General features: G+C 73.9%; 35 protein-coding genes. 12 read left to right on the forward strand and 23 right to left on the reverse strand.

Annotated elements, in window-relative coordinates:
- Nucleotides 1-304 precede the first annotated feature (304 nt).
- Nucleotides 305-1,309 (reverse strand): stage II sporulation protein M, encoded by a 1,005-nt coding sequence (locus tag ACFYMP_RS31235; RefSeq protein WP_388863903.1) that lies wholly within the window; start codon nt 1,307-1,309, stop codon nt 305-307.
- 170 nt (nt 1,310-1,479) lie between these two features.
- On the opposite strand from ACFYMP_RS31235, the gene ACFYMP_RS31240 reads away from it, so the two are divergent.
- Complete coding sequence (locus ACFYMP_RS31240) at nt 1,480-2,385, forward strand: RDD family protein (RefSeq protein WP_388863905.1); 906 nt, start codon at nt 1,480-1,482, stop codon at nt 2,383-2,385.
- Nucleotides 2,386-2,418: 33 nt separating this feature from the next.
- Here ACFYMP_RS31240 and ACFYMP_RS31245 read toward each other — a convergent pair whose 3' ends face one another.
- From ACFYMP_RS31245 to ACFYMP_RS31280, 8 genes are all read right to left on the reverse strand, one after another.
- Nucleotides 2,419-3,033, reverse strand: coding sequence for a hypothetical protein (locus ACFYMP_RS31245; protein ID WP_388863907.1), 615 nt, complete (start codon nt 3,031-3,033; stop codon nt 2,419-2,421).
- Between the two features lie 383 nt (nt 3,034-3,416).
- On the reverse strand, nt 3,417-4,874 hold the full coding sequence (gene ahcY / locus ACFYMP_RS31250; RefSeq protein ID WP_388863909.1) for an adenosylhomocysteinase: 1,458 nt from the start codon (nt 4,872-4,874) through the stop codon (nt 3,417-3,419).
- Between the two features lie 339 nt (nt 4,875-5,213).
- Nucleotides 5,214-6,194, reverse strand: coding sequence for a cation diffusion facilitator family transporter (locus ACFYMP_RS31255; protein WP_388863911.1), 981 nt, complete (start codon nt 6,192-6,194; stop codon nt 5,214-5,216).
- 267 nt (nt 6,195-6,461) lie between these two features.
- Nucleotides 6,462-7,628 (reverse strand): mannose-6-phosphate isomerase, class I, encoded by a 1,167-nt coding sequence (gene manA, locus ACFYMP_RS31260; protein WP_388863913.1) that lies wholly within the window; start codon nt 7,626-7,628, stop codon nt 6,462-6,464.
- Between the two features lie 237 nt (nt 7,629-7,865).
- Nucleotides 7,866-9,056 carry an SIS domain-containing protein gene (locus ACFYMP_RS31265; protein ID WP_388863915.1) on the reverse strand — a complete coding sequence of 397 codons (1,191 nt, stop codon included), beginning with the start codon at nt 9,054-9,056 and terminating at the stop codon, nt 7,866-7,868.
- Between the two features lie 162 nt (nt 9,057-9,218).
- Nucleotides 9,219-9,401: a Trm112 family protein gene (locus ACFYMP_RS31270; RefSeq protein WP_388863917.1), complete on the reverse strand. Its 183-nt coding sequence runs from the start codon at nt 9,399-9,401 to the stop codon at nt 9,219-9,221.
- Nucleotides 9,402-9,691: 290 nt separating this feature from the next.
- Nucleotides 9,692-11,059 carry a phosphomannomutase/phosphoglucomutase gene (locus ACFYMP_RS31275; protein ID WP_388863919.1) on the reverse strand — a complete coding sequence of 456 codons (1,368 nt, stop codon included), beginning with the start codon at nt 11,057-11,059 and terminating at the stop codon, nt 9,692-9,694.
- A gap of 163 nt (nt 11,060-11,222) precedes the next feature.
- Nucleotides 11,223-11,597, reverse strand: a complete 375-nt coding sequence (locus tag ACFYMP_RS31280) for a DUF3499 domain-containing protein (protein WP_388863966.1) — start codon at nt 11,595-11,597, stop codon at nt 11,223-11,225.
- Nucleotides 11,598-12,418: 821 nt separating this feature from the next.
- On the opposite strand from ACFYMP_RS31280, the gene ACFYMP_RS31285 reads away from it, so the two are divergent.
- Complete coding sequence (locus ACFYMP_RS31285; RefSeq protein ID WP_388863921.1) at nt 12,419-12,868, forward strand: metallopeptidase family protein; 450 nt, start codon at nt 12,419-12,421, stop codon at nt 12,866-12,868.
- 123 nt (nt 12,869-12,991) lie between these two features.
- Here the strand turns inward: ACFYMP_RS31285 and ACFYMP_RS31290 are convergent, their stop codons facing one another.
- From ACFYMP_RS31290 to ACFYMP_RS31300, 3 genes are all read right to left on the reverse strand, one after another.
- A complete protein-coding gene (locus ACFYMP_RS31290; RefSeq protein ID WP_388863923.1) occupies nt 12,992-14,509 on the reverse strand; it encodes a DUF5719 family protein in 1,518 nt (505 codons plus the stop codon).
- Entirely contained in the window at nt 14,506-18,318 is a 3,813-nt protein-coding gene (locus ACFYMP_RS31295; protein ID WP_388863968.1) for a glycosyltransferase, read from the reverse strand. The genes ACFYMP_RS31290 and ACFYMP_RS31295 overlap by 4 nt, the downstream gene beginning before the upstream one ends.
- Nucleotides 18,319-18,960: 642 nt before the next feature.
- On the reverse strand, nt 18,961-19,233 hold the full coding sequence (locus tag ACFYMP_RS31300; protein WP_363149878.1) for a WhiB family transcriptional regulator: 273 nt from the start codon (nt 19,231-19,233) through the stop codon (nt 18,961-18,963).
- Between the two features lie 770 nt (nt 19,234-20,003).
- Here ACFYMP_RS31300 and ACFYMP_RS31305 point away from each other — a divergent pair.
- Genes ACFYMP_RS31305 through ACFYMP_RS31315 form a run of 3 tightly spaced genes read left to right on the forward strand, consistent with a single transcriptional unit; the run spans nt 20,004 to nt 22,873 of the window.
- A complete protein-coding gene (locus ACFYMP_RS31305; protein WP_388863926.1) occupies nt 20,004-20,513 on the forward strand; it encodes a cysteine dioxygenase in 510 nt (169 codons plus the stop codon).
- A gap of 60 nt (nt 20,514-20,573) precedes the next feature.
- Nucleotides 20,574-21,533, forward strand: a complete 960-nt coding sequence (cofD, locus tag ACFYMP_RS31310) for a 2-phospho-L-lactate transferase (RefSeq protein ID WP_388863928.1) — start codon at nt 20,574-20,576, stop codon at nt 21,531-21,533.
- A complete protein-coding gene (locus ACFYMP_RS31315; protein ID WP_388863930.1) occupies nt 21,530-22,873 on the forward strand; it encodes a coenzyme F420-0:L-glutamate ligase in 1,344 nt (447 codons plus the stop codon). The genes cofD and ACFYMP_RS31315 overlap by 4 nt, the downstream gene beginning before the upstream one ends.
- 187 nt (nt 22,874-23,060) lie before the next feature.
- On the opposite strand, the gene ACFYMP_RS31320 is transcribed toward ACFYMP_RS31315, so the two are convergent.
- The 3 genes from ACFYMP_RS31320 to ACFYMP_RS31330 form a co-directional block, all read right to left on the reverse strand.
- Nucleotides 23,061-24,062, reverse strand: coding sequence for a DNA-3-methyladenine glycosylase family protein (locus ACFYMP_RS31320; RefSeq protein WP_388863932.1), 1,002 nt, complete (start codon nt 24,060-24,062; stop codon nt 23,061-23,063).
- Between the two features lie 267 nt (nt 24,063-24,329).
- Entirely contained in the window at nt 24,330-25,421 is a 1,092-nt protein-coding gene (locus ACFYMP_RS31325) for a sugar phosphate nucleotidyltransferase (protein WP_388863934.1), read from the reverse strand.
- A gap of 121 nt (nt 25,422-25,542) precedes the next feature.
- Nucleotides 25,543-26,898 (reverse strand): peptidoglycan recognition protein, encoded by a 1,356-nt coding sequence (locus ACFYMP_RS31330; RefSeq protein WP_388863936.1) that lies wholly within the window; start codon nt 26,896-26,898, stop codon nt 25,543-25,545.
- 137 nt (nt 26,899-27,035) lie between these two features.
- Between ACFYMP_RS31330 and ACFYMP_RS31335 the strand changes: the two genes are divergently transcribed.
- The 4 genes from ACFYMP_RS31335 (at nt 27,036) to ACFYMP_RS31350 (ending at nt 33,103) form a co-directional block, all read left to right on the forward strand.
- Nucleotides 27,036-27,791 carry a TIGR03089 family protein gene (locus ACFYMP_RS31335; RefSeq protein ID WP_388863938.1) on the forward strand — a complete coding sequence of 252 codons (756 nt, stop codon included), beginning with the start codon at nt 27,036-27,038 and terminating at the stop codon, nt 27,789-27,791.
- Between the two features lie 150 nt (nt 27,792-27,941).
- The gene (locus tag ACFYMP_RS31340; protein ID WP_388863940.1) at nt 27,942-29,273 is read left to right on the forward strand and encodes an LCP family protein; all 1,332 of its coding nucleotides are present in this window, start codon (nt 27,942-27,944) and stop codon (nt 29,271-29,273) included.
- 233 nt (nt 29,274-29,506) lie between these two features.
- Nucleotides 29,507-31,288 carry an LCP family protein gene (locus ACFYMP_RS31345; protein ID WP_388863942.1) on the forward strand — a complete coding sequence of 594 codons (1,782 nt, stop codon included), beginning with the start codon at nt 29,507-29,509 and terminating at the stop codon, nt 31,286-31,288.
- Nucleotides 31,289-31,405: 117 nt separating this feature from the next.
- Nucleotides 31,406-33,103, forward strand: coding sequence for an LCP family protein (locus ACFYMP_RS31350; protein ID WP_388863944.1), 1,698 nt, complete (start codon nt 31,406-31,408; stop codon nt 33,101-33,103).
- Nucleotides 33,104-33,196: 93 nt separating this feature from the next.
- On the opposite strand, the gene ACFYMP_RS31355 is transcribed toward ACFYMP_RS31350, so the two are convergent.
- Entirely contained in the window at nt 33,197-34,237 is a 1,041-nt protein-coding gene (locus ACFYMP_RS31355) for a glycosyltransferase family 2 protein (RefSeq protein WP_388863946.1), read from the reverse strand.
- A gap of 289 nt (nt 34,238-34,526) precedes the next feature.
- Here ACFYMP_RS31355 and ACFYMP_RS31360 point away from each other — a divergent pair, with 289 nt between their 5' ends.
- A complete protein-coding gene (locus ACFYMP_RS31360; RefSeq protein ID WP_388863948.1) occupies nt 34,527-35,912 on the forward strand; it encodes an LCP family protein in 1,386 nt (461 codons plus the stop codon).
- 170 nt (nt 35,913-36,082) lie between these two features.
- Here ACFYMP_RS31360 and ACFYMP_RS31365 read toward each other — a convergent pair whose 3' ends face one another.
- Nucleotides 36,083-36,631, reverse strand: coding sequence for an acyl-CoA thioesterase (locus ACFYMP_RS31365; RefSeq protein ID WP_388863950.1), 549 nt, complete (start codon nt 36,629-36,631; stop codon nt 36,083-36,085).
- A 116-nt stretch (nt 36,632-36,747) separates the two neighbouring features.
- On the opposite strand from ACFYMP_RS31365, the gene ACFYMP_RS31370 reads away from it, so the two are divergent.
- Nucleotides 36,748-38,034, forward strand: a complete 1,287-nt coding sequence (locus ACFYMP_RS31370; protein WP_388863952.1) for an LCP family protein — start codon at nt 36,748-36,750, stop codon at nt 38,032-38,034.
- On the opposite strand, the gene ACFYMP_RS31375 is transcribed toward ACFYMP_RS31370, so the two are convergent.
- The 4 genes from ACFYMP_RS31375 to ACFYMP_RS31390 all read right to left on the reverse strand — a co-directional run bounded on the left by ACFYMP_RS31375 (nt 38,031) and on the right by ACFYMP_RS31390 (nt 41,954).
- Nucleotides 38,031-39,281, reverse strand: a complete 1,251-nt coding sequence (locus tag ACFYMP_RS31375; RefSeq protein ID WP_388863954.1) for a protein phosphatase 2C domain-containing protein — start codon at nt 39,279-39,281, stop codon at nt 38,031-38,033. The genes ACFYMP_RS31370 and ACFYMP_RS31375 overlap by 4 nt on opposite strands.
- An 85-nt stretch (nt 39,282-39,366) precedes the next feature.
- A complete protein-coding gene (locus ACFYMP_RS31380) occupies nt 39,367-39,741 on the reverse strand; it encodes a hypothetical protein (RefSeq protein WP_388863956.1) in 375 nt (124 codons plus the stop codon).
- Between the two features lie 84 nt (nt 39,742-39,825).
- Nucleotides 39,826-40,599, reverse strand: a complete 774-nt coding sequence (locus ACFYMP_RS31385; protein ID WP_388863958.1) for a hypothetical protein — start codon at nt 40,597-40,599, stop codon at nt 39,826-39,828.
- On the reverse strand, nt 40,596-41,954 hold the full coding sequence (locus ACFYMP_RS31390; RefSeq protein WP_388863960.1) for a WXG100 family type VII secretion target: 1,359 nt from the start codon (nt 41,952-41,954) through the stop codon (nt 40,596-40,598). Before ACFYMP_RS31390 ends, ACFYMP_RS31385 begins: the two co-directional genes overlap by 4 nt.
- Nucleotides 41,955-42,040: 86 nt before the next feature.
- Here ACFYMP_RS31390 and ACFYMP_RS31395 point away from each other — a divergent pair, with 86 nt between their 5' ends.
- Complete coding sequence (locus ACFYMP_RS31395) at nt 42,041-42,607, forward strand: hypothetical protein (RefSeq protein WP_388863962.1); 567 nt, start codon at nt 42,041-42,043, stop codon at nt 42,605-42,607.
- Between the two features lie 18 nt (nt 42,608-42,625).
- Here the strand turns inward: ACFYMP_RS31395 and ACFYMP_RS31400 are convergent, their stop codons facing one another.
- Both ACFYMP_RS31400 and ACFYMP_RS31405 read right to left on the reverse strand, forming a co-directional pair.
- Nucleotides 42,626-42,925 carry a hypothetical protein gene (locus ACFYMP_RS31400; protein WP_388863964.1) on the reverse strand — a complete coding sequence of 100 codons (300 nt, stop codon included), beginning with the start codon at nt 42,923-42,925 and terminating at the stop codon, nt 42,626-42,628.
- 152 nt (nt 42,926-43,077) lie between these two features.
- Nucleotides 43,078-43,176: acyl-CoA dehydrogenase family protein (locus ACFYMP_RS31405; protein ID WP_155525297.1), on the reverse strand; the 99-nt coding region annotated here is incomplete at its 5' end.

A 43,176-nucleotide genomic window follows, 5' to 3' on the forward strand; every position in this document is an offset into this window, starting at 1 on the left:
TCCTCGCGGTCCTGATTTCCTCGGTGCCTTTCCGGTTCCCGGTCCGGCCTTTCGGCTTTCCCGTTTCCCTTTCCGGCGAGTCCGACTTTATCAGATCTTCGGTGGCCGTTTTACCGGGCTTCGTCGTTCTGCATTGTCGGGCGGCTTCGTGGAATTCAATTCCGGAAGCTCGCAGACTCTAACTGTCGCGGCCGAGCTTGTCCAGCTCAAGGCAACTGTTCGAATCTACCTCCCCGCACCCACCGCGTCAACGGTGTTTGCGAGGCGAAGAGGACAGTAGCAGGTCAGCCGAGCCCCACGCACATCAGGCCGCTACAGGCTGGGCGGCACTGCGGCCCCCGGACTCCAGGTCCCCGGTGTCGCCGGCCCGTACCGCGCGGGAGCCGAGGACGAAGACGTAGGTGAGGAAGGCCGTTTCGGCCACGACGCCGATCGTGATCCGGGCCCAGGTGGGCAGGGAGGAGGGGGTCACGAAGCCCTCGATGGCCCCGGAGACGAACAGGACCAGGGCGAGCCCCAGCGCCATGCCGAGGGCCGCGCGGCCCTCCTCCGCCAGCGCCGTACGCCGGGTGCGCGGACCGGGGTCGATCACCGTCCAGCCCAGGCGCAGCCCCGTACCGGCGGCGACGAACACGGCGGTCAGCTCCAGCAGGCCGTGCGGAAGGATCAGGCCGAGGAAGGTGTCGAGGCGGCCCGCGTCGGTCATGAGGCCGATGCCGACGGCGACGTTGAGCATGTTCTGGAAGAGGATGTAGAGAACCGGCAGGCACAGGAACGCGCCGAGGACCAGGCACAGGGCGACCGCCTGGGCGTTGTTCGTCCAGACCTGCGCCGCGAACGAGGTGGCGGGGTGGCTGGAGTAGTACGTCTCGTACTGCCCGCCGGGGCGGGTCATCTCGCGCAGCTCCTCGGGCGCCGCGATCGACTCCCGTACCGCCGGATGCGACCCGATCCACCAGCCGAGCAGGGCCGCGACCGCGACCGACAGCAGCGCCGTGGGCACCCACCAGCGCCGGGCCCGGTAGACGGCGGCGGGGAAACCCTCGGTCAGGAAACTTAGGACATCGCTCCAGGCCGCCCGCCTGGTGCCGGTCACCACGCTGCGGGCGCGCGCGACGAGCTGGGTGAGGCGGCCGACGAGCTGGGGGTCCGGTGCCGAGGAACGCAGTACGGAGAGGTGGGTGGCGGTGCGCTGGTAGAGGGTGACGAGTTCGTCCACCTCCGCGCCCGTGCGCCTGCGGCGGGCGAGCAGCTGGGCGAGGCGGTCCCACTCGGGGGCGTGCGCCGAGACGAAGACGTCGAGGTCCATGAGTCCGTTGCTCCCTCTCCCGGCCGCGGCTTCTGCGCCGTTACGCGGTGTCCGTACGCCGATGGTGCGCCGGCGCGGGGGCACCGCGTCAGGTGCGGGCGCCCCGTCAGGAGGATCAGCTTGGCAGACTGGCCCGCGGTGGGGACACGCGGCGGGGAAAGGCGGCTGGGATGAGTGGGCTGGTGACGGGCGAGGCGGTCGCGCTGGAGCTGCGGGCGGCGAAACTGCCGAGCCGCGCGGTGGCCGTGTGCATCGACCTGTTCGTGACGTGGGCGGTCTTCCTCGTCCTGGCTGTCACGCTGGTCATGTCCACCTCCTCGCTCGACGGCGCCGCGCAGGCCGCGCTCGCGGTGGCCCTGGTGGTGCTCGTCCTGATCGGTGGCCCGATAGCGGTGGAGACGCTCAGCCGGGGGCGATCCCTCGGCAAGCTGGTCTTCGGTCTGCGCGTGGTGCGGGACGACGGCGGTCCGATCAGGTTCCGGCACGCGCTGGTCCGCGGGGCGGTCGGGGCCATCGAGATCACGGGCACCTCGGGGCTCATCGCCTTCGTGGCCTCGCTGGTCTCGGAGCGGGGGCGGCGGGTCGGTGACGTGCTCGCGGGCACCCTCGTCGTACGGGAGCGGGTTCCGGGCGGGCGCGCGGGCGCCGTCCCGGCCGCGCATCCGCAGTGGGAGGGGGTGTTCGCCCGGCTCGACCTGTCGGCCGTCCCCGAGTCGCTGTGGCTCGCGGTGCGGCAGTACCTGACGCGCATGCACCAGCTGGACCCGGAGATCGGTGAGGCGATGGCCGTACGACTGGCCTCCGAGCTGCTGACCCTGACGGGGGCCTCCGTGCCGCCGGGGGCGCCCGCCGCCCAGTTCCTCATGGCTCTCGTGCGGGAGCGGCAGGTGCGGGACGCGCGGCGGGCTTTCGGGGAGGCTCCCCTCGCTCCCCCGGTGGACACCGGGCCCGCGCGGGTGGACGAGGGCGGTGCCGTGGCCGCCCCGGTCGCTCCCGCCGCGCCGTTCACGGAGCCTCAAGTGGACGACGTGCCCCGGGAGTCCACGCGGCGGACGGGGTTCGTGCCGCCTGTCTGAGCGGGCTCGCGCCGCCCGGCCGGTTTCCCCGGCTCAGGGGAAGACGGACGGCGGTGTCTCCAGGTCCTGGAGTTCCACGCCGGGGGCGGAGAGGACCACGTCGCCGGCCAGGTGGACGGAGTGCCTGTCCCCGGTGTCCAGCTCTGTGATCTGGTACTCGTCCACGATCAGCGGGCCGTTGTCAGTGGCGTGTGCTTCGCTTCTCAGCAGTGCCCAGGACTGGTCGGCCGTCCTGGGGGCGAGCACCGGTGCGGTGAAGGTGACCAGGCGTACGCGTGTGGCGGGGGAATCGGGGGTGAGGCGCAGGAGTCGTGTGAGGGCGACGAGAAAGGCGGGGGAGGTTCCGCTGAAGGCATGGGCGGCCGTGTTGCCTTCGGTGGCGTGCACTCCGGCGGGGTCCGACCTGACCCAGGTGACGCCTTCGAGGGCGGCGCCGCGGACCTGCCAGTGGGAGGCCCGCAGTTCCAGTCGCACGGGGCGGCCCAGTTCGTCGAGGGCGAGATCGACCGAGCCGGACGGGTTGCCGTCGGGGGACGTCAGCTGGGACACGTAGCGCCAGCCCGAGGGGCCCGGCGCGCACTGGAAGTGTTCTTCGGCGAGGAGGGAGCCGTCATGCGGATCGTGCAGCGAATAGCGGCCTCGGGGCATCGGGCTGTGTCCTGGGGAGCGTGAGGAACGTACGCGCGCGTACGGGATGTACCGGGCGTGGGAAGGGTGTCGTCGGGGCGCCGGGCGGCTGTACGCCGGTGCCGGGCGGGCGCTCGTGACCTGCCTGGCGGGTCCGGTGCGGGTCCGGGGTCCGGCCGGCTGTCCTCCACAGGGGAGAGGACAGCCGGCCGGGACCGGGCCGGGTACCAGCCGGAAGCTCTGGCGCCGGGCCGGGCCGGTGTGGGCCGGCCCGGCGCGGTCCGGGCCGTCGCCGTGGCATCCGGCCGCCGCCCGCGGCCGGCCCCGCCCGGCGGCACGCGTCGCTTGTCCGCCTGGGCGGGGACGGGTCCGGTGGGGCGTGCCTTCCGGACCCGTCCGGTGGCTCAGTAGCGGTAGTGGTCCGGCTTGTACGGGCCCTCGACCTCGACGCCGATGTACGCGGCCTGCTCGGGGCGGAGGGTCGTCAGCTTGACGCCGAGGGCGTCGAGGTGGAGCCGGGCGACCTTCTCGTCCAGGTGCTTGGGCAGGACGTACACGTCGGTCGGGTACTCCTCGGGCTTCGTGAACAGCTCGATCTGGGCGATCGTCTGGTCGGCGAAGCTGTTGGACATCACGAAGGACGGGTGGCCGGTCGCGTTGCCCAGGTTGAGGAGGCGGCCCTCCGACAGCACGATGATCTTCTTGCCGTCGGGGAAGGTCCAGGTGTGCACCTGGGGCTTGACCTCGTCCTTGACGATGCCCGGGATCTTCGCGAGGCCGGCCATGTCGATCTCGTTGTCGAAGTGCCCGATGTTCCCGACGATGGCCTGGTGCTTCATCTTGGCCATGTCGGCGGCCATGATGATGTCCTTGTTGCCGGTCGTGGTGACGAAGATGTCGGCCTGGCCGATCACCTCGTCCAGCGTCGTCACCTGATAGCCGTCCATCGCGGCCTGGAGGGCGCAGATGGGGTCGATCTCGGTGATGACGACGCGGGCGCCCTGGCCGCGCAGCGACTCGGCGCAGCCCTTGCCGACGTCGCCGTAGCCGCAGACCACGGCGGTCTTGCCGCCGATGAGGACGTCGGTGGCGCGGTTGATGCCGTCGACCAGGGAGTGGCGGCAGCCGTACTTGTTGTCGAACTTCGACTTGGTCACGGCGTCGTTCACGTTGATCGCCGGGAACAGGAGGGTGCCCTCGCGCTGCATCTCGTACAGGCGGTGGACGCCGGTCGTGGTCTCCTCGGTCACGCCGCGGATCTCGGAGGCCAGCTTCGTCCACTTCTGGGAGCCCTCGGAGATGGTGCGGTTGAGCAGTTCGAGGATGACGCGGTGCTCGTCGTTCTCGGCGGTGGACGGGTCGGGGGCCTTGCCGTCCTTCTCGTACTGGACGCCGTTGTGGACGAGGAGGGTGGCGTCACCGCCGTCGTCCAGGATCATGTTCGGGCCGCCGGTCGGGGCGTCCGGCCAGGTCAGCGCCTGCTCCGTGCACCACCAGTACTCCTCCAGGGACTCGCCCTTCCAGGCGAAGACCGGGACGCCCCGCGGGTCGTCCGGGGTGCCGTCCGGGCCGACGGCGATCGCGGCGGCGGCGTGGTCCTGGGTGGAGAAGATGTTGCAGGAGGCCCAGCGGACCCGGGCGCCGAGGGCCACCAGGGTCTCGATGAGGACGGCGGTCTGCACCGTCATGTGCAGGGAGCCGGTGACGCGGGCGCCGGCGAGCGGCTGGGCGTCGGCGTACTCCTTGCGCAGCGCCATCAGGCCGGGCATCTCGTGCTCGGCGAGGGAGATCTCCTTGCGGCCGAACTCGGCCAGCGACAGGTCGGCGACCTTGAAGTCCTGCGTGGTCTCTACGGACGTCATGCGAGCTGCTCCTCGGGGTGGGAGTCGAGGTGTACGGATGGCTCCGCGTGCGGTGGGGGCGCGGGTGCGCGCCGCCGACGGCCGGCGCCGGGTCCCTCGGGACGGGCGGGGCGGGCCGGGCGGTGGACACACGGGTCCCGCCGCTCGCAGCGCAGTCCGTCGGAGGCCCTCTCTCCCTCGGCCGGTCCGGCGTACCGGGCCGCCCGACCGCCATCAGCAGCGACGTCTGGCTCTGGTCGAGGCTACCAGTGCCGGTCCGGGGAGGGAGGGGCGGCGGTCACGGGCGGGCCCCGGTTCCCGTCACCGGGGCGGACGGGGCCGGGGCCTGCCGCGGTGGGGTCAGTGCTCGGGCTGGTCGGGACCCGGGCCGCCCGGGGTGGCCTGCGGGTTGGGGCCGGCCTCGGCCTCGGCCGTGGTGTAGATGTCGGGTTCGAGGTAGATCACGCGGGCGATCGGGACGGCCGTGCGGATGCGGGACTCGGCGGCGTCGATGGCCTCGGTGATCTGGGCGGCGGTGGAGCTGGGGCGCACGCCGATCTTGGCGGCGACGAGGAGTTCCTCGGGGCCGAGGTGGAGGGTGCGCATGTGGATGACGCGGGTGACCTGTTCGCCGTCCACGAGGGCCGTCTCGATCTTGCCGAGGGCCTCCGGGTTGGCGGACTCGCCCAGCAGCAGGGACTTGGTCTCGGCGGCCAGGACGAGGGCGATCAGGATGAGCAGGACGCCGATGCACAGGGTGCCGATGCCGTCCCACACGCCGTTCCCGGTGGCGAGGGCGAGGCCGACGCCGCCGAGCGCGAGGACGAGGCCGATGAGGGCACCGAAGTCCTCCAGGAGGACGACGGGCAGTTCGGGGGCCTTGGCGCGGCGGATGAACTCGGCCCAGGAGAGGTGGCCGCGGGTCTCGTTGGACTCCTTGACCGCGGTGCGGAAGGAGAAGCCCTCGGCGAGGATCGCGAAGACGAGGACGCCGACGGGCCAGTACCAGTGCTCCAGCTCGTGGGGGTGCTTGATCTTCTCGTAGCCCTCGTAGATGGCGAACATGCCACCGACGGAGAACAGGACGATGGAGACGAGGAAGGCGTAGATGAAGCGTTCGCGGCCGTAGCCGAAGGGGTGTTGCGGGGTGGCCTCGCGCTTGGCCTTCTTGCCGCCGACCAGGAGCAGGGCCTGGTTGCCGGAGTCGGCCAGGGAGTGGACGCCCTCCGCGAGCATCGAGGACGAGCCACTGAAGGCGAATGCCACGAACTTGGCCGCCGCGATGGCGAGGTTGGCGGAGAGTGCCGCCACGATCGCCCTGGTGCCGCCTGACGCACTCATCTGGTTCCGTCTTCCCTTCGTCGGTTCGCCACGTCGCCGCCGCCGTGACCGCTCGTGCCTGTGCTGCCTGTGCTGCCGGTGCCGGGCGGTGCCCGTACTGCCTGTACTGCCTCTGCCCGCGCTGCTTGTAGTGCCGCGTCCGCGCGGGCGGGAGGGGTCATTGTCGCAGCAGGGGCTGCCGGGGCGGGGCGGTGTTCTCCTTCGTACCGCTCTGTGCCCCGGCTCGGGGCGTCTGCACCCGTGGGTCCCGGCGGCTTCGGCGGGTGGTCAGGCGACGACGGTCGCGCGGAAGAGGGTGCCGGTCCCGGAGATCTCCGTCTTCTCGTGCGCGGGGACGAAGACGGACTGCCCGGGGCGCAGGGTGAGTTCGCCCGCCGTGACGGTGCCGGCGGTGCACAGGAGGATCTGCGGGGTGTCGGCCGTGAGCTGCGGGCGGGGGCTCGCGTCGGCGGCGAGGACATAGCGGGAGAGCCGGAACTCGTCGATGGGGGTCGCGTAGACCTCCTCGCCGTCCGTGCCGGCCTCGGGGCGCAGGACTCCGGGGTCGCCGGACTCGAAGCGGACGACGCGCAGGAGCTCGGGGACGTCGATGTGTTTCGGGGTGAGCCCGCAGCGCAGGACGTTGTCGGAGTTGGCCATGATCTCGACGCCGAGGCCGTGCAGGTAGGCGTGCGGGACGCCCGCGCCGAGGAACAGGGCCTGGCCGGGCTGGAGCGTGACGAAGTTGAGGAGCATCGCGGCGAGGACGCCGGGGTCGCCGGGGTAGTCGCGGGCGATCGCGGCGTACGGGGCGTGGTCGCCGCCGAGGCGTTCGCAGGCGGCGGCCGCGGCGTCGACGGTCGCGGCGATCTCGGCGGGCGCCGCGGTGAGGATCGCGGTCAGCACCTCGCGCAGGGCGGCTTCCTCGGGGCGGGCGCGCAGGAGGTCGACGTAGGGCTTGAGGGACCCCACGTCGAGGGCGTCGAGGAGAGCGGCGCTTTCGTGCGGGGGACGGAAGCCGCACAGGCCGTCGAACGGGGTGAGCGCGCAGATGAGTTCGGGCTTGTGGTTGGCGTCCTTGTAGTTGCGGTGCGGGGCGTCGAGGGGGACCCCGCGGCGCTCCTCGTCGGCGTACCCCTCCTCGGCCTGTTCCAGGTCGGGGTGGACCTGGAGGGAGAGCGGTGCGCCGGCCGCGAGGATCTTGAGGAGGAAGGGAAGGCGGGGGCCGAACTTCTCGACGGCGGCGGGGCCGAGTTCCCGCTCGGGTGCGGCGTCGATGACCGCGGACAGCGGCTCGGGCCCCCGGCCCCGGTCGAGGTGGGAGGGGGCGCCGGGGTGGGCGCCGAGCCACATCTCGGCCTGCGGTTCGCCGGTTGGCTCGACCCCGAGGAGTTCGGGGATCGCGGTGAGGGAGCCCCAGGCGTAGGGGCGGACGGTGTTGCTGAGGCGGTCCATGGGGGGTCTCTCTCGCTCGGGGTGACGGTGACGCCGGGTCGGCTGGATCGTGCGGGGGGGGTGTGCCGGGGTCGTGCCGCGGTCGCCGTACGGGCCCACGGCGGAAGCGGCGCGGAGGGTGCGGGGCGGCGCGGGCCGGGGCGCGGCGCGGTGGCCGGAAGGGGCCGTCCCGCGCGGCGCCCGCCGCTCACAGTCCGCCCGCTCGCGTCCCGGGGTGGGCGGGCCGCGCGGGGGGCCTCAGTCGGTTCGCGCGCGGGTCGCCAGGTAGGCCGTCGTGAACTCGGTGAGGGCGAGCAGTTCGCCGAGGCTCTCCAGTTCGCCGCCCTCGGGGGGCTGGAGGTCGGTGACGGGGGTGTGGTGGGCGCGGGCCAGTTCGCGGGCGGCGGGGGTCGCGGTGAGTCCGTCGGTGGGACGGGTGCGCAGGAGGACGACGCGGGGCTGGAGGACGGCGGCTGCCTCGACGCGGTCGCGGAAGAAGTCGTCCAGGTCGGCTTGTCCGCCCTCTTCGGAGCGGGCGCGGGAGAGGAGGGCGGCGTGGTCGTCCAGGGCCTCGGGGAGTTCCGCCGCGAGGGAGGGGCGGCCGGCGCGGCCGGCCAGGAGGGCGGCGAAGCGGCGGGCGGCGGGGGCCGCGGTCGTGCCCTCGGTCCACAGCAGGGGCAGGGACTCGTCGAGTTCCAGGGCGAGGGACTTGGCGGGGTTGGAGGCGATGGGTACGACGGGACCGCAGCGTTCCGCGGTGGCGTCGAGCCGGTCGGCCAGGGCGAGCAGGGTCTCCTCGGCCGCCGCGTAGAGACCGGTGCGGTCGAGCAGGCTGAGGAAGGGGACGAGCGTGGGCCACAGCGAGTCGCCGGCGACCGGTTCCCGGTCGTCCGCGCCGTCCGGGCGGGCCGGGGTGTCCGTCGGGTTCCCGTCGCCGTACGGCGGCCGGTTCCTGGAGGTGGTGGCCAGCGGGACGGCGAGCCCGCGGGAGCCGTCGACGACCTCGGTGAGCGGGCTGCGGCGGGGCGTGACGGCCACGACGGTGCAGCCCCTGCGGTACGCCTGCTCGGCGAGGACGCCGAGGCCGGGTTCCGAGCCGTGCGGGGTGGCGATCAGGAGGAGGTCCACGGGGCCGGCCCAGCCGGGCAGGGTCCAGCGCAGGGCCCCCGGGTCGGCGGCCACCCCGGTGGGGGCGAGCCGGACGACCGGGCAGACGGGCCCGGCGAGCGTCGCGAGGACGTCGGCGCAGGACGCGGCGGTCGCGCCCGCCGTGGCGACGAGGATCGCGCGGGGGCGCCCCTCGGGTTTGAGGTCGAGCAGTCCCGCCTCGGCCGTGTTGCGCAGGGCGGTGCGCAGGAGAGCACCGCTCTCGGCCGCGGCGCGCAGCAGTCCGGGCCGGTCCGCCCGGTTCAGGGCCTCGGGGTCGTCCAGCAGCGATTCGTCGAGCATGGTCGGTCTCCGGTCCGTGCCTCGTCCGTCAGTCGTCCGTCAGTCGTCCGTGAGGGGTTCGGCGACGCGTCGACGCGGGGTGCGTCCTCCCCCTGGGGAACGTCCCGCCCGGCCCGTGGGGTTCCTGGGGCCGGGGCGGGGCGGGCCGCGCCCGCCGGGAGGTCACTCCGGCTTCTTGGCCTCGTCGACGAGGAGGACGGGGATGCCGTCGCGCACGGGGTAGACGAGGCCGCAGTCGGTGCCGGTGCAGACCAGTTCCTCGGTGTCGTCCGTGGCGCGCTCCTGGAGCGGGGCGTGGCAGGCGGGGCAGGCGAGGATGTCGAGGAGGCCGGCTTCGAGCGGCATGGTGTGTCGTTCCCTTCGGGTGGCGTCGGCGGCCCACCGGGCGGGCGGGGCGCCGTGGTGCGGCCACTGCGGGCGTGACCGTACCGGTGGGGCGTACGGGGTGGCGTGGGCCGTGGGCTGCGGTCGCGTACGGGGAGCGCGTGCGCTCTCGCGTACGGGACTCCCGTCCCCGGGCGCTCACGGGTTCGCGGTACGCGGGCGCGTACGGAACCGCTGGGCGTGCGGCGGGTGCGGGCTGCCCACGGCGGGCGGCCGGTTCGCTCAGCGTACCGCCGCGCGGTGGGCGGGGATCAGCCCCGGCGGTCGCGGACGAGGGCGAGGACCTCGTCGCGGATCTTCGCCATGGTGGGTTCGTCGCGGGCCTCGACGTTGAGCCGCAGGAGCGGTTCGGTGTTGGAGGGGCGGAGGTTGAACCACCAGTCGGGGGCGGTGAGGGTGAGGCCGTCGAGGGTGTCGGCGGTGACGTCCTCGGCGGTGAACGCCTCGCGGACCCGTTCGGTGGCCGCCCGCTGGTCCTCAACGGTGGAGTTGATCTCCCCGGAGGCGGCGTAGCGGTCGTACTGGGCGACGAGCGCGGAGAGCGGGGCGGGCTGTTCGCCGAGGGCGGCGAGGACGTGCAGGGCGGCGAGCATGCCGGTGTCGGCGTTCCAGAAGTCGCGGAAGTAGTAGTGCGCGGAGTGCTCGCCGCCGAAGATCGCCCCGGTGCGGGCCATCTCGGCCTTGATGAAGGAGTGGCCGACGCGGGTGCGCACGGGGGTGCCGCCGCTTTCGCGGACGACCTCGGGCACCGACCAGGAGGTGATGAGGTTGTGGATGACGGTGCCGCTGCCGCCGTTGCGGGCGAGTTCGCGGGAGGCGACGAGGGCGGCGATCGCGGAGGGGGAGACCGGTTCGCCCCGCTCGTCCACGACGAAGCAGCGGTCGGCGTCGCCGTCGAAGGCGAGCCCGAGGTCGGCGCCCTCGGCGCGCACGCGGGCCTGGAGGTCCACGATGTTGGCCGGGTCCAGCGGGTTGGCCTCGTGGTTCGGGAAGTCGCCGTCGAGCTCGAAGTACATCGGGACGAGGTCGAGCGGGAGGCCCGCGAACACGGTGGGCACGGTGTGGCCGCCCATGCCGTTGCCCGCGTCCACCACGACCTTGAGCGGACGCGAGCCCCTCAGGTCCACGAGCGTGCGCAGGTGGTCCGCGTAGTCCTGGAGGGTGTCGCGGTGGGCGAGGGTGCCGGGGGTGGCGGCCGGGGCGGGGGCGCCGGTCTCCGTCCACTCCTCGACGAGCGCGCGGATCTCGGCGAGACCGGTCTCCTGCCCGACGGGGGCGGCGCCCGCGCGGCACAGCTTGATGCCGTTGTAGCGGGCCGGGTTGTGCGAGGCGGTGAACATCGCGCCGGGCAGACCGAGGGAGCCCGAGGCGTAGTACAGCTGGTCGGTCGAGCACAGGCCGATCCCGGTGACGTCCGCGCCCTGCGCGAGGGCGCCCCGGCCGAAGGCGCGGGCCAGGCCCGGCGAGGAGGCCCGCATGTCGTGGCCCACGACGATCGCGCCGGCGCCGGTCACGCGGACGAAGGCGGCGCCGAAGAGTTCGGCGAGCCCCTCGTCCCACTGGTCGGGAACGACTCCGCGCACGTCGTACGCCTTCACGATCTGCGACAGATCGGCCACAGCCCAGCCCTCCAGGGACAGTCCGAACGTTCTGGAGCGATCCGGGGCGATGTGGTGCTCCGGACGCTGCGCACAACCTACCGGTACGGGTCGGCGGGCCCGGTCCGGGCGGGCCGCCGGGGCCCGGCGTGAGCAGGCGTCAGGGGAGCGGGCCGGGGCGCGCTCAGGAGTCCGGGGAGCGCAGGACGCGCAGGTGGCCTCGGCGGGCCACCTCCATCGGGTCGACGGCGCGGTTCGTCGCCGGGTCGGGGCGGCGTTCCTGGGGGCGGGCGGCCTCGCGTACGGCGTTGGCGAGGGCTTCGAGGTCGTCGCCGCTGGGGCGGGGCGGGGCCGAGGCGTCGGCGAGCCGGACGACCTCCCAGCCGCGCGGGGCGGTCAGCCGCTCGGAGTGCTCGGCGCACAGGTCGTAGCAGTGGGGCTCGGCGTAAGTCGCGAGGGGGCCCAGGACCGCGGTCGAATCGGCGTAGACGTACGTCAGTGTGGCGACGGCAGGGCGGCCGCACGCGGTGCGAGAACAACGACGTACAGGGCTCACGATCCTGGACGGTACCGCACTCTTGAACGGGCCGCGACGACTCCCTCCCCGGTGGCCGCACCGTGTCGTGGCCGAAAACCGATCATCAGGTCGGCGCGGAACGGGAGCGGTGGGCGGCTCCGGCGGGCTCCGCGCGCTCGCGCCTCCGGGGAGAAGCCGGAGGCCAATCGGAGCAAAAAGTATGAACGCGGGGAGCGGGCGGGGCGGATCGTACGGTGCGTCGTGGTCCCGGCGCGCAGAGCGACCGCCCCGGCGGGTCGCGCGGGGTGTCCGGAAAGCGACGCCGAATACCCTGACCGCATAGGTGTTCCGCATGTGTCGAGGGGCGCGGGGGCCCGCGGTGGTCGCGGGGCCGGAGGAGGTCCGGGCCCCCGGCCGACGGCGGCCCGGGTCCTGCTTGCGGAGCACCGGGAGGCGCCCGCCCCGGAACACGGGGGCGGTGCGCTGGACCGGGCCGGGGCTGGGGAGATCTGCCGCCTCCGCGGCTGGTGGGCCGGGGACTGGGGAGCGGTCTCCCCGGTGGTCGTGGTCCGTCGCCCAGAGCGCGTACTCGGGCCGGAGCGGCCCCGGGGGGTCGTGGAACGCTCCGAGATCCTCCGCCGCCGAGCCGTTCGGCGCCGCACGCCTCGAAACCGTCGAGGGCGGCCTGGCCCTGGAGCGCGACGTCGATGAAGGTCATGCCCTGGTTCCTCCCCCCTTTCACCTCGGGGCGCCCGGGGCGGCCGCGGAAGGGCCCGCGAGGTCCTGGCGGTGCGCCGGGTCGCTGTCGCGGTACCCGTAGGGCGTGGGCGGAACGGCCGGAGACGGCCTAGGCTTCGCAGGTGATGGACAGCTCCGCACCGACCCCGCCCGCAGCCCCGGGACCGCGCCGCCGCGACCGCCACGGGCGCGGGATGCGCGGTCCTGTCGCCCCTCCGCAGGTACCGCTCTCGATGAGCAGGTCCGACCTGTTCTCCGACCTCGTGCAGGACTCGGTGGAGCGGCTGGAGCGGCGCTGGCCGCAGCTCAGCGACGTCGAGTTCCTGGTGCTCGACGTGCCGGGCGAGGAGGGCCGGGGCGAGAGCTGGCAGGACGAGACGGTGCCGCTGGGGACGACGGTCACCGGGCGCGAGGGCCGGCCCTCCGTCGTGGTCGTCTACCGCCGCCCGGTCGAGATCCGCAGCAAGACCCGGGACGAGCGGGCGCTGCTGGTCCACGAGGTCGTCGTCGAGCAGGTCGCGGACCTGCTGGGGCTCGCGCCGGAGTCGGTCGACCCGCGGTACGGGGAGGAGTGAGGAGCGGCCCCTCCGACCGGGTGGGCCGCTCCTTCGCCCGGGTGGGCCGCCCCTACGACCCGGAGGGGCCCCTCCCCCGTCGGGTTCCCCCGCCGGGTCCGGGTCCGCCGTCCGGTCCCCGTGTCAGCGCTCCAGCACCCGCAGGTCCTGCCGCGTCCTCGGCACCCGGACGGTGCCCCGGTCGTTGGCCAGGGGCTGCACGGTGAACAGCGGGACCCCCTCGGCGTCGTCCGAGGTGGCGTCGAGTTCGCGGGCCGCATAGAGCGCCGCTCCCGTGCCGCCCTCGGGTTCGAGGGTGAGCGCGTAGGTGCCGTCGGCGCCGCCGGGGGCGGGTGGTTCGACGGTCTGGGAGGTGCCCTTGCGCAGGCTGTACGTCCTGCTCGCCGCCGTACCGCCCTTGCTGCCCGCCGAGGCCGTGACCTTGACCTTCGCGGCGGCCGTGGGGGCGGCGAGGGTCAGTTTCACGTGCTCGGCCCGGTTGCCCGCGACGGTGGCGCGCGCGCCGACGGGGGCGGTGGCCGGGATGAAGGCGGTCTCCCGGTTCGCGCCCTTGCCGCGGGTCACCCGCAGTGCCGCGACGACGGGGGTCGGGCCGTCCGCCCCGCTCGGCGAGAGCACGAGGGAACCGGCCTCGCCCCGGGTGACCGCCCCGAGGTCGGCGGAGGCCGTCATCCCGGACTTGACGTGCAGGACCTCGTGGCCGGCCGGGGTGATGGTGCTGGACTTGCCGGCGAGCTGGATCTTCAGGTCGGCGTCGTCGGTGCCGGGGGCGAAGGCGACGAGCCGGACGTCGGTGGCGTCGGCGGGGATGCCCGGCAGGACCAGCCGGGGGGCCGGGTCGGCGGCCGGGGGCAGCCAGTCCGAGCCCGCCGAGGACTGGGAGACGAGGGCGGCGGCCGAGACGCGGCCGCTGCGCGCGGTGACGTGCGCGGTCAGGTCGTCCTCGGGGTCGTCGGTGAGCGTGGACAGCAGCACCGGGACCGTGGACAGCGGCGGGACCTGGATGGCCTCGCCGACCTCCGACTTCACGGCGCCCCTCGTCCCGTACAGCTCGATGTCCACGACGGTGGCGGAGTCGTCGGGGTTGGTGAGGTGGACGTAGTCGGAGCGGTCCTTCGCGGTGCTCACGCCCGGGAGCCAGAAGTCGGTGTCGGGGGCGCCGCAGCTCAGCCCGCGCAGGGAGCGGTCGGCCCCGGCGTCGATCGTCGTGGTCTGCTGGACGGTCCAGCCGGGGGCGAGCGCCCCGGTCGCGAGGCCCACGAGGGAGGGTTCCTTGGAGCCCGAGACGTTCTTGCTGTCGACGGGCTTGCCCGCCTCCTTCGCGGTGAGCACCGGCTTCCCGGTCCTGACCGTCTCCTCCGCGTTCTTGCCGTCCTTCAGCTCGGTCGGCGAGGGACGCAGCGCGGCGCTGCCGCCGGCCGCCGCGCCCGCGCCGCGCGGCGTGAACGCGCTGTAGGCGGTCTGCGCGAGGTCGGAGTCCGAAGGCGAGGGGCACAGCAGGCTGGACCGCTCGACGGGCAGGGTCTGCGCGGCCTGCGGGGCGGTGGCCCGCCCGTCGTCGGGCGAGGTGGCGGCGGCGACGCCGGTGAGGGCGGCGAGCGCCGCGGTCGCCGCGATGAGGGACAGGGTGCTGCGGTTCACTGGTTGCTCCCGTCACGGTGCTGCTCGCCCTGTTCGCCGTAGCCGTGGCCGTGGCGCGGCGGGTCGGCCGGGTCGTACGGCGGCCGCGCGCCGGGGTCGTACGGCTGCGCGCCCGGGTCGTGGGGCGGCAGGCCACCGGTGTCGTAGGGCTGCTCGTAGGGCGGCTGTGCCCCGGTGTCGTAGGGCGCCGGGTCGTAGGCCGGCCGGCCGCCGGTGTCGTACGGCTGCGGGTCGCCCTGCGGGTAGGGCGGCAGGGTGCCCGTGGCGGCGTCGGTGTCGTAGCCGGGGTGCGTCCCTTCCCGGTCCTGGCCCGGTCCCGGGTAGCCGTAGGGGTCGTAGGTGCCGCTCGACGCGTACGGGTCGGCCTGGTGGGGCTGTCCGTAGGGCGCGTCGTAGCCGGTGGAGCCGGACTGGCGCGCGCCCTGCGCGGCGTACACGGTCTCCGGTGCGCCGGGCTCCTCCTCGGCCCCGGTGGGCGCGGTGCCGTCCCGTTCGGCCTCGGCGTCGGCCTGGGCGCGCAGCCGGCGGGCCCGGCGGCCCTCTCCGGAGACGGCCTGGGCGGGGAGGGCGACGGGCTCCTCGGGCAGGTCGTCGTCGACGTGCTTGCGGCGGCCGGGGAGGGCGAGGACGAGCAGGACGAGTCCGAGGAAGCCCTGGCTCCACACCCACAGGGTGTGGGTGAAGGGCGTGTCGTGGACGACGTCGAGGTGGCCGCCGCCCGCGGGCAGCCGGAAGCCCTGGGCCCAGCCGTCGAGGGTGACGGGGGTGAGCGGGCGCCCGTCGAGGGTGGCCTGCCAGTCCGGTCCCGCGACGTCGGCCAGGCGCAGGACGCGGCCCTCGCCGCCCGCGGGGACCCGGGTGTGCAGTTCGACGGGGCCCGCGGGCACGGGCTGCGGGGCCCGGGACTTCTGGACGAGGGTCGCGCGGGCCACCTGACGGTCCACGCGCCACAGGGCGCTGCCGTCCTGACGGCTGAGCCGGGTCAGTCCGGGCGTCGCGTCCAGGACCCGGCTCATCTCGCGGGAGGAGCCGTCGCGCACCAGGACGTAGCGCACGGCGAAGCCGCCGAGTTCGTCGGCCTGGACCGCTCCGGAGCCGGCGACGAGCCGTCCGACGACCTTGCCGAGGCGGCTGTTGGTCCCCGCCGCGTCCAGCAGTTCGGCGTCACCGAGCCGGCTGCCGGAGCCGCGTACGAGGGTGTAGGCGACCTCGCTCGCGCTGTCCCCGGCCAGGACGAGGGTGCGCGGCTGGTCCTCGGTGCCGCTCTCGGCGGCGACGAAGGCGGGGACCTGGACGGGGCTGCGGCGCTCCAGGGGGCCGTCGGCGCCGGAGATCATCCAGCCGGCGGCGGCCACGACGGGGGCGAGGGCGGCGGCGAGGCCGATGAGCGCGGCGAGCGGCTGGCGCCAGCCGAAGCTCTGCTCGGCGACCCGGAAGCGGGCGCCCTGCGCGCCGATGAGCGCGGCGCCGAGCAGGGCGGCGCCCTCGACGAGGGTCGCGGGCCCGGCCCAGCCGGAGTGGTTGCTGAGGACCGCGAACAGGAGGGCCACGAGGGCGACCGACCAGGCGGTGAGGACGGCGGTGCGGCGCTCGCTGCGCAGGAGGGCGGCGAGCGCGCTGAGCACGATGCCGAGGAACAGCAGGCCGCTGAGGGTGCCGGGGCCGCCCGGACTCATGCCGAGCAGGTCGCTCGCGCTCGCGGTGCCGCTCACGTCGTCGAAGCCGGCCTCGTGCAGGAAGCCGGTGGGCGCCAGCGTGAAGGACCACGGGGCGAGCACGAGCATCGGGGTGCCGAGGACGGCGAGCAGCCGCAGCCCGTAGGCGCGCGGTTCGGCGCGGCGCACGACGAGCACGGCGATGCCGAGGACGAGGGCGAGCGGCCAGACCACGGGCGTGAACGCCATGGTCAGCGTGAGCAGCAGGGTGAGCGCCCAGGTCGCGCGCCAGGTCCCGCGCCGGCCGGTCAGGCCGCTCGCGGAGATCGCGGCGCGGGCCAGCAGCGGCAGGACGACGGCGAGGACGGCGGTGCCGATCCGCCCGGAGGCGAGGGCGCCGGTCGCGGCGGGCAGGAAGGCGTAGGCGATGGCGGCCCAGGCGCGCAGCAGCCGGGACTCGATCAGGGGCCGGGTCGCGAAGTAGGCGGTGCAGCCGGCCAGCGGCACCGAGCACACCAGCAGCAGGGTCACGGCGAGCGAGGTCGAGCCGAGCAGCACGGTGGCGAGGGTCGCCACGATCGCGAGGTAGGGCGGGGCGGTGTCGGTGCTGCCGGTGCCGACGGTGTGCCAGCTGTCCAGGTACGAGGACCACAGCGCGGAGGCGTCGGAGGGGGCGGGCAGCAGGGCGCCGCCCATGAGCGTGCCGCCGCCGACGAGGTCGCGGCAGGCGACGAGGGAGAACACGAGGAGGACCGCGAACAGCACCGGTCCCGGTCTGCGGGCGAGGCGTTTGAGCCGCGCGAACTGCTCGATCTCCAGGTAGTCGCCCTCGTCCCCGCCGGGGCCGGACTCGACGACGCCGTGCCGGCCGCCCGAGGTGTCCTCGGCGGCGCTGCGGCCCGCGACGCTGCTCGCGACCTGCTCGGCCAGCAGCCGCAGGGTCGCTCCGGGCGGCGGGAAGAGCGGGCGCAGTTCGGCGGGATCGACCTGGCTCACGCCCCGGTCCTTGCGGGCTTTCAGGACACGCCCGGGGCGCAGCAGGACGGACAGCAGGCCCGTGATCTCGTCGACGGCCTGTCCGGGGACCTTGCCGACGAGGTAGGCGAGGGTGCGCAGCACGGTGCCGAGCAGGAGCCTGAAGAGGACCCAGGGCAGGGCGGCCGTACGGGAGTTGACGAGCAGGGTGTGCACGGCGCCGGCCTTGTCGACGCGGTGCGGGCTGGTCGCGGTGCGGCCGACGCAGTCCACGGTGCGGCGTTCGCGGGAGGCGGCCTCCGCGTGCCGGACGACGGCGTCGGGGGCGACCAGGACGCGGTACCCGGCGGCCTGGGCGCGCCAGCACAGGTCGACGTCGTCCCGCATCAGGGGGAGTCCGCGGTCGAAGCCGCCGAGTTCCTCGTAGACGTCGCGGCGCACGAGCATGCCGGCGGTCGAGACGGACAGCACGGGACGTACGTGGTCGTGCTGGCCCTGGTCCTGCTCGCGGCGGTCCAGGCCGGTCCAGCGGCGGCCGCTGGGGGCGATGGAGACGCCGACTTCGAGCAGTTGTCTGCGGTCGTACCAGCCGCGCAGTTTGGGGCCGACGACCGCGACGTCGTCGCGGCCGAGTTCGTGCTCGTTCTCCACGGCGCGCAGGAGTTCGGCGAGGGCGCCCGGTTCGGGGGCGCTGTCGTCGTGCAGCAGCCACAGCCACTGCACGGGCTCGCCGTGCGGCAGCTCGGGGAGGTCGTACGCCTCGTCGCGCCAGGTGCGGCTGACCGGGTCCCAGCCGCTGGGGCGCTTCAGGTAGGTCAGTTCCTCGGGGGTGAGGGCGCCCGCGACGCGCTGCGCCTCGTCGACGGCGGCACCGAAGCCGGAGCGGCGCGCGAGGTGGAGCACGCAGGTGTCGCCCAGGGACTCGGCGAGCAGCCGCGCGGACTCGTCGGCGCTGCCGGTGTCGGCGGCGACCGCGTTCTGCACGGGACGGTCCTGGCCGAGCACTCCGGCGAGGACCTCGGGCAGCCAGCGGGCACCGTCGTGCGCGACGAGTACCGCGGTGACGACATGGCGCGGGAACTCGGGTGGGCGGGTCGGATCGAGCGCCGCCCAGCGGGCGGGGGCCGACCCTGCGGTGGCGGCGTCGTAGTGGGCCGCCGAGTGGCTGTGCACGGACATCGAGGTACGGGCCCCGGTTCGATGGACTGCGGTGGACACGTGCGCCTCGTGGGGAGGCGGTGGTGTCTCGGACGGGGCCCCACACTAACGGCTGGGAAGAACACCGGTCCGCCGCCTGTGGACAACCCACGGGCGACGGACCGATCGTCATATCAGGCTATGTACGGCCCTGTCGGGCCGAGGGGAGGCGAGACCTCCGGAGGCTTGTCGCGGTTCCCGTACGGGCCGTTCACCGGGCGGCGCCCGCGGAGGGCACCCGCCGGACGGTTCCCGTCCGCAGCGCTTGCCGGGCGGCGCCCGCTCGGGCCGCCGGTCACCGGCCGCCTCGCGCGGGGGCGGATATGGCGCGACGCGCGTACGGGGCGGATATGGGGCGCCTCGCGTACGGGTCGTCGACCGGCCACCGCGCACCGGACCCGTTGGTCGCCGGCCGGTCCGCACCGCGCCGGTTGTTCCTCTGGTTCACCGGCCTGACCGCTCCGTGCCGGTCACTCGCCGTGCGCGCCGGCCGGGCCCTTCCGTGCCGGTCGCTCGTCAGCCGGTGCGTACCGGCGGCCGGCTCGCGTCGGTCCGCTCCTCGCGGACGGTGCTCGCGGGGCCTCGCGCGGACCGCGCCGTGCGCGATCGGGCCCGCGGACCGCTTCAGACCGCGGCCTTCTTGAGGCGGCGGCGTTCCCGCTCGGAGAGTCCGCCCCAGATCCCGAACCGCTCGTCGTTGGCGAGCGCGTACTCCAGGCATTCCGAGCGCACCTCGCACGCCAGGCAGACCTTCTTGGCCTCGCGGGTCGATCCACCCTTTTCGGGGAAGAACGATTCCGGGTCGGTCTGGGCGCACAGCGCGCGCTCCTGCCAGCCCAGCTCCTCCTCGGCATCCATCGCGTCGCCGACCAGCAGTTCCTGAAACAGCTCGGTCATCTGCGCCCCTCGTCTGTCTTTACGTCCCCGTGATGTCGCCGTTACCGATGGCGACCAAACGACACGAGTGAAATTACAAGTGTGCTGATCCGGGGCAGTCAAGCCGAGATCTGCTATTGGGCCCCTTATTCACTCTGCGGAACCAAGGGGGTACGGAAAGTGTTCAAATCGGTCTAAACCGCAACACACTTCCGGCTCCGCCATGCGGGGCCCCTCATCACCTGAGAAGACGTCACCGCACCGGAGCCCGTTGCCCGGAGAGCTTCACTGCGAGCCGGATCACAGAACCATCACGACCTGACAACGGCGTTTCCATAAACCGGCTGCTGCCCCATGTGTCCCGTGGAAACGCTGCACAAACCTTTCAGCAGTGCGCTCGACCCAATGGGGTGAATCACGTTCCGGGGTTCGGTCGTCAGTTGACATCACATGTGTGAGGCGCTTGCCTTGTGGGCATGCTCGCGTCTTCAGCCACTTTCCGGACCTGCTCTCGCAGGGCCCTCGGCGCTGCCCGCACGCGAAGCGATGTCGCCTCCGTCTGTACGAGCCCGCTCTGGACGGGCCCCCGGTGTACGGGTCCGTGTACCGGCGCGTGCGCGTACTCCTGTACGTGTTGTGGTCGCGGTCTCTGAAGGCTGACGCCCCGCGCCCGTCCCGTCCGGGACCGGCCCGCGCGCACCGCCGCACCGCAGCCTCCCTCTCCTGAGTCTTCCCCGTGTCTTCGCGCGCCCCGGGCGCGCCCTTCGCACTCGCCGAGGAACCACTCCCCCATGAACAGCGACAGCGATCTCCAGATCGCCGGGGACCTCCTTGAGGTCCCGCACCTGCTCCGCCCCCGGCGCGAGCACCCCGAGACCGTGGCGGAGTTCGCCGGTCTCGCCCGCGCCGTGGCCGCCGAGCCCGCGCAGTGGGCCCCGCTGGTCCGCTACAACGCGAGCAGCCGCTGGTACCACCGGCTGCGCACCGGGCCCGGTTACGAGGTGTGGCTGCTGTCCTGGCTGCCCGGACAGGGCACGGGGGCCCACGACCACGGGCCCTCCAGTGGCGTACTGACCGTCCTGGCGGGCGAGTTGACCGAGCGCACGGCGCGTACGGAACACCGGCTCGGCGCCGGGGCGCAGCGCGTGTTCGCCCCGGGGTACGCCCACGAGGTCGTCAACGGGGGTCTGGAGCCGGCCGTGAGCCTGCACGTCTACTACCCGGGGCTCACCGAGATGCCGATGCGCGCCCTGCACGCCGCGGCGGGCTGCGCGACCCCGGCGGCGGCCGGCCTCGGCTGAGCGCCCGCAGGACGACCGCCCCCCGGCGGCGGGCGGAGCCCGCCTGAGAGACTGACGTCCATGCGCATTGTTGTTCTGGCCGGAGGTATCGGCGGTGCTCGTTTCCTGCGGGGCCTTCAGCGGGCCGTACCGGAGGGCACGGACATCACAGTCATCGGCAACACCGGTGACGACATCCATCTGTTCGGGCTGAAGGTGTGCCCGGACCTCGACACCGTGATGTACACGCTGGGCGGTGGCATCAACGAGGAGCAGGGCTGGGGGCGCTCGGAGGAGAGCTTCCGGGTCAAGGAGGAACTGGCCGCCTACGGGGTCGGGCCGGAGTGGTTCGGGCTCGGCGACCGGGACTTCGCGACGCACATCGTCCGCACCCAGATGCTGGACGCGGGCTATCCGCTGAGCGCCGTGACGGAGGCGCTGTGCGAGCGCTGGCAGCCCGGGGTGCGGCTGATCCCGATGTCCGACGACCGCGTCGAGACCCATGTCGCCGTCGAGGTGGACGGGGAGCGCAAGGCCGTGCACTTCCAGGAGTACTGGGTGCGGATGCGGGCCTCGGTGCCCGCGCTGGCCGTGGTCCCGGTGGGCGCCGAGCAGTCGAAGCCGGCGCCCGGTGTGCTGGAGGCGATCGCGCGGGCGGACGTCGTGCTCTTCCCGCCGTCCAACCCGGTCGTGTCGATCGGCACGATCCTCGCGGTGCCCGGTGTCCGGGAGGCCATCGCGGAGGCCGGGGTCCCGGTGGTCGGGCTCTCCCCCATCGTCGGGGACGCCCCGGTGCGCGGGATGGCCGACAAGGTGCTGGCCGCCGTCGGCGTCGAGTCGACGGCCGCCGCGGTCGCCGAGCACTACGGGGCCGGGCTGCTCGACGGGTGGCTCGTGGACACCGTGGACGCGGCCTCGGTGGAGCGGATCGAGGCCGAGGGCATCCGCTGCCGGGCCGTACCGCTGCTGATGACGGACCTGGACGCCACCGCCCGGATGGCCCGCGAGGCCCTCGATCTCGCCGAGGAGGTACGGGTATGAGCGCCGAGCCCTCCGCCGTGCCCGCCCGGTCCGCCGAGCCCTCCGCCGGTTACCGGGTCTGGGCCGTGCCGGGACTGCCCGAGGTGCGGCCGGGGGACGACCTCGCGAAGCTGATCGCCGGGGCCGCCCCGGAACTCGCCGACGGGGACGTCCTGCTCGTGACCTCCAAGATCGTGTCGAAGGCGGAGGGCCGGATCGTGGCCGCCGACTCCCGCGAGGAGGCCATCGACGCGGAGACGGTACGGGTCGTGGCGCGGCGCGGGACGCTGCGCATCGTCGAGAACCGGCAGGGCCTGGTCATGGCCGCCGCCGGGGTCGACGCCTCCAACACCCCCGCCGGGACGGTGCTGTTGCTGCCCGAGGACGCCGACGCCTCGGCGCGGGTCCTGCGGGAGGGGCTGCGGGCCGCGCTCGGCGTGGACGTCGGGGTCGTGGTCACCGACACCTTCGGTCGGCCCTGGCGCAGCGGGCTGACCGACGTGGCGATCGGCGCGGCCGGGGTGCGGGTCCTCGACGACCTGCGCGGCGGCACCGACGCGCACGGCAATCCGCTGAGCGCGACGGTCGTGGCGAGCGCCGACGAGCTGGCCGCCGCCGGGGACCTCGTGAAGGGCAAGGCGGCGGGCCGCCCGGTCGCCGTCGTACGCGGTCTGCCGCACCTGCTGTCGGCGGACGGCGAGGAGCCGGGCGCACGGGCTCTGGTGCGCGGGGCGCGCGACGACATGTTCCGGCTCGGCACCTCCGAGGCGGTGCGCGAGGCGGTCACCCAGCGGCGTACGGTGCGCGCCTTCACCGAGGAGCCGGTCGACCCGGGGGCGGTGCGCCGTGCCGTGGCCGCCGCCGTGACCGCGCCCGCCCCGCACCACACGACGCCGTGGCGTTTCGTGCTGCTGGAGTCGGAGCCGGCCAGGAAGCGGCTGCTGGACGCGATGCGGGAGGCGTGGATCGCGGACCTGCGCCGGGACGGCAAGAGCGAGGAGTCGGTCGCGAAGCGGGTGCGGCGCGGGGACGTGCTGCGCGCGGCGCCGTATCTCGCGGTGCCGTGTCTGGTCATGGACGGCTCGCACCACTACGGCGATCCGCGCAGGGACGCCGCGGAGCGCGAGATGTTCGTGGTGGCGGCCGGGGCCGGGGTGCAGAACTTCCTCGTCGCGCTCGCCGGGGAGCGGCTGGGCTCGGCGTGGGTGTCCTCGACGATGTTCTGCCGCGAGGTCGTCCGCGAGGTGCTGGAGCTGCCGGAGAACTGGGACCCGATGGGCGCGGTCGCGATCGGCCACCCGGCGGCCGAGCCCGCGGCCCGCCCGGCCCGGTCGGCGGAGGACTTCCTGACGGTGCGTTGAGTCCCGGCCCCGCGCGGGGCCGGGGGTGCGGGGAGCGGTCACCCGTCGCGGTACGAGGGCGCCCGTGCGGCGGGCGCCCGGGGCGGGCCGGTGGGACCGGGGGCCCGGCCTCGGTGCGGCCGCCGTGCGGTGAGCCGGGGCCGTGCGGTGAGCCGGGACCGTGCGGTGAGCCGGGGCCGTGCGGGGGTCACAGCAGCCCGATGTCCGTCCTCGGCATCTTCGGGGCGCGACGGGGCGGGGTGTGGCCGGTGAGCAGGATGTAGCGGGCGGCGCGGTGGCGCTGGCCCGCGTAGGGGGCGAGCAGGTCGAGCATCCTGGCGTCGTCGGCCTCGCGGTCCCCGGCCAGGGCGTAGCCGACGACGCGGGGCAGGTGCAGATCGCCCGTCGTGATCTCGTCGGGGGCGCCGTGGCTGCGCTGCACGACCTCGGCGGAGGTCCACGGGCCGATGCCGGGGATCACTTCGAGGCGGGCGCGGGCCTCGGCGGGCGCCATGCGGGCGGCCTCCTCCATACGGGCGGCGACGCGTACGGCGCGCAGGATCGTCGAGGCGCGCTTGTCGTCCACGCCCGCCTTGTGCCATTCCCAGGAGGGGACGAGGGCCCAGGTGCGGGGCGCGGGCATCGCGGCCATCCGCTCCGGCGCGGGTCCGGGCGCCGGTTCACCGAAGCGGGTGACCAGCCGGCGCCAGGCGCGGTACGCCTCGTCGGCGGTGATCTTCTGCTCCAGCACGGAGGGGATCAGCGACTCCAGGACCAGTCCGGTACGGGTCAGGCGCAGGTCCGGTACGCGGCGGTGGCTGTGGGCGATCAGCCGGTGGCGGGGGACGAACTCCTCGGGCCGGTCCTCGGCGCCGAGCAGCGCGGGCAGCCCGTCGAGGAGCCATTCGGCGCCGGGGCCCCACGCCTGCGCGCTGACCTCGGCCCCACGGGCGCTCACGCGCAGCGTGCCGGCGCCGAGCGGGGTGCGGCTGACGCGCCACACCGCGCCGTCGGGGGTCAGCCGGAAGGTGGGGTCGCCGGGACCCCGGCGCAGCGGGCCGAGCACCTGCGGGAGGTGGAGCGGGGCGGCGGCCGTCCAGCTCCGGGTGCGGGCGGTTGTGGTGTCCCCGCTGCCGCCGGTGCGTGTTCCGGGCAGGCGGGGGCCGCCCCCGGAGGGGCTGGGGGTGCGCAAGGGGAAACGGCCGGCCACCCGGCGAGCGTACCGGGAGGGGCCGGGGAGCTGCGGGGACCGGGGGCCGGGGAAAGGTCACACGGTCCGGGCGCGGCGGGTGCGGCGCCGTGCGCGCGCCGCCTCACCGGCCCGGCGTCGGCCACCTCTCACCGGCCCGGGACCGCCGCGGACCTGTCACCGGCCCGGCGTCGGCCACCCCGTCGCCACTCCGGCGCACCGCGCTCGCCCCTCACTGGTCCAGGAGAAACCGACCGTGCCCCCTCACTGGCTCACTGGCTCACTGGCTCACTGGTCAGAGGAGAACCGCACCGATCCGTCCGGGAGCCGGGCGCCGCACCACACGCGGACGCCGCCGCGCAGTTCGTTGTCGGCGCCGACGATCGCGCCGTCCCCGATGACGGCGCCGTCCAGGACGGTGCGCTCCCCGATCCGGCTGGAGGCGCCGACCAGGGAGTCGCGGACGACGGCGCCCGCCCCGACGACCGCGCCGTCCAGGACCGTACTGCCCTCGACGCGGGCGCCCTGGCCGATGACGGCCCCCTCGCCGACGACGGTGCCGCCGGTGAGCTTGGCGTCCTGGGCGACCTGGGCGGTGGGCAGGACGAGGTGTTCGCCGCAGCGGCCGGGGACCGCCGGGGAGGGGGCGTGGCCGAGGACGAGGTCGGCGGAGCCGCGGACGAAGGCCTGCGGGGTGCCGAGGTCGAGCCAGTACGTCGAGTCGACCATGCCCTGGAGGTGCGCGCCGGACTCCAGCAGGCCGGGGAAGGTCTCGCGTTCGACGGAGACGGGACGGCCCTGGGGGATGGAGTCGATCACCGAGCGGCGGAACACGTAGGCGCCCGCGTTGATCTGGTCGGTGACGATCTCCTCGGGCGTCTGCGGCTTCTCCAGGAAGGCGAGCACCCTGCCCCGGGCGTCGGTCGGGACGAGGCCGAAGGCGCGCGGGTCCTCGACCCGGCTCAGGTGCAGGGAGACGTCCGCGCCGCTGTCCACGTGGGTGGTCACGAGCGCCTCGATGTCGAGGCCGGTGAGGATGTCCCCGTTGAAGATGAGGACCGGGTCGCCGGGCGCGGACTCCAGGTGGCCGGCGACGTTGCGGATGGCGCCGCCGGTGCCGAGGGGTTCGCGTTCGGTCACGTAGTCCAGGCGCAGGCCGAGGGCCGAACCGTCGCCGAAGTACGGTTCGAACACCTCGGCCAGGTACGAGGTGGCGAGCACGATGTGCTCGACGCCCGCGGCGCGGGCACGGGCCAGCTGGTGGGCGAGGAAGGGAACGCCCGCGGCGGGGACCATCGGCTTGGGGGTGTGCACCGTGAGCGGGCGCAGCCGGGTGCCCTTGCCGCCCACCAGGAGGATCGCTTCCGCTGCCTGAGTCACTATGACTTCTCTGCTTCCTGCTGGGGCCGGCCGAACTGTCTTTCGGCCGGACAGTTTATGCAGATCTTTCCGGCGGCCCCCGCCGGTGCCCCGGGAATGCGGTCCGCGCCCCGGCCCGTGGTCAGCGTCCTTGCAGGGCGGCCGCCTTCGTGCGGATCGTGCCGAGTTTCCGGTACAGCCGCTCCCCCGGGCATTCGGTGGTGAAACCGTCGCGGTGTCCGGAAATGACGTTCATGCTGACGTTCTCCCCTTTCTCGTACAGATTGCCGCCGTCGGAGACGAGCGTCTCCTTGCCCTCGGGGTCGCGTCCGTGCAGGCCGAGTTTCCAGGCGGTCAGCGCGGCCACGGCGTCGAGGGCGGCGGCGGGGGGCTCCACCTCGGTGAACGTGCCGAGGACGGCGATCCCGGTGCTGTCGTTGTTGAACCCGAGGGTGTGGGCGCCCATGACGGGTTTGTTCACCCCGCCGGCCCGGCCCTCGTAGACGTTCCCGCATTTGTCGACGAGGAAGTTGTAGCCAATGTCGCGCCAGCCGCTGCTTTCGACATGGAAGCGGTAGATACCGCGGATGACGGCGGGGGCCTCCTCGCAGGTGTAGTCGTTGCCCTCGGCCGTGTGGTGCACGAACGCGGCTTTGACGGTGTTCGTGTAGCTGAACTCCCGCTCCCGCAGGTCCTCGTCGGCGCCCCAGCCGGCCCGGGTGACGATGCGCGGACGGGGGCCGATGTGCGCCTGGCCCGAGGTGACGCCCTCCGCGCCCTGGGCGCGGGCCTCGCGTTCGGTGGCCGCCTTGTCGAGCGCCGGGAGCACCGTGCCGTCCGCGCCGGTGCCGGTGTCCGGGTCGGCGGTGCGGGGGTCCTGGCCGGGCGGGGCCTCGCCCGGGTCGACCAGTTCGAGGTGGAGCCCCTCGGGCAGCGGGGTGTCCGCGTTCTCACGGATGACCTTCAGCTCGACGGCGTCCGAGGCGCCGAGCCACACGGGGGCGGTCGAGCCGCGCAGCGCCGGGGAGCGGGACTCGGCGCTGTCCCGGTCGGCGGCGTGGCCCGTGTCGTGCGTGTCGAGCCGCCGCCACCCGCTCCAGGTCCCGGTGGCGGCGTCGCGGGTCCGCAGTTCGACGCGCGCGTTCAGCTCGCGGGAGGCGTCGTCCCACACGACTCCGGCGAGCGAGAAGGGGCGCACCTCGCGGCGCCCGACGCCCTCGCCGGGGGAGATCCCGGTGGAGCGGTCGCCGGGGAGCGGGGTGAGCGCGAGCGACTGGGTGGAGCCGGGGACGGCGCTGTCGGAGCGGGGCGCCCCGGGAGCGGCGGGCGGCCCCCCGGCGAAGGGGTCGGTGCGGCGGCCGGCGGGCGGGTCCGGGTAGTGGGTGACGGCGCGTGCGGCGGGGGCGCCAGCCGGGGAGGCGAGGGCCGGTCCGGCGAGCGGGAGGGCGAGGACGGCCGCGCAGGTGACGCTTGCCGAGGAGACCAGAAGAGAGCGCATAAAACAGATAGTGGACATATCGTCACGAGGCTGTCCACGGAGGGTTGTCGGCGTGTCGCGCCCGGTCGCCGCGGGGCCCGCCCCGCCGGGTGGTGGCCGGCCGGCGCCGCGCCCGGCGGGCCGCGTAGCCTTGCCGGGTGACCGCTCTCGACCGCACCCCCGCCGACCTGCTGCGATCCGCGCTCGACACGGATCCGGGCCGCCCCCTTGTGACCTTCTACGACGACGCGAGTGGCGAGCGCGTCGAACTGTCCGTGGCCACCTTCGCCAATTGGGTGGCCAAGACCGCGAACCTGTTGCAGGGCGACCTCGCGGCCGGGCCCGGTGACCGGCTCGCGCTGCTGCTGCCCGCGCACTGGCAGAGCGCGGTGTGGCTGCTGGCCGCCGCCTCCGTCGGCGTGTGCGTCGAGGTGGACGGCGATCCCTCCCGCGCGGACCTCGTGGTGAGCGGCCCCGACTCCCTGGAGGCGGCGCGCGCCTGCCGGGGCGAGCGGGTGGCGCTCGCGCTGCGCCCGCTGGGCGGCCGCTTCCCGCGGCCGCCGGAGGGCTTCCTCGACTACGCGGTGGAGGTGCCGGGCCAGGGCGACCGGTTCGCGCCCTTCGCGCCGGTGGACCCGGAGGAGCCCGCGCTCCTCGTGGCCGGTACGGAGCTGAGCGGGCTCCAGCTGGTGGAGCGGGCCACCGGGGACGCCGAGGTCCTCGGGATCGCCGGGGGCGGACGGCTGCTCTCGGGCCGCTCGTTCGGTACGTGGGAGGGCCTGTCGGCCGGGCTGTACGCGCCGCTGGCGGCGGGCGGCTCCGTCGTCCTGTGCCGCCACCTGGACCGGCTCGCCCCCGAGGCCCTGGAGCGCCGGGTGGCAGACGAGCGGGTGACGGCGCCGGTCGTCTCGTGACGGTGCCACCGCGGTGACGGTGCCCCCCGTCGGCGCGCCGCCCCCGCTCCGTAACGGCCCCGCCCGTCGTACGCCCCGGACGGGCGCGCGCGCTCACCCGTCCGGCCCAGTGCGGGCCGGGGCGGCGAGCCGGGACGGTCCGGGCGGTCCATGGTCGTAGGACGACGACCAGGCAGCCGGGTCCTGGCGCTCAGGAGCACGAGGGGTGGACGCCGAGTGGCCGACAGCGCAGACACTCCCGAGGGCCGGGACCGTACCGGCGGGGGCGGCCGGGACGGGGGGACCCGCGGCCCCGGCGCCCCGGACGCGGGGAGCGGCGGCGACGGGGGGCCGGGCCGGCGCGGCGGGCGCCGCTGGCTGCGCTGGGGCGCCGCCGGGGCGTGCGTCCTGCTGCTGGCCGCCGGCGGGGTCGGCTGGGGGCTGTACAGCAAGCTGGACCACAACATCAGCCAGGACGAGCGGGCCGCCGCCGAACTGCGCCGCTACGAGCGCGAACGCCCGGAGAACCTCGCGAAGGGCGCGCAGAACGTGCTGCTCATCGGCTCGGACTCGCGGGCCGGTGAGAACGGCGCGTACGGGAAGGACGTCGGCACCCAGCGGTCGGACACGACGATCCTGCTGCACGTGTCGGCGAAGCGGGACCGGGCCACGGCCGTCTCGCTCCCCCGGGACCTCATGGTCGCGATCCCCGCCTGCCGGCGGGCCGGCTCGGGCCGCGCCCGGGAGCGGTTCGCGCAGTTCAACTGGGCGTTCGAGAACGGCGGTACGGCGTGCACGGTGCGCACCGTCGAGAAGCTCACGAACATCCGGGTCGACCACTACATGGTGGTGGACTTCGAGGGCTTCAAGAAGATGGTCGACGCGGTGGGCGGGGTCCGGGTGTGCCTGCCCCGGCCGATCGACGACCGGGAGGCGCACGTCCGGCTCGGTTCGGGGGCCCAGAACCTCGACGGGGAGCAGGCCCTCGGCTACGTACGGGCGCGCAAGAGCCTGGGCGACGGCAGCGACACCGACCGGATGGACCGGCAGCAGCGCTTCCTCGCCTCCCTCGTGGCGAAGATGCGGGGCGGGGACGTCCTGTTCAACCCGGCGAAGCTGTATCCGGTGCTGGACGCGGCGACCTCCTCGCTGACCACGGACTCGGGCCTGGCGAGCCTGCGGGACCTGTACGAACTGGTGCGCGGCCTGCGCTCGGTCCCCCCCGGGCGCGTGCGGTTCATGACGGTGCCGCGCGAGTCGTACGTCAGGAACCCCAACCGCGACCAGCTCAGGCAGCCGGACGCGGGACGCCTCTTCGAGGAGCTGCGCGAGGACGCCCCGGTGACGGTGGACCCCTCGCCGTCCGCCTCGCCCTCCCCCTCCACCGCCTCCCCGTCGGCGCGTCCCTCGGGGGTGCGGGAGAGCGAGGGGGGCCGGGCCTCACGACGTCCCGGCGCGGCGGCCACCGGAGGGGCCTGTCCCACGCCGCGAGTAAAGGAATGACCGTCACTGGACCAACGCTTTCCGTAATTGCCATGGATTGCCCGCTTATAAGGGAAGTGGAATGTGTCACCGCCGTCGCTACGGGGCGAAAGCGGCCGCTAGGGTGAGCGTCCCGATGGCCGCGCGACCCCGTCGTGCGCCACCGAACAACCGAGCGCCTCCCGCCTGATTCCTCCGGCCCACCTGGAGGGCGGGACGGCGCCGCGTGGCCCTGACGGAGGATTTGGACAACCGTGGACGCGCAAGGCCGTGGGCGGGGGGACGACATCGACCCCGCAGACCAGTGGGTACTGAATCCGGAGACCGGCGACTACGAACTGCGACTGGACACCTCCGCACCGCAGTCACCCCGCGTCCCGGGGGCCCGGCGCCCACAGTCCGCGCGGACCGCTCACTCCCCCGAGGCCGGGGGCGGGCGCGGCGGCAGGACGGCGCAGGGGGGACGCGAGCGTTCCGCCGCCCCGACCGTGCCGGCCCAGGGCGGCCGCGCCAGGGCCCGCAAGGAGGCCGTGCCGCCGCCGGGCGGGCGGCGGGCCGCGAAGCGCCGGGCGAGCAAGGGCGGCGGGAAGAAGAAGGCCCTGATGTGGACCGGGGGCGGCCTCGGCTTCCTCCTGGTCGCCGTCGCCGGCACCGGTTTCTTCCTGTACCGGCACTTCGACGGCAACCTGGAGACGATCGACACGGCGGGCGCGGGCTCCAAGGAGGTCGCCCGGCACAACACCCCGCTGAACATCCTCGTCATCGGTACCGACAAACGCACCGGCAAGGGCAACGAGGGCTACGGCGACAAGGGCAGCGTGGGCCACGCCGACACCAACATCCTGCTGCACGTCTCGGCGGACCGCAGCAACGCGACGGCGCTGAGCATCCCGCGCGACCTGATCACGGACGTCCCGGACTGCCCGACCAAGCAGGCGGACGGCAGCGTCACGACGATCGCCGGGACGCAGCAGGTCCGCTTCAACACGAGCCTGGGCCAGGACGACCGGGACCCGGGCTGCACGATGCGGACCGTCACCCAGCTGACCGGCCTGAAGGTCGACCACTTCATGATGGCCGACTTCAACGCGGTCAAGTCGCTGTCCACGGCGGTCGGCGGGGTCGAGGTGTGCGTCGCCAAACCGGTCGACGACCCGGACTCGCACCTCAAGCTGCCGGCGGGCAAGAGCGTCGTGGAGGGCGAACAGGCCCTCGCCTTCGTCCGGACCCGGCACAGTTTCGGCAACCACGGTGACCTCGACCGCATCCAGGTGCAGCAGCAGTTCCTCGGTTCCCTCGTGCGCAAGCTCAAGTCCGAGGGCACGCTGACCAGTCCGAGCAAGATGTTCAAGGTGGCGAACGCGGCGACGAAGGCGCTCAGCGTGGACGAGGGCATCGGCAGCCTCAGCAAACTCACCAAGCTGGGCCTGGAGTTGCAGCACGTCGACCCGAAGAACATCACCTTCACGACGCTGCCGGTGGTCGACAACCCGAAGGAGCCGAAGCCGGTGACGGTCGTCGTCGACGAGGCGAAGGCCGATCCGCTGCTCGCCATGATGAAGGACGACGTCTCGCTCACCGAGGTCAAGGCCAAGGAGAGCAAGGCGGCGAGCGCCAAGAAGAAGGCCGAGGACGCGCGGCTGAAGGGCACCCGGGCCGAGACCTCCGAGGTGCGCGTCGAGATCTACAACGGCGGCGACATCACGGGCGCCGCGCAGGCCCAGCTGACCTGGCTGCAGAACAACCAGGGCGTCCTGAAGTCCAGTCAGCGGGGCAACGCGCCCAAGCAGGACACCACGACCCTCTCCTACGCCCCCGACCAGGCGGCGCAGGCCCGTAGGTTGGCGGACGTCATGGGGCTGCCGGGGTCGGCCCTGAAACCGGGCAAGGGCATCGAGAACGACCAGGGGCTGCCCGCGATGAAGCTGGTGCTCGGCAAGGACTTCAAGGGCGCGGGGATCGCGCTGAAGGCCCCGGCCAAGGCCCCGGCGGAGATCCAGCGCACCGAGGCGGACAAACAAGTGTGTGCCAAGTGATCGACGGCGGTGCCCCCGTCCTTCTCCGCGTACAACGTTTTCACCCGAAGACGTGTCTGGAGAAGGGCGGGGGCGCTGCCGTGGCGCGCGGCAAGGGGTGGGAAGGCAGGACGGACGATGGCTGGTGGCAGGGTGGGCGGGCCGGAAAGCGCCCGTGACGACCGGCAGACCGGGCAGGGGGAGGCACCGGGGCCGAAGCCGGTGGGCACCGTGACGGAGGAGGAGGCGGAGCCCGAAGCCGCGGGCCCCGACGCGGAAGGGGCGCCCGCCGGCGCGCGGCCCGGCGCGGCCACCCCGAAGGACGGGCCTCCCGCGGGGCCGAAGCGGCACGGCGGGGCGCGGCGCGCGCTGCGCTGGTCGGCGGTCACGCTCGCGGTGCTGATAACCGGCACGGCGGCGGCCGGTTACCTGTACTACCAGCACCTCAACGACAACATCCAGAAGGCGGACCTGACGGCCGGCACACCGGAGCAGCGGCCGCCCGCGCCGAAGCCCAACACGGCCGGTCAGACCCCGCTGAACATCCTGGTGATCGGCTCCGACAGCCGCAACACCAAGGAGAACCTGAAGCTCGGCGGGGCGAAGTCCAGTGTGGGCGCCGCCCCGCTCGCCGACGTGCAGATGCTCGTGCACGTGTCCGCGGACCGCGGCAACATGTCGGTGGTGAGCATGCCGCGCGACACCCTGCTCAAGCTCCCGGAGTGCACCGACCCGAAGACCGGCGAGGTCTACCGCGCCACGACCGGCCGCCGGATGACCAACGAGTCCCTGGGGCGCGGCGGCCCCGGCTGCACGGTCGCCACCTGGGAGGCCAACACCGGTGTGCACATAGACCACTTCATGATGGTCGACTTCGCCGGGGTGGTCTCGATGGCCGACGCGGTGGGCGGCGTCCCGGTGTGCGTCGACCGGAACATCTACTCGCACACCTCCGCCGGCAAGGGCTCCGGCCTGAAGCTGGAGAAGGGCACGCACGCGGTGCAGGGCGAGCAGGCCCTCCAGTGGCTGCGCACCCGGTACGGCTTCGGCGACGGCAGCGACATAGGGCGCGCCCAGGCCCAGCACATGTACATGAGCTCGATGGTGCGGGAGCTGCGCGAGAACGCGACGCTCAGCAACCCCGGCAAGCTGCGCTCGCTCGCCGAGGAGGCGACCAAGGCGCTCACCGTCGACCAGGACCTCGGCAGCGTCAAGAAGCTGTACGACCTGAGCAACGACCTGCGCGCGGTGCCGCCCGAGCGCATCACGCTCGCGACGATGCCCTTCGTGTACGAGGGCGCGCGGGTCGCGCCGAAGCCGAAGGACGCGGAGAAGCTGTGGCGGCTGCTGCGCGAGGACGTGGCCCTCGACGGCAAGGACAAGAAGAAGCCGAAGGTCAAGGACATCAGTGACCAGGCGGCCCAGCCCGGCCGGATCGCGGTGTCGGTGCGCAACGCCACGGCCACCGATCAGCTCGCGCTGGTCCCGGGCCGGGCGGGTGTCCTCGCGACGGCGCTGAGCGGCGCGGGCTTCACACAGGCCCACGCCGACCAGGACCACGTCGAACCCGAGGACCGTACCGTCGTGCGCTACCCGGGCACCGCGCAGGAGGCCGACGCGCAGTCCGTGGCGAAGGCCCTGAAGATCCCGCTGCGCCGGGTCAAGGAGAGCGCCGACGTCACCGGGGTCACGGTGATCGCGGGCTCCGACTGGCGCGAGGGCACGCGGTACCCGAAGAAGGACGATGACGACGACGAGCTGCCGCTCTCGGCGGACGCGCTCAACGGCGCGGACGACACGGCGTGCATGAAGGTGGACCCGGACTTCAGCTGGTGACGCGGACGGTACCGGTTCTGCCGCCGGTACGGGGACGGGGCGCCCTCCGCTCGGGAGGGCGCCCCGTCCCCGTACCGGAGCGGGCGGGCCCGGTCAGCCGGCCGGGGTCTGCTCGGCGGTGACGGCGGGCCGGCGGCTCGCGATGACTTTGCGGGCCAGGGAGCGCGGGCTGGTGAGGAAGCCCCAGCCCCAGGACATGTGCATAGTGACGAGGGCCACGGGGATCTGCGCGCGGGCCTTCAGCGAAAGGCCCTTGCCCGCGGGCACCGAGCCCGCGAGGATCGCCGCGAGGTAGGCGGCCGGGACGAGGAAGGCCCACGGGGTGAGCACGGCGCCCGCCACGACGCCCGCGGCGATCGCGCACACGGCGGTGGGCGGCGCGAGGTAGCGGGGGTTGATCGAGCCCTCGTGGTAGCGGGCGACGACGTGCCGCCAGCGGCCGTAGTCCTTGTACTGCTTGGCGAGGGCCTTCACGGTGGGCCTCGGCCGGTAGGAGACGCGCAGTTCGGGCGAGAACCAGATGAGCCCGCCGGCCTCCCGGATGCGGAAGTTCAGCTCCCAGTCCTGGGCGCGGACGAACTCGACGTTGTAGCCGCCCTGCCGCTCCAGGGCCTCGCGGCGGAACACCCCGAGGTACACGGTCTCGGCGGGGGCCGCCTCGCCGCCGGTGTGGAAGGCGGCGTTGCCCACGCCGATCTTCGAGGTCATGGCGGCGGCGACGGCGCGCTCCCAGTCGTTCTCGCCCTCGGCGTGCATGACGCCGCCGACGTTCTGCGCCCCGGTCTCGGCGAGCAGGCGGACGGCGGTGTCGATGTAGCCCGGCGAGAGCATGCCGTGCCCGTCGACGCGGACCACGACGGGGTGCCGGGACGCCTTGATCGCGGCGTTCAGCGCCGCCGGGGTGCGGCCCGTGGGGTTGGGCACGGTGTGCACCCGCGGGTCCTCGCGCACCAGTTCGGCGGCGATCTCGTCGGTGCGGTCGGTGGAGGGGCCGAGAGCGATGACGACCTCCATCTCACCCGCGTAGTTCTGCGCGAGGATGGCGTGTACGGCGTCACGCAGATGCCGTTCCTCGTCGAGCACGGGCATGATCACGGAGACGGCGGGGCGCGGCGCGTCGGAGTTGGCGTTCATCGCCGGTCAGATTACCGCCAAAGGGGGGACGCGGTGCGTGCCGGACCGGTCGCTTCCGTCCCCCTCGGCCGGGCCGGCGTACTGTCGCGCCGGTCGTTGCCCGATCGCTGTCCGTAGAAGGGTGCGGAAGCCCCTTTTCGCCCGTCCAGCGCGGAGGTGCCCCGCTGTGCCGCCCCCCTCGCCCCGCCGCCCCGCCCCCGCGCGCCGCGCTCGCCTCCGCCGGGGCCGCCGTCCGCGCCGCGGGGTCGCGCGCTGGGCGGCCAGAGGCTTCACGGGCTGTTCGCTGGCGGTGCTGCTGAGCGCGGGCGTCGGGCACACCGTGCTCGGCGGGATCGACGGGGAGCTGGGCCGGGTCGACGCGTTCAAGAACCTCCAGGACCGCCCGGACGCCGGGCACGGCACGAACCTGCTGCTGGCCGGGACGGACGGCCGGGACCGGATCAGCGAGGCCGAGCGGGAGAAGTACCGGCTGGGCGGGGCGCCCTGCCACTGCACCGACACCCTCATGATCGTGCACCTGTCCGAGGACCGCTCCCGGGTCAGCGTCGTGAGCCTGCCGCGCGACTCGTACGCGATGCTGCCCCCGCACACCGACCGGACCTCGCACGAGCACCACCGCGCCCACCCCGTGAAGCTCAACGCGGCGTACGCGGAGGGCGGCCCGCAGCTCACCGTGCGGACCGTGGAGAAGCTGACCCAGGTCAAGATCGACCACTACCTGGAGGTCGACTTCACGAGCTTCATGCGGACCGTGGACGCCCTCGGCGGCGTCTACGTCTGCACCACCCGGCCGCTCAAGGACTCCTACACGGGCCTCGACCTGAGTCCGGGCACCCACGAGCTGAACGGCGGGCAGGCCCTCCAGTACGTCCGCTCCCGGCACGTGGACGCGGCCTCCGACCTCGGCAGGATGCAGCGCCAGCAGCGCTTCCTCGCGGCGGTCGTGGACCGGGCCACGAGCACCGGGACGCTGCTCAACCCGGTGCGGCTGCGCGAGGTGGCGGGCGCGCTGTTCGGCTCGGTGCGCGCGGACCGCGGTTTCGGCCCCGAGCAGATGCTGGACCTCGCGCGGGCGACGCGGGGGCTGAACCCCTCGTCCTCGGAGTTCGTCTCGATGCCGCTGGCCGGCAAGGGGCGCTCGGTGCCGGGGATCGGGGCCACGCTGGTGTGGGAGCCGAAGAGGGCCGGGGCCCTGTTCGCGGCGCTGCGCGCGGACCGGCCGCTGGCCCACCACCGCGACACCGGCCGGGCCGCCCCGCCCAAGCAGGTGGACGTCCCGCCGCAGCAGATCACGGTGCGCGTCGAGAACGGCACGGGGGACGCGGGGCTGGCCCGCCGGGTCGCGGAGGCGCTGCACGCGACGGGATTCCGGAGCACGCCGGGCACCGCCCGGCCCCCTGAGGCCCCACAGGCCCGGACCACGGTCTTCTACGACCCGCGCTGGGACCGCTCGGCGAAGTCGGTGGCGGCGGCCCTGCCGGGAGCGGAACTGACGGCCCGGCCCGGCCTCGGGGCGACGATCGAGGTCGTCACGGGCGGGACCTCTGCCGAAGTGACGAAGGTCCGCGCGGAGGACCCGAGCGCGGCCCCCAAGGAGAATCGTTACGGCGCGGTACGGGGCGACGAGGTGACCTGCGGAGGAAACGGCGCCAGAACCAGCCCCTCCGGCGCTTGAGGAGCGGGGGCCGGGGCGGAGCCCGCAACACCAGCCCGCTAAAACCAGCCCCTCCGGCGTTTGAGGAGCGGGGTCCGGGGCGGAGCCCCGCGAGGGTGACCACTCGGGCCCGGACCCCCGCACCGGGCCCGGACACCGTCAAACCCTCCACCCCGGGCGGAGCCCACACCTCACAGGTCCAGCCCCGAAGCCATCCTCCGCTCCCGCAACTCCTTGATCGCCCGGCGCCGCGCGAGCCGGTGCGTACGGCGGATCTGCGCCTCCTGGAACCGCCGCTCGTCCCGCGCGGTCTCCGGCAGCACAGCCGGTACGGGCCGGGGGCGGCCCTCCGCGTCGATCGCGGTGAACACCAGATAGGCGGTGCCGACCTGCTGCGCCGGGGTCGACTCGTTCCAGCGTTCGGCCATGACCCGCACCCCGATCTCCATCGAGGTCCGGCCGGTCCAGTTGACCTGCGCGTGGACGTGCACGAGGTCGCCGAGGCGGACCGGCAGCAGGAAGACCATCTCGTCCATCGAGGCCGTCACGGCGGGCCCGCCGGAGTGCCGCCCGGCCACCGCCCCGGCCGCGTCGTCCACCAGTTTCATGATCACGCCGCCGTGGCCGGTGCCGTAGAGGTTGGTGTCGGTGGCGGTCATGATGTGCGAGAGGGTCGTGCGCGAGGCGGAGGTGGGCTTTCCCCCGGTCCCCGGCTGCGCGAGCGGTGCCTGGTCAGTCATGCCGTCCACCCTATGCCGGGGCATTCACCCCCGCTTTGCATCAGCTCTGCAACAGCCGGGCCCCGAAATCCCCACCGCCCTGTATGGGAGCGCCACCCGAACGGCAGACTGTCGGTATGAGCGATTGGCCGGACAGCCGGGGCGAGAACGGACGCGACAGCCGGGGCTACGGACGCGGGAGCGCCGCACCGCAGCCCGAGGGCGCGCGCGTCATGCCGCAGGTACGGCGCGGGGGCCCCGTCGCGCCGCCCGGCAGCCCGGTCCCGCAGCAGGGACACGGACCGCGGCAGGACGGGTACTACCAGGACGGTGCCGGCTACGACAGCGGTTACAACACCGGCCAGGTCTACGGCTCCCCCGGCGGTCCCGGGGACGGCGGCCCCGGTGGCCCCGGCGGTCCGTCTCCCGCCCGTTCCCCGCGTCCGGCGCCGAACTGGGGCCGTCGCGTCAAGTGGACGGTCCTGGTCCTGGTCGTCGCCTTCGTGGTGACCGGCGTCTCCACGTACTTCTGGGCCGGCGGCAAGCTGCGCCACGAGGTCGACCTCTCGAAGGTCATCGAGCGGCCCGACGGCGGGAAGGGCACCAACTACCTGATCGTCGGCTCGGACAGCCGCGAGGGGATGTCCGCCGAGGACAAGAAGCGGCTGCACACCGGCTCCGCCGAGGGCAAGCGCACCGACTCGATGATGATCCTGCACGTCGGCGACAACGGGAACACGATGATCTCGCTGCCGCGCGACTCGAACGTCACGATCCCGAAGTTCCGGGGCTCGGAGTCCGGGCAGATCAAGGGCCCGCTCGGCGCGAACAAGCTCAACGCGGCCTACGCCTTCGACGGTCCCGAGCTGCTGGTGCGCACCGTCGAGTACAACACCGGTCTGCGCATCGACCACTACGCGGAGATCGGCTTCGACGGCTTCGCGAGCATCGTGGACGCGGTCGGCGGGGTCGAGCTGGACATCCCGAAGGCGTTCAAGGACAAGAAGTCGGGCGCCGACTTCCAGGCCGGGAAGCAGACCCTGGACGGCCAGCAGGCCCTCGCCTTCGTGCGCACCCGCTACGCCTTCGCGGCGAGCGACCTGGACCGTACGAAGAACCAGCAGAAGTTCCTCGCGGCCCTCGCCTCGCAGACGGCGACGCCCTCGACGCTGCTCAACCCCTTCAAGCTCTACCCGGTGATGGGTTCGGGCCTGGACACGCTCATCGTCGACAAGGACATGAGCCTGTGGAACCTGGCCTCGATGTTCTGGGCCATGAAGGGCGTCACCGGCGGCGACGGCAAGTCGATGAACATGCCGATCTCCGGCAGCGTCGGCGGCAACCTCCAGTGGGACATGCCGAAGGTCAAGCAGCTCGTGAGCGAACTGAAGAACGACGACAAGGTGACGGTCTCGGGCAACTAGAGGCCCTCGCCCCCGGCTCCGGCGCCGGCCCTCCGCCACAGCACGACGGCGGTGCGGTCGGCGTCGGCCGTCGTGGCGGGGAGACGGTGCTGGACCTGGCGCAGCAGCTCCGCCGGCGGTGGCACCGGCCCCTCGCCCCAGGCCGTCGCGAGGTACTCGCGGGTGAGCCGGTCGCCGTCGAGCGGCTCGGTGCCCAGGGCCAGGACGTCGCCGGGGCGCAGCGGTTCCAGCAGCCGGGCCACCGGCGGCCGGGCCCCGCCCCGCCCGTAGGGCAGGCTCCCGGTCCCGGCGCCCGCGCCGGGCCTGCCGTCCCAGACCCCCTCGCGCAGCCGCGCCGTACCGCCCTCGCCGACGGCGACGAGCCCCGGCCGGCCGCCGTCGGGCTCCAGCGGTACGAGGAGCAGGCGCAGCGCCGTCGCGTACTCGCCGGGGGCGCGGCCGGCGCTGTGCGCGCTGTGTTCGAGGAGCGCGCCGACGGAGGTGACGGCGCGGTCCGCGAAGGCGCCGAAGGCGTGCGGGTCGCCCGCGCGCAGGGCGGCCGAGACGGCCGCGGCCTCGCGGACGACGTGGGCGAGGGCGAAGCGGCACGCCTGCTCGGCGCCGAGGTGCGCGCGGGCCGCCGTGCCCTGGCCCCGGGCCACCGCGAGCAGCAGCCCGGAGCCGTACCGCGCGAGGCACACCGCGTCCCTGCGGGGCAGTCCTCGGCGGCGGGAGCGCTCGGCGCGTACCGACACGGCGCGGACGCTGAGCGCTCCGCTCTCGGCGGCGTCGAGCACGGTGTCGGGCAGCAGCGCGCCCTCGAAGTCCTCGGCGGCGTCGGTGAGGGTGCCGCGTGTGGGCAGCGGCGGGCGGGCCGGGCGTGCGGGCCGCCGGGCGGGGGCGGGTACGGCGGCCGGGGGCGCTCCGAGGCGCAGGTCGAGGTCGACCTCCTGCCCGGCGGCCGGGTGGACGACGGCGATGGCGGAGTCGGCGAAGGCGTCGAACCCGCCGGCTCCGGGGCGTCCGCCGGTGGCCCCCGCGTACCCGGTCCGGCTCCCCGCCCCGGCCTGGGCGGCGACGGGTTCCCTGGCGGGCGGCAGCAGCGCGTCGAGGGCGGCGTTGCGGCGTCCGGCGGGCGGGCGGCGGGCCTCGAAAGCGGCCTGCCGTACAGCGGAGGCCGTGGCCTGACGCCGTTCGCGCCGCAGCCGTTCCTCGTGCCGGGCCAGCGCCTCGTAGCGGTCGGCGGGCCGGGCGGTGATGTCGTCCATCGGGACCTTCCGCAAGACGTGGGCGCCCCGGCGGCGCGCGCGGGGCGGCCGGCCGGGGCGGGGAGGAGCGGGGTGGGGGTGGTCGTCAGCCGAGCGGTGAGCTGAGGGGCAGGGCGCTGAGCGGCAGTCCGCCGACCATCGGCGCGTTGCCCTGCTGGTGGCCCCCGGCGCGGGCCGCCATGAGCTGGCCGAGGAGCGCGCCGCCGGTCTGCTCGACGGAGTGCACGACCTTGCCGACCTGCGGGTCGTCCAGCGGGGTCTGGTGCACCTCGCCGCCGGACAGCCCTCCGAGGGTCCCGCCGAGCACCGGCAGCGACTGGACGGGAGACGACGGGGCGGGCGCCGGGGCGGCGAACGCGGGGGCGGCGGCACCCGCCGCGAGCACCGCGCCGGTGACGACGGCGGCGGCCTTGGCGTACTGCGCGGTGTGCGAGCGCTTGGCGTGCTTGGCGTGCTTCACGGGGGCTTCCCTCTCTGCGGCGGTGCGTACGGAGGGGACAACGCCGTTCGTGGGTCAGGGGTCACGCGGGAACCGCCGGAGAGGTCACGCCCGGGAGGCGGCGCGCCGCCCGTCGACCGCCCCAACCGGCGCCGCCACCTCGTCGAAGACAAGCGTGCGGGCGATGTGGGAGAGGCGCGCGCTGTAGGAGTCCAGCAGGAACACCGAGGGGGTGGAAAGGGTGACGTACACGCAGTACCCGGCCGGTGCGGGGGCGACGAGCTGGAGCGCGGCCATGGCCAGCGGCGGTGTCTCGATCCCGACGTCCACCGGGGGCAGCCTCAGGGAACGCAGCGAGGTACTCATCACCGCGGGTCCGGCGGGCAGGACGACGGCGAGCACCATGTCCTGCGGGCCCTGTGCCCCCTTGCCCCTGGGCAGGTCCAGCGGGGTGAGCCGTTCGGGCGGTAGTCCGTCGAAGAACGTGCGTTCGGTGGACCGGTAGATCGCCTCGGCCGTGGCCAGTCTGCGCGCGGGGCCGTGCGGGCTGTGCCGGACGCTCACCGCGAGCAGCCCCATGGAGAGCCGTTCCGTACCGTCCACCTCCTCACTGCCCACGCACAGAGCGCTGAGCAGCGTGGTCCCCCCGGCCTCCAGCAGCGGAAGCGGGGCGCGGAGCGCGGAGGCCGACATCTCGCGTTCCCGCTCGTCCGCATCCGGCATCAGGCGTTCCATCGCCCGCCGCCAGCCCTCGGCGGATTCGGCCTCGGCCTCGGGAAGCTCGACGAACTCCTCGGGGACCTGATGGCGGAAGGCGTAGGAGTAGGTCGTGGCCCCGTCCGGGAGAGTGCCGCCGTACCGCTGGCCGTCCGTACTCACGCGGCCGCCCCGAGTGAGGACGGGTCGAGGTGGCTGGCGAAGGTCGTGCCGGCGGAGGTGAGGGTCGCCCCGGTGTCGAGGACCGGGCGGGACGGCGCGGCGGCGCCGGGGGTGGTCTCCTCCGCGGGACGAAAGTAGTTGACGAAGGGGCCGACGACGGGGGCATCGCCCGGTTCCCATCTCCCGTCCGTCCAGCGCCCGTCACCGATCGTGCCGCTGTGCATGTTGGAGCCGATGCCGAGCGCGGCCCCCGCCCAGGTCGCCGCGGAGTCGACGGCGTTGCCCGCCTTCACGAAGGCCCAGCCCTTGCCGGCCGTCGCGAGGCCCCGGGCCGAATTGGCCATCCCGCTGGGAATCCTGGCGAGCCCGGAGAACAGGTTGCCGCGGCCGATCTTCCCGAGCGTGGCCATGAGGCCGGAGCTGAGGCGTAGTTCGCGGCCGGCGACGACGAGGGCGCGGCCGGACTTGGCGAGGGCGGCGCCGCCCAGGCTGATGCCGCCCGCGACGACTCCGACGGCGTCCCAGGCGATCGTCTCCCAGCTCACGTCGGCGCCGCCGGCCTTGGCCGCGAGGTGGAAGGCGAGCGCCCCGACGCACAGTACGAAGGCGAGCATCCCCAGTCCGGAGACGAAGATCGCGAGGACTCCGACGACGAGGGCGATGTCGGCGAGGACGTCACCGATGAGTTTCCACACCTCCGGATCGCTCACGACGTCCCAGACGTCGGAAGCCAGGCCGCCGAGGAAGTCGAGCGCCTTGTCGAACCAGCCCGGTTCGGGGGGTGCGTCGTCTGCCGCGTTCCTGACCAGGCGGCTCGCGGTGGCGGCGGCGACGACGTACTCGCCGTTGAGGGCGTGAGCCCGGTCGCGGACCTCGCTCAGCGCGTCCTCGGCCTCCCTGAGCTCCCGCTTCCTGTCCTTGGCGTCCTTCTCGTCCTTTTCACGCTCGCCCGCGGTCCTCGTGTCCTCGCCGGTACCACGGCCGGGGAGCAGTCGCACGGCGCTGCGCGCGGAGCCCGCCCGGCGGGCCGCCTCGGCCGCCTCCTCCTCCAGACGCCGGGCCCTGGACTGGAATCCGTCCAGTTGGCTCTCCCACTCGGTCAGCGCGCGCCGGGCGTCGTCGAGGGAGGTGAGCGCCTTGGTGAGGTAGGGCGGGAGTTCGGCGAAGAGTTCGCGGAACGCCTCGGCGGCTTTGCCCGCCCAGACGGCGTCGGAGCTGCCGAGCCCGTTCAGTTCGCGCCGGGCGGAGTCGCCACCGCCAACCACACGACTGACCGTGGCGACCACCTCCCGTACCGATGCCGGATCTCCTGGAGCCGGGTCGAATCCGAGATGCGGATAGGCGTGAGCGACCATGTGCCATCCCCCCGTTTTGACTGCCCGAATACTCTAAACCGGAGTCGGCTGCCTCGGGAAAGGAACGGGACATGGGGCGCGGGAACATGAAGAAGGAGTTGTTCAGAGCGGTTGCGCGCAAAGAGGCGGAATTCTCGGTACGCCCCCATCTGACGACAAAGAAGAAGCTCGCCGCGTTCGCCTGCGTTGCCGATGATTTCGGATATCGCTTCACCGGTCTGGCGGCTGGTACGCGCACGGCGAACAACCCTTACTACGCGTTCCGTCGCACCCCGGACGCCGACCGGCGCGCCGCGGCCGCCCTGGCCCGCCATCCGCACGCGATGACGGGCGGGCAGCTGCCCGGCATGCGCCCCGGGGGCGGCTTCCGGCCGGACCGCGCGACGCGGGAACGCGTCGGGCTCTTCCACGCCCAGCTGGTGATCGACGCCACGACCGTCTACCGCACCCGGGTCGTGCGGAACCTTGTCGGTCTCCTGGTGCTCGCGGTCGTCGTGCTGGCGGTCCAGGGCTTCCCCGCCCCGGCCACACTCATCAGCGGCGGGGTAGGGGTGGCTCTGCTGGCCTGCTACTTCCTCGGAGCGGAGGTGGGCCGCCGACGCCGGGCCAGGAAGGCGCGCCTGCTGGCGTCGGCCGGCTGGGATCCACTGTGACCGCCAGGCCTCTGTACCTCAAGCGGACTTCTGGTGGTCCGTAAGCTCTCGGTAGAGCTTTTCGTCCAGTGCGGAGAGTTCGTCCGACGTCTTCACCGCGAACTTCGAAATGCCCTTGGTCATCTTCGACAACTGCCCGAGCCCGTAGTCCCAGGAATGGGAGAATTCTTCGCAGGCGGCGTGCAGGTCCTCCGTACCGATGTGGTCGGCATCCGTACGGGCCATGTCCCTGGCGGCGCCTTTCATGTGCCCGCCGCTTCTTTCCAGCGTGTTGGCCATACCGAGCACTTCGGCGCCCAGGAACCTCAGGAACGACACGGACGCCCTCTTCCGGCCGGAGACACTGGTCGATGCCTGTCTACCCTCCGCGCCGTCGGGCTGTCCAGAGCGGTCCGGGCCCGTCGAGGGGAGGCGGGCGGTCCCGGTGGGGGCCGGCCGCCGGGAGGTGGCCTCGCGTGTCAGGACACCGTTCAGGGCAGGTTGCGGGCCATGACGATGCGCTGGACCTGATTGGTGCCTTCGTAGATCTGGGTGATCTTGGCGTCGCGCATCATGCGTTCGACGGGGTA

Source organism: Streptomyces sp. NPDC007088, from assembly GCF_042869355.1.
Classification (GTDB): Bacteria; Actinomycetota; Actinomycetes; order Streptomycetales; family Streptomycetaceae; genus Streptomyces.

Excerpts from the sequence above, each read along its gene's own strand:
- ACFYMP_RS31235 (WP_388863903.1), bottom strand. The coding sequence starts at position 1,309 with ATGGACCTCGACGTCTTCGTCTCGGCGCACGCCCCCGAGTGGGACCGC.
- ACFYMP_RS31240 (WP_388863905.1), top strand. The coding sequence starts at position 1,480 with ATGAGTGGGCTGGTGACGGGCGAGGCGGTCGCGCTGGAGCTGCGGGCG.
- ACFYMP_RS31245 (WP_388863907.1), bottom strand. The coding sequence starts at position 3,033 with ATGCCCCGAGGCCGCTATTCGCTGCACGATCCGCATGACGGCTCCCTC.
- ahcY (WP_388863909.1), bottom strand. The coding sequence starts at position 4,874 with ATGACGTCCGTAGAGACCACGCAGGACTTCAAGGTCGCCGACCTGTCG.
- ACFYMP_RS31255 (WP_388863911.1), bottom strand. The coding sequence starts at position 6,194 with ATGAGTGCGTCAGGCGGCACCAGGGCGATCGTGGCGGCACTCTCCGCC.
- manA (WP_388863913.1), bottom strand. The coding sequence starts at position 7,628 with ATGGACCGCCTCAGCAACACCGTCCGCCCCTACGCCTGGGGCTCCCTC.
- ACFYMP_RS31265 (WP_388863915.1), bottom strand. The coding sequence starts at position 9,056 with ATGCTCGACGAATCGCTGCTGGACGACCCCGAGGCCCTGAACCGGGCG.
- ACFYMP_RS31270 (WP_388863917.1), bottom strand. The coding sequence starts at position 9,401 with ATGCCGCTCGAAGCCGGCCTCCTCGACATCCTCGCCTGCCCCGCCTGC.
- ACFYMP_RS31285 (WP_388863921.1), top strand. The coding sequence starts at position 12,419 with ATGGACAGCTCCGCACCGACCCCGCCCGCAGCCCCGGGACCGCGCCGC.
- ACFYMP_RS31295 (WP_388863968.1), bottom strand. The coding sequence starts at position 18,318 with ATGTCCGTGCACAGCCACTCGGCGGCCCACTACGACGCCGCCACCGCA.
- ACFYMP_RS31300 (WP_363149878.1), bottom strand. The coding sequence starts at position 19,233 with ATGACCGAGCTGTTTCAGGAACTGCTGGTCGGCGACGCGATGGATGCC.
- ACFYMP_RS31305 (WP_388863926.1), top strand. The coding sequence starts at position 20,004 with ATGAACAGCGACAGCGATCTCCAGATCGCCGGGGACCTCCTTGAGGTC.
- cofD (WP_388863928.1), top strand. The coding sequence starts at position 20,574 with ATGCGCATTGTTGTTCTGGCCGGAGGTATCGGCGGTGCTCGTTTCCTG.
- ACFYMP_RS31315 (WP_388863930.1), top strand. The coding sequence starts at position 21,530 with ATGAGCGCCGAGCCCTCCGCCGTGCCCGCCCGGTCCGCCGAGCCCTCC.
- ACFYMP_RS31330 (WP_388863936.1), bottom strand. The coding sequence starts at position 26,898 with ATGCGCTCTCTTCTGGTCTCCTCGGCAAGCGTCACCTGCGCGGCCGTC.
- ACFYMP_RS31340 (WP_388863940.1), top strand. The coding sequence starts at position 27,942 with ATGGTCGTAGGACGACGACCAGGCAGCCGGGTCCTGGCGCTCAGGAGC.
- ACFYMP_RS31350 (WP_388863944.1), top strand. The coding sequence starts at position 31,406 with ATGGCTGGTGGCAGGGTGGGCGGGCCGGAAAGCGCCCGTGACGACCGG.
- ACFYMP_RS31355 (WP_388863946.1), bottom strand. The coding sequence starts at position 34,237 with ATGAACGCCAACTCCGACGCGCCGCGCCCCGCCGTCTCCGTGATCATG.
- ACFYMP_RS31365 (WP_388863950.1), bottom strand. The coding sequence starts at position 36,631 with ATGACTGACCAGGCACCGCTCGCGCAGCCGGGGACCGGGGGAAAGCCC.
- ACFYMP_RS31370 (WP_388863952.1), top strand. The coding sequence starts at position 36,748 with ATGAGCGATTGGCCGGACAGCCGGGGCGAGAACGGACGCGACAGCCGG.
- ACFYMP_RS31375 (WP_388863954.1), bottom strand. The coding sequence starts at position 39,281 with ATGGACGACATCACCGCCCGGCCCGCCGACCGCTACGAGGCGCTGGCC.
- ACFYMP_RS31390 (WP_388863960.1), bottom strand. The coding sequence starts at position 41,954 with ATGGTCGCTCACGCCTATCCGCATCTCGGATTCGACCCGGCTCCAGGA.
- ACFYMP_RS31395 (WP_388863962.1), top strand. The coding sequence starts at position 42,041 with ATGAAGAAGGAGTTGTTCAGAGCGGTTGCGCGCAAAGAGGCGGAATTC.